This is a genomic window from Acetobacterium sp. (assembly GCF_036508315.1).
Taxonomy (GTDB): Bacteria; Bacillota; Clostridia; order Eubacteriales; family Eubacteriaceae; genus Acetobacterium.
On record NZ_DATCHP010000039.1, the window covers coordinates 1 to 54,293 of the forward strand.

55 protein-coding genes, 1 tRNA gene and 1 riboswitch are annotated in these 54,293 nt (G+C 41.5%); of the genes, 36 read left to right on the top strand and 20 right to left on the bottom strand.

Annotated elements, in window-relative coordinates; all coding sequences use genetic code 11:
• Together VIK44_RS05265 and galE are read left to right on the top strand one after the other, a co-directional pair.
• Positions 1 to 295, top strand: a 295-nt coding sequence (locus VIK44_RS05265; protein WP_331552795.1) for a hypothetical protein, incomplete at its 5' end; no start/stop codon positions are given.
• A gap of 136 nt (positions 296 to 431) precedes the next feature.
• Complete coding sequence (galE, locus tag VIK44_RS05270; protein WP_331552796.1) at positions 432 to 1,424, top strand: UDP-glucose 4-epimerase GalE; 993 nt, start codon at positions 432 to 434, stop codon at positions 1,422 to 1,424.
• A 9-nt stretch (positions 1,425 to 1,433) separates the two neighbouring features.
• On the opposite strand, the gene VIK44_RS05275 is transcribed toward galE, so the two are convergent.
• The 5 genes from VIK44_RS05275 to VIK44_RS05295 form a co-directional block, all read right to left on the bottom strand.
• The gene (locus VIK44_RS05275) at positions 1,434 to 1,730 is read right to left on the bottom strand and encodes a metalloregulator ArsR/SmtB family transcription factor (protein WP_331552797.1); all 297 of its coding nucleotides are present in this window, start codon (positions 1,728 to 1,730) and stop codon (positions 1,434 to 1,436) included.
• Positions 1,731 to 1,744: 14 nt separating this feature from the next.
• Positions 1,745 to 3,385, bottom strand: coding sequence for an FAD-dependent oxidoreductase (locus tag VIK44_RS05280; RefSeq protein WP_331552798.1), 1,641 nt, complete (start codon positions 3,383 to 3,385; stop codon positions 1,745 to 1,747).
• Between the two features lie 272 nt (positions 3,386 to 3,657).
• A complete protein-coding gene (locus VIK44_RS05285; protein WP_331552799.1) occupies positions 3,658 to 4,911 on the bottom strand; it encodes a 6-phosphofructokinase in 1,254 nt (417 codons plus the stop codon).
• A 289-nt stretch (positions 4,912 to 5,200) separates the two neighbouring features.
• Positions 5,201 to 5,743: a (Fe-S)-binding protein gene (locus VIK44_RS05290; RefSeq protein ID WP_331552800.1), complete on the bottom strand. Its 543-nt coding sequence runs from the start codon at positions 5,741 to 5,743 to the stop codon at positions 5,201 to 5,203.
• Entirely contained in the window at positions 5,734 to 6,894 is a 1,161-nt protein-coding gene (locus VIK44_RS05295; RefSeq protein ID WP_331552801.1) for an aminotransferase class V-fold PLP-dependent enzyme, read from the bottom strand. The genes VIK44_RS05290 and VIK44_RS05295 overlap by 10 nt, the downstream gene beginning before the upstream one ends.
• 216 nt (positions 6,895 to 7,110) lie before the next feature.
• On the opposite strand from VIK44_RS05295, the gene arsA reads away from it, so the two are divergent.
• The 4 genes from arsA (at position 7,111) to VIK44_RS05315 (ending at position 10,769) form a co-directional block, all read left to right on the top strand.
• Complete coding sequence (arsA, locus tag VIK44_RS05300) at positions 7,111 to 8,826, top strand: arsenical pump-driving ATPase (RefSeq protein ID WP_331552802.1); 1,716 nt, start codon at positions 7,111 to 7,113, stop codon at positions 8,824 to 8,826.
• Between the two features lie 119 nt (positions 8,827 to 8,945).
• Complete coding sequence (locus tag VIK44_RS05305) at positions 8,946 to 9,305, top strand: metalloregulator ArsR/SmtB family transcription factor (protein ID WP_331552803.1); 360 nt, start codon at positions 8,946 to 8,948, stop codon at positions 9,303 to 9,305.
• Positions 9,306 to 9,331: 26 nt separating this feature from the next.
• The gene (gene arsD, locus VIK44_RS05310; protein WP_331552804.1) at positions 9,332 to 9,727 is read left to right on the top strand and encodes an arsenite efflux transporter metallochaperone ArsD; all 396 of its coding nucleotides are present in this window, start codon (positions 9,332 to 9,334) and stop codon (positions 9,725 to 9,727) included.
• A 25-nt stretch (positions 9,728 to 9,752) separates the two neighbouring features.
• The gene (locus tag VIK44_RS05315; RefSeq protein WP_331552805.1) at positions 9,753 to 10,769 is read left to right on the top strand and encodes a radical SAM protein; all 1,017 of its coding nucleotides are present in this window, start codon (positions 9,753 to 9,755) and stop codon (positions 10,767 to 10,769) included.
• An 85-nt stretch (positions 10,770 to 10,854) separates the two neighbouring features.
• Here VIK44_RS05315 and VIK44_RS05320 read toward each other — a convergent pair whose 3' ends face one another.
• From VIK44_RS05320 to coaBC, 3 genes are read right to left on the bottom strand one after another with little or no spacing between them, the layout of a single operon-like run.
• Positions 10,855 to 11,331 (bottom strand): threonine/serine exporter family protein, encoded by a 477-nt coding sequence (locus VIK44_RS05320; RefSeq protein ID WP_331552806.1) that lies wholly within the window; start codon positions 11,329 to 11,331, stop codon positions 10,855 to 10,857.
• A 4-nt stretch (positions 11,332 to 11,335) separates the two neighbouring features.
• Positions 11,336 to 12,100: a threonine/serine exporter family protein gene (locus tag VIK44_RS05325; protein WP_331552807.1), complete on the bottom strand. Its 765-nt coding sequence runs from the start codon at positions 12,098 to 12,100 to the stop codon at positions 11,336 to 11,338.
• Positions 12,097 to 13,299, bottom strand: coding sequence for a bifunctional phosphopantothenoylcysteine decarboxylase/phosphopantothenate--cysteine ligase CoaBC (gene coaBC, locus VIK44_RS05330; protein ID WP_331552808.1), 1,203 nt, complete (start codon positions 13,297 to 13,299; stop codon positions 12,097 to 12,099). The genes VIK44_RS05325 and coaBC overlap by 4 nt, the downstream gene beginning before the upstream one ends.
• 172 nt (positions 13,300 to 13,471) lie before the next feature.
• Between coaBC and VIK44_RS05335 the strand changes: the two genes are divergently transcribed.
• The 11 genes from VIK44_RS05335 to ilvB all read left to right on the top strand — a co-directional run bounded on the left by VIK44_RS05335 (position 13,472) and on the right by ilvB (position 27,532).
• Positions 13,472 to 14,098, top strand: a complete 627-nt coding sequence (locus VIK44_RS05335) for an ECF transporter S component (RefSeq protein WP_331552809.1) — start codon at positions 13,472 to 13,474, stop codon at positions 14,096 to 14,098.
• A gap of 203 nt (positions 14,099 to 14,301) precedes the next feature.
• Entirely contained in the window at positions 14,302 to 14,793 is a 492-nt protein-coding gene (locus VIK44_RS05340) for a nucleoside deaminase (protein ID WP_331552810.1), read from the top strand.
• A 63-nt stretch (positions 14,794 to 14,856) separates the two neighbouring features.
• Complete coding sequence (locus tag VIK44_RS05345; protein ID WP_331552811.1) at positions 14,857 to 15,993, top strand: DUF362 domain-containing protein; 1,137 nt, start codon at positions 14,857 to 14,859, stop codon at positions 15,991 to 15,993.
• Positions 15,994 to 16,699: 706 nt separating this feature from the next.
• On the top strand, positions 16,700 to 17,692 hold the full coding sequence (gene ilvC, locus VIK44_RS05350; RefSeq protein WP_331552812.1) for a ketol-acid reductoisomerase: 993 nt from the start codon (positions 16,700 to 16,702) through the stop codon (positions 17,690 to 17,692).
• Positions 17,693 to 17,864: 172 nt separating this feature from the next.
• Entirely contained in the window at positions 17,865 to 19,394 is a 1,530-nt protein-coding gene (locus VIK44_RS05355) for a 2-isopropylmalate synthase (protein ID WP_331552813.1), read from the top strand.
• 25 nt (positions 19,395 to 19,419) lie between these two features.
• Positions 19,420 to 21,015, top strand: coding sequence for a citramalate synthase (gene cimA / locus VIK44_RS05360; RefSeq protein WP_331552814.1), 1,596 nt, complete (start codon positions 19,420 to 19,422; stop codon positions 21,013 to 21,015).
• Between the two features lie 36 nt (positions 21,016 to 21,051).
• Complete coding sequence (gene leuC / locus VIK44_RS05365) at positions 21,052 to 22,314, top strand: 3-isopropylmalate dehydratase large subunit (RefSeq protein WP_331552815.1); 1,263 nt, start codon at positions 21,052 to 21,054, stop codon at positions 22,312 to 22,314.
• Positions 22,315 to 22,329: 15 nt separating this feature from the next.
• Positions 22,330 to 22,818 (top strand): 3-isopropylmalate dehydratase small subunit, encoded by a 489-nt coding sequence (leuD, locus tag VIK44_RS05370; RefSeq protein ID WP_331552816.1) that lies wholly within the window; start codon positions 22,330 to 22,332, stop codon positions 22,816 to 22,818.
• A gap of 263 nt (positions 22,819 to 23,081) precedes the next feature.
• A complete protein-coding gene (gene leuB / locus VIK44_RS05375) occupies positions 23,082 to 24,143 on the top strand; it encodes a 3-isopropylmalate dehydrogenase (RefSeq protein ID WP_331552817.1) in 1,062 nt (353 codons plus the stop codon).
• Between the two features lie 28 nt (positions 24,144 to 24,171).
• Positions 24,172 to 25,836, top strand: a complete 1,665-nt coding sequence (gene ilvD / locus VIK44_RS05380) for a dihydroxy-acid dehydratase (RefSeq protein ID WP_331552818.1) — start codon at positions 24,172 to 24,174, stop codon at positions 25,834 to 25,836.
• A 55-nt stretch (positions 25,837 to 25,891) separates the two neighbouring features.
• The gene (ilvB, locus tag VIK44_RS05385) at positions 25,892 to 27,532 is read left to right on the top strand and encodes a biosynthetic-type acetolactate synthase large subunit (protein ID WP_414637061.1); all 1,641 of its coding nucleotides are present in this window, start codon (positions 25,892 to 25,894) and stop codon (positions 27,530 to 27,532) included.
• A gap of 118 nt (positions 27,533 to 27,650) precedes the next feature.
• On the opposite strand, the gene VIK44_RS05390 is transcribed toward ilvB, so the two are convergent.
• The 8 genes from VIK44_RS05390 to upp form a co-directional block, all read right to left on the bottom strand.
• Positions 27,651 to 28,676, bottom strand: a complete 1,026-nt coding sequence (locus VIK44_RS05390; RefSeq protein WP_331552820.1) for an HD-GYP domain-containing protein — start codon at positions 28,674 to 28,676, stop codon at positions 27,651 to 27,653.
• Positions 28,677 to 28,815: 139 nt separating this feature from the next.
• Positions 28,816 to 29,568, bottom strand: a complete 753-nt coding sequence (locus VIK44_RS05395; RefSeq protein ID WP_331552821.1) for a flagellar motor protein MotB — start codon at positions 29,566 to 29,568, stop codon at positions 28,816 to 28,818.
• Between the two features lie 2 nt (positions 29,569 to 29,570).
• Positions 29,571 to 30,413, bottom strand: coding sequence for a flagellar motor protein (locus VIK44_RS05400; protein ID WP_331552822.1), 843 nt, complete (start codon positions 30,411 to 30,413; stop codon positions 29,571 to 29,573).
• Positions 30,414 to 30,569: 156 nt separating this feature from the next.
• Entirely contained in the window at positions 30,570 to 31,292 is a 723-nt protein-coding gene (locus VIK44_RS05405; protein ID WP_331552823.1) for an ABC transporter ATP-binding protein, read from the bottom strand.
• Positions 31,276 to 31,983 carry an ABC transporter permease gene (locus VIK44_RS05410; protein ID WP_331552824.1) on the bottom strand — a complete coding sequence of 236 codons (708 nt, stop codon included), beginning with the start codon at positions 31,981 to 31,983 and terminating at the stop codon, positions 31,276 to 31,278. The genes VIK44_RS05405 and VIK44_RS05410 overlap by 17 nt, the downstream gene beginning before the upstream one ends.
• Before the next feature lie 67 nt (positions 31,984 to 32,050).
• Positions 32,051 to 32,917 carry a substrate-binding domain-containing protein gene (locus VIK44_RS05415; protein ID WP_331552825.1) on the bottom strand — a complete coding sequence of 289 codons (867 nt, stop codon included), beginning with the start codon at positions 32,915 to 32,917 and terminating at the stop codon, positions 32,051 to 32,053.
• Positions 32,918 to 33,017: 100 nt separating this feature from the next.
• Positions 33,018 to 33,135: riboswitch (molybdenum cofactor riboswitch) on the bottom strand.
• A gap of 351 nt (positions 33,136 to 33,486) precedes the next feature.
• Positions 33,487 to 34,818: an APC family permease gene (locus tag VIK44_RS05420; protein ID WP_331552826.1), complete on the bottom strand. Its 1,332-nt coding sequence runs from the start codon at positions 34,816 to 34,818 to the stop codon at positions 33,487 to 33,489.
• A 26-nt stretch (positions 34,819 to 34,844) separates the two neighbouring features.
• The gene (gene upp, locus VIK44_RS05425; protein WP_331552827.1) at positions 34,845 to 35,474 is read right to left on the bottom strand and encodes a uracil phosphoribosyltransferase; all 630 of its coding nucleotides are present in this window, start codon (positions 35,472 to 35,474) and stop codon (positions 34,845 to 34,847) included.
• A 158-nt stretch (positions 35,475 to 35,632) separates the two neighbouring features.
• Between upp and VIK44_RS05430 the strand changes: the two genes are divergently transcribed.
• On the top strand, positions 35,633 to 35,887 hold the full coding sequence (locus VIK44_RS05430) for a glutaredoxin family protein (protein ID WP_331552828.1): 255 nt from the start codon (positions 35,633 to 35,635) through the stop codon (positions 35,885 to 35,887).
• Positions 35,888 to 35,903: 16 nt separating this feature from the next.
• Positions 35,904 to 36,125 (top strand): YdbC family protein, encoded by a 222-nt coding sequence (locus tag VIK44_RS05435; RefSeq protein WP_331552829.1) that lies wholly within the window; start codon positions 35,904 to 35,906, stop codon positions 36,123 to 36,125.
• A 161-nt stretch (positions 36,126 to 36,286) separates the two neighbouring features.
• On the opposite strand, the gene VIK44_RS05440 is transcribed toward VIK44_RS05435, so the two are convergent.
• Together VIK44_RS05440 and VIK44_RS05445 are read right to left on the bottom strand one after the other, a co-directional pair.
• Positions 36,287 to 36,790, bottom strand: coding sequence for a MogA/MoaB family molybdenum cofactor biosynthesis protein (locus VIK44_RS05440; protein ID WP_331552830.1), 504 nt, complete (start codon positions 36,788 to 36,790; stop codon positions 36,287 to 36,289).
• 9 nt (positions 36,791 to 36,799) lie between these two features.
• Complete coding sequence (locus VIK44_RS05445; protein ID WP_331552831.1) at positions 36,800 to 37,474, bottom strand: HesA/MoeB/ThiF family protein; 675 nt, start codon at positions 37,472 to 37,474, stop codon at positions 36,800 to 36,802.
• Positions 37,475 to 37,594: 120 nt separating this feature from the next.
• Here VIK44_RS05445 and VIK44_RS05450 point away from each other — a divergent pair, with 120 nt between their 5' ends.
• The 14 genes from VIK44_RS05450 (at position 37,595) to VIK44_RS05515 (ending at position 48,805) form a co-directional block, all read left to right on the top strand.
• The gene (locus VIK44_RS05450; RefSeq protein ID WP_331552832.1) at positions 37,595 to 37,795 is read left to right on the top strand and encodes a hypothetical protein; all 201 of its coding nucleotides are present in this window, start codon (positions 37,595 to 37,597) and stop codon (positions 37,793 to 37,795) included.
• A 17-nt stretch (positions 37,796 to 37,812) separates the two neighbouring features.
• Positions 37,813 to 39,036 carry a molybdopterin molybdotransferase MoeA gene (locus VIK44_RS05455; protein WP_331552833.1) on the top strand — a complete coding sequence of 408 codons (1,224 nt, stop codon included), beginning with the start codon at positions 37,813 to 37,815 and terminating at the stop codon, positions 39,034 to 39,036.
• A gap of 43 nt (positions 39,037 to 39,079) precedes the next feature.
• Complete coding sequence (locus tag VIK44_RS05460; protein ID WP_331552834.1) at positions 39,080 to 41,020, top strand: molybdopterin biosynthesis protein; 1,941 nt, start codon at positions 39,080 to 39,082, stop codon at positions 41,018 to 41,020.
• A gap of 29 nt (positions 41,021 to 41,049) precedes the next feature.
• Positions 41,050 to 42,009: a GTP 3',8-cyclase MoaA gene (gene moaA, locus VIK44_RS05465; RefSeq protein WP_331552835.1), complete on the top strand. Its 960-nt coding sequence runs from the start codon at positions 41,050 to 41,052 to the stop codon at positions 42,007 to 42,009.
• Between the two features lie 2 nt (positions 42,010 to 42,011).
• Positions 42,012 to 42,521, top strand: a complete 510-nt coding sequence (gene moaC, locus VIK44_RS05470) for a cyclic pyranopterin monophosphate synthase MoaC (RefSeq protein WP_331552836.1) — start codon at positions 42,012 to 42,014, stop codon at positions 42,519 to 42,521.
• Positions 42,518 to 42,955: an MOSC domain-containing protein gene (locus tag VIK44_RS05475; protein ID WP_331552837.1), complete on the top strand. Its 438-nt coding sequence runs from the start codon at positions 42,518 to 42,520 to the stop codon at positions 42,953 to 42,955. Before moaC ends, VIK44_RS05475 begins: the two co-directional genes overlap by 4 nt.
• An 18-nt stretch (positions 42,956 to 42,973) precedes the next feature.
• A complete protein-coding gene (locus VIK44_RS05480) occupies positions 42,974 to 44,032 on the top strand; it encodes a hypothetical protein (RefSeq protein WP_331552838.1) in 1,059 nt (352 codons plus the stop codon).
• Between the two features lie 127 nt (positions 44,033 to 44,159).
• Positions 44,160 to 44,348, top strand: coding sequence for a hypothetical protein (locus tag VIK44_RS05485; RefSeq protein ID WP_331552839.1), 189 nt, complete (start codon positions 44,160 to 44,162; stop codon positions 44,346 to 44,348).
• 24 nt (positions 44,349 to 44,372) lie between these two features.
• Positions 44,373 to 45,614 (top strand): serine hydroxymethyltransferase, encoded by a 1,242-nt coding sequence (gene glyA / locus VIK44_RS05490; protein ID WP_331552840.1) that lies wholly within the window; start codon positions 44,373 to 44,375, stop codon positions 45,612 to 45,614.
• 212 nt (positions 45,615 to 45,826) lie between these two features.
• Positions 45,827 to 46,096 carry a DUF1294 domain-containing protein gene (locus VIK44_RS05495; protein ID WP_331552841.1) on the top strand — a complete coding sequence of 90 codons (270 nt, stop codon included), beginning with the start codon at positions 45,827 to 45,829 and terminating at the stop codon, positions 46,094 to 46,096.
• Between the two features lie 82 nt (positions 46,097 to 46,178).
• A tRNA-Leu gene (locus tag VIK44_RS05500) sits at positions 46,179 to 46,264 on the top strand.
• A gap of 136 nt (positions 46,265 to 46,400) precedes the next feature.
• The gene (locus VIK44_RS05505) at positions 46,401 to 47,159 is read left to right on the top strand and encodes a transposase (RefSeq protein WP_331552842.1); all 759 of its coding nucleotides are present in this window, start codon (positions 46,401 to 46,403) and stop codon (positions 47,157 to 47,159) included.
• A gap of 44 nt (positions 47,160 to 47,203) precedes the next feature.
• A complete protein-coding gene (locus tag VIK44_RS05510; protein WP_414637062.1) occupies positions 47,204 to 47,947 on the top strand; it encodes a Fic family protein in 744 nt (247 codons plus the stop codon).
• Between the two features lie 99 nt (positions 47,948 to 48,046).
• Positions 48,047 to 48,805 carry a transposase gene (locus VIK44_RS05515; protein ID WP_331552844.1) on the top strand — a complete coding sequence of 253 codons (759 nt, stop codon included), beginning with the start codon at positions 48,047 to 48,049 and terminating at the stop codon, positions 48,803 to 48,805.
• A gap of 129 nt (positions 48,806 to 48,934) precedes the next feature.
• Here the strand turns inward: VIK44_RS05515 and VIK44_RS05520 are convergent, their stop codons facing one another.
• Both VIK44_RS05520 and VIK44_RS05525 read right to left on the bottom strand, forming a co-directional pair.
• A complete protein-coding gene (locus VIK44_RS05520) occupies positions 48,935 to 49,195 on the bottom strand; it encodes a Txe/YoeB family addiction module toxin (protein WP_331552845.1) in 261 nt (86 codons plus the stop codon).
• Positions 49,188 to 49,460: a type II toxin-antitoxin system prevent-host-death family antitoxin gene (locus tag VIK44_RS05525; protein ID WP_331552846.1), complete on the bottom strand. Its 273-nt coding sequence runs from the start codon at positions 49,458 to 49,460 to the stop codon at positions 49,188 to 49,190. Before VIK44_RS05525 ends, VIK44_RS05520 begins: the two co-directional genes overlap by 8 nt.
• 424 nt (positions 49,461 to 49,884) lie before the next feature.
• Between VIK44_RS05525 and VIK44_RS05530 the strand changes: the two genes are divergently transcribed.
• The 3 genes from VIK44_RS05530 to VIK44_RS05540 all read left to right on the top strand — a co-directional run.
• Positions 49,885 to 51,948 (top strand): Eco57I restriction-modification methylase domain-containing protein, encoded by a 2,064-nt coding sequence (locus VIK44_RS05530; RefSeq protein WP_331552847.1) that lies wholly within the window; start codon positions 49,885 to 49,887, stop codon positions 51,946 to 51,948.
• Positions 51,949 to 51,960: 12 nt separating this feature from the next.
• Positions 51,961 to 53,289 (top strand): replication-associated recombination protein A, encoded by a 1,329-nt coding sequence (locus VIK44_RS05535; RefSeq protein ID WP_331552848.1) that lies wholly within the window; start codon positions 51,961 to 51,963, stop codon positions 53,287 to 53,289.
• Positions 53,290 to 53,507: 218 nt separating this feature from the next.
• On the top strand, positions 53,508 to 54,293 hold a 786-nt coding region (locus tag VIK44_RS05540; protein ID WP_331552849.1), incomplete at its 3' end, for an insulinase family protein.

Genomic DNA, 54,293 nt, shown 5'->3' on the forward strand with positions numbered 1-54,293 from the left:
TCACGGCATTAAAGGCGGCATGAGCCGAACCCAAACCCATGAAGCTTTTGCCGTGGAATCTGGATACTGGCATTTGTATCGCTTTAATCCAAGTTTAAAAGAACAAGGTAAAAACCCCTTCATACTGGATTCAAAAGAACCAGATATGGATAAATTCACCCAATTCCTGGATTCAGAAGTGCGTTATACTTCTTTGAAATTGAGTTTCCCGGAAGTTTCTGAAACGCTTTATGATAAAGCGAAAGAAGAAGCACTGGAACGTTACAATGGCTACAAACGCATGTCTGAAAACTAAAAATCAACTCAGAAAATCAGAAACCCTTCGGGGTTTCTTTTTATTGGAAATGGATTTAAACCGGAACAAAGGTGTCTTTACAAGTCAGTTCTGGTATAATGGATAAAATGAAATAAAAAGAAATCAGAGGAGACTTATGAAAATATTAGTATGCGGGGGCGCTGGTTATATTGGCTCCCATGTGGTAAGAGCCCTTTTAGATAAACAATATGAGGTTGTGGTTTTGGATAATCTTTCCACCGGTCACCGGGAAGCGGTTCCGAAGAGTGTGGCCCTGGAAAGTGGTGATATCAGGGATACCCGATTTCTGGCTGATGTTTTTAAGAGCCGTGATATCGGTTGTGTCATGCATTTTTGTGCCAATTCACTGGTAGGAGAATCCATGGAAAAGCCTTTGATGTATTATGATAATAATGTTTACGGAACGCTTTGTCTGTTAAAAGCCATGGTAGAATACGATGTGAAAAAGTTTGTTTTTTCTTCCACGGCTGCTGTGTATGGCGAACCAGAAGAAATACCCATCACTGAGAAAACAGCAAAAAAGCCTACCAATACCTATGGGGAAACCAAGTTAGCGGTTGAGAAAATGTTACCGTGGATGGAAAAAGCCCATGGCGTAAAGCACATGATTTTTCGCTATTTTAATGCATCAGGGGCACATCCATCCGGTGAAATAGGAGAGGATCATAATCCGGAGAGTCATCTGATTCCTTTAGTTTTAAAAACTGCTCAGGGTGTTCGTGAGAAGATCGCTGTTTTTGGTGAAGATTATGATACTCCGGACGGAAGTTGCATCCGGGATTATATCCATGTTATGGATATCGCCTCAGCTCATATTTTGGGTATGGAAAAACTTATGGCAGGTGGAGAAAGTGATGTTTTCAATCTGGGGAATGGTAATGGATTTTCAGTGAAGGAAGTCATCGAGCATGCAAAGGGAATAACCCAAAAAAGAATTTTGGTGGAAATGGCAGATCGCCGGTCAGGGGATCCAGGGGTGCTTGTTGCTTCATCTCAGAAAGCCCAAAGCCAGTTGGGTTGGTCACCAAAAAATTCTGAGCTGGATTATATTATAAAAACAGCTTGGGATTGGCATCAAGCACATCCCCAGGGTTATGAAGAAAAATAAATAAAAACATTAAAAGTCCAGGGTATTGAAATATTCAGCGGTGGTCATATCCATGGCATCAAGCAGTGTTTCAATACCCTTTAATTGTACAGAATAATGCATTTCGATACCAATCTTTTCTCTTTTTAAGATGCCGGCTTCCCGGAGAATTTTTAAATGCTGGGAAAGATTGGCTTGGCTATAATCGAAAGACCGATGAAGAACACATACACATAGTGGTCCAGCAAGGAGAAATTTTACAATTTTCAGGCGAATCGGATGTCCCAGAGCTTTGAATATTTTAACAGAAACATCATCGGAATTCATTGGTGACCTCTTTTCTATTCTTCTTTGGTGGCATCAAAAAACGCATAGCCTCCGGAAAGATTATATACTTTTTTAAAATCACGGTTAAGAAGGATGTTTTGGGTGGCGTTGCCGGTAACACCTTTATTGCAGTAAGTTACCACAGGAATGCCCTTATCCAACTTGGGCAGGGTATCACGCAGCTGACTGTGGGGAATATTTACGGCACCGGAAATATGGCCGGCTTTATAATTATCATTAACCCGGGCATCGATAATCTGGTAGTCCTGACCATCATCAACAGTTTTTTTCAGGGACTCGGCTGTCACGAGATCGAGGCCATTATTTAAGACATTATCCAGAATCATTCCGGTGTAGTGGACAGGGTCTTTGGTGGTGGAAAAGGGTGGGGCGTAGCCAAGATCGAGGTTAAAGATTTCATCGACAGTAGCCCCATAGGTAATGAGGGTTACAAAAATATCCAGACGTTTATCAACGCCTTCATAACCAATAATCTGGACACCGAGAATTTTCTGGGTATCTTTATTCGCAATGGCTTTAATGGTCATTTCTCGTCCACCCATAAAGGCCGGCTTATTAGGCTTAATATTATGACATACAACCACATCATATCCGGCTTTTATTGCTTCCGCTTCTGATAAACCAGTACTCCCAACGCTGATATCAAAAACCTGGAAGATACCAGTACCAAGGTTACCGGTATAAATCATGTTACCCCCGGTGATGTTATCACCGCAGATTCGTCCAGTTTTATTAGCCGTGGAGCCAAGGGGACGATAATGCGGTACTTTAGTAACGGCTGACCAAGTTTCCACGCAATCGCCACAGGCATAAATATCGGGATCCATGGTCATCATACGTTCATTCACCTGTATGGCACCAGTAGTTCCCAGGTGGATTCCAGCTTCCTTTGCCAGGGATACATTGGGCTTAACACCCGTTGCGATAATGATCATTTCTCCGGGGATGTGGATGCCATTTTCCAAAAGAACCCCCTGGTTTGTGGTTGCCACGACATTGGCATTCTTGATAACGGGGATGTCTTTTTCCGTAAGAAGGTGCTCAAGGTATTTGGCCATGTCTTCATCGAGATTAGGGGTGATTTGAGGTGCACGTTCAACAAGGATAACCTTTAAGCCAGCCTGGACGAGGTTATCCGCAAGCTCAAAGCCAATGAAGCCGGTACCAACAATCACTGCTGTTTTAGGGTGGTGATTATTCATATATGTTTTAATAGCCATGGCATTTTGAACATTTCTCAGGAAAAATACGTTGTCATTATCAATGCCTTTGATGGGTGGGACAAAAGCACTGGCACCAGTGGAGATGATGAGCTTGTCATAAATATCCTTGAAAGTGTCACCGGTAATTAAATTTTTAACCAACAGGGTTTTGTGGGCAATATCAATTTTCAGAACTTCATGACGGATTAAAATATCAATGTTATATTTTGTCTTAAAAAAAGCGGCATCCCTGGGAACAAGTGTTTCAATGGCAGATACCTTTCCTCCAATAAAGTAAGGAAGACCACAGCCGGAATAAGAAATATCCTGATCTCTTTCATAAATAACGATCTCAGCGTAATCATTATTTCTACGGGCCTTTGCAGCAGCAGATGTGCCGGCAGCCACAGCACCAATGACAATGATTTTCATGTTTATCTCCTTTTGTTCATTAACTTTTCCTAAAAATTTTTGAATAACCTTTAAAATAAATGAATCTTATGATGAGTACATTATAATCATTTACTTAATGAATTGCAATCTTGTTTTCTTTCCTTTCAATCAAAATAAAACCCGTTATGACAAAGTTTTGGAGAATAGGTTTCTTTCTGTATAAAAATGATGATAACAAAAAAGAACTTTCGCAAATAGTATGCTATTTTGCAAAAGCTCTTTTGTATTCCAGAAAATAGAACAGTGGATATTTATATTTCCCGGGTCATGATTTTCTTGAGATTTGCGAACCTGGGAAGACCATCTTCTTTCGGCATTTTGGTTTCTCCCTGAATGAGTGGCAGTGCATAGTCGATGAAAGCCGGCAGCAGGTGGTTACCGGCTGCATTGATCCACTCTCTGGGTATTTTCTTTTCAGCGTTTGCGACATCAATCAGATCAAACATTTTAATACGGCATTGGTACTCTTTTCCGGGAATTCTCTCAAAACCTACCATCTGATCCGTAGCACCCTCAAGCGCAACTTCCAGAGCGAACCTGCCTAACGTATAGGCGTCTTCGATGTCTGTACCTGATGCAATATGGGCGGCGCATCGCTGAGTAAGGCCGAATTCGATACCTCGGACTTTAGTATCGATCTTTGTGCCGGCAAAGTTTGCAAGGCCGGCGGCTAGTCCGCCCATTCTTGAATGGCCAAAAGCATCGGTACTTTTGGTCAGATCGGAAAAATAGGCTGAAATATAAGTGCCGCTTTTGTCCATAATGCCTTCAGAAACAGCGACCAGAACATCGCCATTCTTTTCATAGATTCTGCTCACATCGGCAATGAAATCGGCAAGATCAAAATGGATCTCGGGCAAATAGATCAGATCAGGGCCAAGACCCTTATAGGTGGCCAGCGCGGAAGAAGCGGTCAGCCATCCGGCGTTTCGGCCCATGAACTCCAGGATCGTTATGGAACCGGTTCCATAAACTTTGGCATCTCTGTAGATCTCCATGCAGGATGTGGCAACGAACTTAGCGGCACTGCCGTAGCCGGGGCAGTGATCCGTGCCGATAAGGTCATTGTCGACGGTTTTAGGGATGCCGATGATGCGGCATTCATAGTTGTTCTGGCTCAGATAACTGCTTATTTTGCTGCAGGTATCCATGGAATCATTGCCACCGTTATAGAAGAAATAACGGATATCATACTTTCGGAATATATCGAGAATACGCTTGTAATCCGTGTCATCCACAATGAAATCCTTAAGTTTATAACGGCAGGTTCCAAACTCTGAGGAAGGAGTGTACTTCATCAGTGAAAGCTCATAAGGATCCTCCAGATCCAGATCATACAATTGATCGCCTAAAACACCCTTGATGCCATTTGCAGCACCGTACACCTTTGTGATATGTTCTGAAGCAAGTGCAGCTTCAATGCAGCCAAGGGCACTGGCATTAACTACGGATGTCGGTCCGCCTGATTGACCGATGATGCAGGCACCTTTTAATGGTGTTGTCATGATTTAACTCCTTAAATAACTGAATTCGTTTATTGTAAAACTCGAAAAGGTATAAGATTTTGCCGCTTTTTCGATAAATATCTAAATTTTCTCAGATTTTTCATAGTTGTTTTTCTCGCTTTAAACGTTAGCAAAAATAAAATAACAATATTTTTATTCATAGTATTTATAATAACCCCCATGTTGACATCCGTCAATAGAATTAACAGGTAGATTATTTTATTACTCATAATGAGGTTTTTGATTCGGATTAATAGCATTAAAACTTAGTGTTTGCTGATTAAAGCTTTCAATCAGCTTCTGTCTCATAACCCAGGAGCTGCAGATTTGCTTCCAATGCCTGAAAATTGGAAGCATATTGTTCTTCTTTTACCACTGGACACTGATAAAGGCGGCAGGTTCCTAAAATAAGCTTGGAGGCAAAGGCCATACAGGTAGCCTGACCACAAGCCTTACAATTGGTTTTGGGTAACAGTTTGTACAATTGAATGGCGTTAGGGCGTTCGCGGGTTTCTTCATAAGGTGTAATTTGGCCTTTTCGTTCCCAGGTATCATTAATAAGATCCTTCAGATGATCAATCATTTCATAACATTGGGCTTCATTGGTGAGCTGGGTAGCTGTTAAATTTTCACCACTAATGTTGATAATATGACTTTCGATTTTGTAGGTGAATGTTTTAGCCTGAGGAATGTAAAGCCCGGTTTTAATCTCGGCATTGAGATAGGGAAGAATCTCATAAACAGGATGATCCAGTTTGGCTCGGAATTTAATGCGTCCTCCACCTGTAGTACAAGGTTTAATATAAACTAAACGAATATTTTCTAAATACATGAGTTTTTCTCCTTTATAAATGCATGCAGCCCGTTAACCAGGGCATCAATATGACCGTTTTCATTAAAATAACCGATGCCAATACGACAGGTTCCACGTTTAATGGTGCCAATAAGACGATGAGCACTGGGCGCACAGTGAAGTCCTGAACGGATCATCACATGACAGTTTTGGTCTAAAAAGTAAGCAATCTCTTCCGGGGCGTGGCCTTTTAAATTGAAAGGAATCACCCCAACGGTTTTGGAAGAATCCTGGGGGCCGTAGAGTTCAATCCCCGGGATTTTCTTTAAAGCGTTTAAAGCGTAGTCCATGAGAGCATCTTCTTTACGACGGATATTTTCCAGGCCTTCAGTTTCTAAAAATTCTAAAGCCGCTCCAAGTCCAATGATCCCACTGACATTCATGGTGCCGGCTTCTAAATGGTTAGGGTAATAGTCCGGCTGGTATTCATAGGCGGAATCCCCACCGGTACCACCAGAAATGAGTGGATGGATATCCACGTCACAATTGACCACCAGGCCTCCGGTTCCCATAGGGCCTAAAAGGCTTTTGTGTCCGGTAAAAGCCAACAGGTCGATACACTGTGTCTGAACATCAATGGGTAAAACTCCGGCGGATTGGGCAGCATCCACAAGAAAAAGAATGCCTTTTTCCCGGGCCAATTCACCGATGGCGCCAATGGGTTGGATGGTACCCAAAACATTCGAGGCATGGTTGAAAACAATGAGCCGTGTTTCAGGTTTTATGGAAGAGGCCACATCAGTAATACTGGTTTCTCCCTGGGCTGTTGCGGGCACCACGGTAATGATAATCCCGATATCCCGTTCCAGGGTTTTCAGGCAACGCCATACAGCGTTGTGTTCCAGGGCACTGGTGACAACATGATCCCCGGGTTTTAAAATCCCCTGAAGTGCCAAATTTAAAGATTCGGTTACACAGGAAGTGAAAACAACCGTTTTAGGATCTTTATGATTAAAAAGTTTTGCCAGACTCTTTCGGGTTTGATAGACAAGCCCATCGGCAAGCATGGCTTTTTCATAAGCACCACGTCCTGAGGTGCCACCATTGTTAACAATATAATCATAAATTTTTTCAGGAACACACAAAGGCTTCGGAAAGGTAGTGGCCGCATTGTCTAAATAAATATCCATGACTCGACTCCTTCTATAATTAAATAATGATATTCTTAGTTATACTGTTTATGATAGATGACCCAGAGGCCTACGTCAATAGAAATAACAGTAAAATTGAGATGAATAAAAATAATAGTTGACATAATCATATGAATGTATTATCATATGATTATATAGTTATATGAACAAGAAGTTATGTAAATAGATTGTTGTATCAGAAAGAAGGCAAATGTTATGTATAAAATTTTTACGCCAGACAAGATTGAGTTAACTAAATATTTATTCTATACCGGGAAGGGTGGTGTTGGAAAAACATCCGTGGCCTGTGCCACTGCAGTCAATCTCGCGGATCGGGGAAAAAACGTGTTCCTGGTAAGCACTGACCCGGCATCAAACTTACAGGATGTTTTTGAAACCGAATTAACCGGGCAGGGTGTTCCCATTCATGGTGTTCCAAATCTCATCGTTGCAAACCTGGATCCGATTGAAGCAGCAACAGAATACCGGGAGTCCGTGGTTGGACCTTTTCGCGGGAAGCTTCCAGATGCAGTGATTGCCAATATGGAAGAACAGCTTGCAGGTTCCTGTACCGTAGAGATTGCAGCTTTTAATGAGTTTTCACGGTTTATTACGGATGAAGTCATGAGTAAGAAATATGATCATATTATTTTTGACACTGCCCCGACAGGACACACCTTGAGAATGCTTCAATTGCCAGCCGCCTGGAATAGTTTCATTGATGAAAGCACTCATGGAGCATCATGCTTAGGTCAGTTATCGGGATTAACCGCACAAAAAGAGATGTATGAAAAGGCTGTTAAAACGTTAGCTGATAAAAACATGACCACACTTCTTCTGATATCTCGTCCTGAGACATCGCCATTAGAAGAAGCTGCCAGAGCCTCCCGGGAATTAAAAGACATTGGGGTTGAGAATCAGATCCTTATTATCAATGGGGCGCTTGAAAACTTTGATAAGATCGATACCGTGGCAACCTCTTTTTACAATAAACAGAAAAGTGCAGTTATTAATATCCCGGATAGCATTAAGAACATGGATATCTATATGCTGCCGCTTCGGGGGTACAATGTTTCAGGAATTAAAAATATTCGGCGATTGTTCACAGAAGATGACATGATTGAGGGTGAAGGTATTAATCAACTTAAAGAATTACCAGGTTTAGAAAAACTCATTGAAGATTTATACAGAACAAACAAGAAAGTTATTTTCACCATGGGTAAAGGTGGCGTTGGAAAAACAACCGTTGCCGCTGCCATTGCCCTGGGCCTTTCAAAATTCGGACAAAAGGTTTATCTGACCACCACTGATCCGGCAGGCCATCTGAGCGTCGCGTCCATGGGAGGAGAAAACATTGTTGTGATTAATGTGGATGAGGATGAAGAACTCCAAAAGTATCATGATGAGGTTATCGGAAAAGCCAAAGCAAATAACATGAGTCAGGCAGATATTGACTATATCGAAGAGGATCTCAGGTCCCCCTGTACCCAGGAAATTGCAGTATTCAGAGCCTTTGCAGAAGTTGTTGATAAAGCAGAGGATGGCGTGGTTGTCATTGATACCGCACCCACCGGACATACCTTATTGCTATTAAACTCTACTGAAAGCTATCATAAGGAAATGGAACGTTCCAACGCAGATATTCCGGAATCAGTAATGAAGCTGTTACCACGGCTTCGAAATCAAGAAGAAACCGAGGTCGTTATTGTTGCTCTTCCCGAGGCAACACCGGTTCTTGAAGCCATGAGGTTGGAAGAAGATTTAAAACGAGCCGGTATTAACAGCAAATGGTGGGTCATGAATGCCAGCCTGTCGGCAACAGATACGAAGGATGCATTTTTAAGGGTTCGGGCAAACAATGAGGCGAAATGGATTAATCAAATAGCAGAAAATACCCAGGGAAACTATGTTGTCATTCCCTGGGAAAAATAAATAAATCTTGACTGAATGAGATAAAATCTGATCGGGTATTGTTGGCTTTTATGTGTTAAAATAATGGGATTCCAAGAGTAACCTTGTGCTATGCTTTGTTAAGAAAGAGGTCAGTATCTATGACAATTGTTGAAATAATTAAGATCTTATCCGATACGAACCGTTTAAGAATTCTTAATCTCCTATATGGTCGGGAGTTGTGTGTATGTGAGTTGGAATACCTATTGGGGATTTCCCAATCTAATTTATCAAAGCATTTACGGCTAATGAGCGTTTTGGGTTTTTTGGAAAGTCGACGGGAAAATAAATTTGCATATTATCGTATTAATGATGTGGTTTTAGAGGAGCATCCTTTTTTAAAAACCGTCTTTGAAATTGAATTGAAAAGAGAAGATATTTTAATGGAAGAGCTTAAAAAACTCGGAGTTTATCAGAAAAGTGAATTAACCTGTCAAAACATTAGTGCATTAATTCAATAAAAAAATAAAATTAAATGGAGAATAAAATGAGTAAAATAGAAATTTTTGATCCTGCAATGTGTTGTTCAAGTGGTGTATGCGGCCCAGGTGTTGATAAAGAGCTGTTAAGGGTATCTGCAATTATTAATGCATTAGAAGCCAACGGTAAAAAGATCACACGATACAGCCTTTCAAATGAGCCACAGGCTTTTGTGGATAATCAACCAGTGAATGAAGCATTAAATAACGGCGGCACTAACGCCCTTCCCATTACAGTGGTGGATGGTGAAATAAAAAAGATGGGATCCTATCCATCAAATGCGGATCTGGCTGCATGGTCAGGGATAACCGATGAAGAACTTACCAGCATGAATACCAAGGTTAAAAAAGACGATGGCGGTGGATGTTGTGGTAGCGAAAAAGATGGCAGCTGCTGCTGTTAATAAATAATAAAGGATAGGGGATATTATGGAGTTAAATCGAGTTTATATTGAACTTACCAATCGGTGCAATCTCAATTGTGAGATGTGTTTCAGACATACCTGGGATTCCATTGAAGGAGATATGGATTTGGAGTTACTTAAGTCCATTCGAGAACAGGTCAAAGAGTTTCCGGAATTAAAAGAAGTTTTTTTTGGAGGGATTGGAGAACCGACGGTATATCCCCACTTTAAAGAGGCCGTTGAATTATTTGAAGGGTACAAACTCTTATTAACCAGTAATGGCATTATGGATGAAGAAACCGCTCAGTTGATTTGCGAAAAATTTCAGGAGGTTTACTTCTCAGCAGATCAGTATCATGAAGACAGCCAGGGTGTTAAGGACCAATTAATTGCGACCTTTGAGTATTTCTCGAATTATCATAAAAGAACACGGTCATCTACACCTCAAACTGGGATTGCTTATGTACTCACCAAAAGCAACGCAGGAGCCTTGTTTGATTTGCTTGATATGATGCGTCATTACGGTATCCATCGTCTGTCCCTTTCACATCTCCTGCCCATAGTGGAAAAGGGTAGTGATGATATATTCTACACCCGTTATGATAATCCGGAAGGAAAAGCTTTCTTAGAAAAGATCTTTACTTACCGAGATATTAAAATCAACATTCCAGATATGGAATTAAAAACCGAACGCCGTTGCAGCTTTATTGACAAAGGGTATATTTACATCGATTTTAACGGAGATGTAATATCCTGTTATCGTTTGGCAAACAACTATGACGAATATGTTTTTGGTGCAAAAAAAAAGGTTATGAAACATTCTTTTGGAAATCTGAAAGAGAAAACCCTTAAAGAAATCATTGAAGGCAAAGAATATCAGGACTTCTGGAACACTGTTTATAACAATCAGTTTCCTTCTTGCATTGATTGTGATTTAAGAGGAGGGTGCAGTCTGGTAGAGGATACTCAATACGATTGTTACTTTAACACGCCGTCTTGTGCTGACTGCCTGTGGACAAGAAATATTATTCGTTGCCCATGAAAAATAAAAAAGAGAACACCCGGGAAGTTTTTGCTTTCCGGGTGTTCTCTTTTATCCTGCTTTGCTTAATAAAACAGGAAAGATTTTATTCTTTGCAGGGAATAGCTGATTCCTTCTTTCTTCTTTTTCTGTTGAGCATCACTTTTCGAATGAGGTTAATTGAAGAGGAAATCAAAATAATCCCCATGGCCAGTGCAGCCGAAATCCCAAGGGTGTGGAGACCGGTGGTAATACCAAGATCGATATCGTTGTGGATAAAATCCAGCATTGTGTAATAGACTCCTCCTCCAGGAACCAATGGAATCAGTGCCACAGCCAGATATACAGTGGTAGGCGATTTGGTGACCCGTGCCATCATTTCTGCATACAGGGAAATGGCCATGGTTGCCAATAGGGACAAAGCAACATCATTTGAAATGATGAACTGGAACAAAAGATAGGTTAACTGTCCGATAAAACCACCAATGGCAGAAAGTAACAGTTTATTTTTTGAGATATTGAAAACCATAGCAAAAGCAAGGGAGCCTCCAAAGGCGTAAAGACATGGTGCAAAATAAGCCATTGATTCACACCCCCCAGATCGGACTCAAAAGACTGAGCGGAATAGCGACACCTGTGGCGATGCCGGCACCGATTAACAGGGCTTCAACACCTTTCATTATACCTGAAAGATAATCACCGGCAATGATATCACGAATAGAATTTGTGATGGAAAGCCCTGGAACCAGGGTCATAATGGAGCCAATGATAATGGCATCCACATGGCTGGTTAGTCCCAGTCTTGAAGCAGCCAGAGCAACCGTAGCAGCAATAAGCCCACCGACAATGTTAATGAAAAAGATATTTCCTTCCAGGCGTGCCATGAAATCCATTTGCAGTTTAATCCCAAAACCAATGATAAAGCCAATACTGCTGTCCTGAAAAGTCCCTCCAAAAAATAGGCTGAACATTTGTGCCACGAATGCGAAGGCCAAAACCTGAAGGTAATAGGGATACGGAGGAGAGCTGTTAATAGTATGGATTTCGGTTAGAATTTCACTGTAGGATAAATCTTCATAGCAAACCCGGCGAGAAAGATTATTAATAAATTCAACTTTCTTAAGGTCAATACCGCGAGCATGAATCCGGCGTGTCCGGGTAATGTGTTTCCCGTTACCGATTGTAATTCCCAGAATAATGTTGGAAGGCAAAACAAAGATATCAGTATCACAGGCCCCCATAGCCATACAGATACGGTGCATGGATTCATCAACCCGATAGGTTTCAGCGCCATTGGAAAGGAGCACAATTCCAATTTCCATGGCAACATGGCTGATTTGAGAGCCTGTCATTTCAGTTCATCCAGAATAGCATCAAGGACCTTGTGGGCAACAGCATCTTTGGATAAAAGAGGGAGTGCCTGGGTTTTTGCTGTGGTGATAATGGTGACACGGTTGGTAGAGGTATTAAATCCGGCACCTTTTTCCTTTAAATTATTGGCAACCATCATATTGACATTTTTGCTATGGAGTTTGCTGACGGTATTTTCGATGACGTTTTGGGTTTCCATGGAAAAACCGCAGAGAAATTGATCGGTACGTTTTTTCCCTCCCAATGTTTTTAAAATATCAATGGTTGGAGACAAGAGTATTTCAGGATGCCCGTAAATTTTTTTAATTTTTTCTTTAGCGACATTCAATGGCTTGAAATCTGCAACGGCAGCGGCTTTAATAACAATGTCGGTACTTTCAAAATGATCCATTACGGCGGCACACATGTCGCTTGCAGAAAAAACCGATACGACTTTAACAAAGGCAGGTGGTTTAAGGGCTGTTTTACCGGTAACCAAAGTAACTTCTCCGCCGCGAAGCATGGCGGCATTGGCCAGAGCATATCCCATTTTTCCACTGGAATGGTTGGTGATATAGCGAATGGGATCAATGGCCTCACCGGTAGGCCCGGCAGTGACAAGGATTTTTTTGCCAGTGAGATCTTTAGGATAGGCAAGCTCACAAATGATGTGGTTCAAAAGCAAATCTTCATCCGGAAGTCTTCCAGCGCCGATGTCTTTACAGGCGAGAATGCCAGTGGCCGGGTCGATGATTTTATAACCATAATCTTTGAGCTTTTTCAGATTATCCTGGACAATGGGGTTTTCATACATCGCTGTGTTCATTGCCGGCGCAATAAGCTTTGGGCATCGACAGGCCATGATAGTGGTGGTAAGCATTTCATCAGCGATGCCGGCGGTAATTTTTCCAATGATGTTGGCAGAAGCCGGTGCAACCATAAAGAGATCTGCTTTTTTTGCCAGAGCCACATGAGCCACTTCGTAATTAAGGTTACGGTCAAAGGTATCCACAATTGTTTTATTGCCTGTCAGGGTTTCAAAGACTAAAGGAGAAATAAATTCCCGGGCATTTTTTGTCATAATCACCTGGATATCACAGCCTAATTTAGCCAGGCTGCTGGCAACATTCGCCATTTTATAGGCGGCAATGCTTCCGGTAATTCCAAGGACAACGGTTTTATTTTTTAATAAATTTTTCATAGAGCTTCCTTTGCATGATGTTTTTTCTTGATTGGCCAATTAGGGTCCTATTCATTATACCAAAGGAAAGGGTTAAGAGAAACATAAGTTTTGCTTGAATTTTAATTAAAATACGGTTAAAATAAAGTTGCATTGTATCCGGCCGGACTGGAACGATAGCAGGAGGTATCAAATGAAAAATGCAAAGACCAGTGATTTGGTTAAAGTTTCTCTTTTTGTGGCCATTATCGTTCTTATGGCAGCGACACCATTTTTGGGTTACATTCCACTTGGATTTACACGAGCGACGATTATTCACATTCCCGTTATTATTGCCAGTATTCTTCTGGGACCCCGTTATGGCGGTTTCCTCGGTTTTGTTTTCGGATTGACCAGCCTGATCAATAACACCTTAAATCCGACAGTGACATCCTTTGTTTTCACCCCCTTTTATTCATTGGGAAGTTATTCCGGAAATTTCTGGAGTCTGGTTGTTGTGTTCGTACCTAGAATTCTGGTAGGCATTACCCCGTACTATATTTATAAGGGAATGAAAAAAATTAACAACAATGACACATTGGCATTAGGTATTGCAGGGGTTGGCGGTTCATTGACGAACACCCTTTTAGTGATGAATTTTATTTATCTGTTTTTCGGCCGCAGCTATGCCCAGGCGAAAGATGTTTCTTTTACAGGTCTTTATAACATAATTTTGTCAGTCATTGCAATTAATGGCATTCCCGAAGCCATTGTTGCAGCGATACTAACCATCGCCATTTGTAAAGCATTGATGAGATATACATCGAGAACCGCATTATAAATAAACGTGATCATAGAAAAACAGTCTTCATAACAAGATTAACCGCTTTTGGATGTGAAATCCGAAGGCGTTTTTTTTACCCAATCATAAAAAAATAATCAATACGGGATTATCGCTTTTCATAATCATAAAAAAAATATATAATAAACCTACAAACATAGGAATGTAAAAAAAATTAATACCTGAATGATCGGCGGAAGCGAATGAAAGAAAACAATAAAAGTGGGAGTTTAATAATACCGGTCTCGAAAAGCTTCCAGGAATATATGGCCATAGCCATTGAAATGGCAAGAATAGGAGGGGCCATTGGAGAGATACCGATTGGAGCCGTACTCATCTGCAACGGCGAAATCCTGGCAAAGGCCCACAATCAGAAAGAATGCTCAGCCGACCCCACAGCCCACGCGGAAATGCTGGTTATCCGGCAAGGTGCAAAAAAGCTGGGACGATGGCGTTTGGACGATTGCAGCCTGTTTGTAACTGCCGAGCCCTGTGTTATGTGTATGGGTGCTATTATTCAAGCCAGAATTCCAAAGCTTATCTATGGTGCCACCGAAAAAAAATTTGGTGGCGTGGAATCCACAGCCTCTTTGGGAAAACATCCCATGCTTCCCAGGCATATGGAAATTTACGGTGGGATCTGTGAGGAGGCCTGCGAAGAGCTGCTGAAGACTTTCTTTGAAAATAAACGATAGCAATTTATTTAGGAATATTTTTATGTTAAAATGAAATCATTTGAAATCATGGAGGAAAGTTCAATGAATGAAAAATCAAAAGTATATTTTACAAACCTGAGAACCACCGGTTCTAATAATATTTTACAGAAGCTGAAAAAACTTGTTCTGGAAGCGGGTTTAGGTGAGATTGATTTTGAAAATAAATTTACAGCCATTAAAATCCATTTGGGAGAACCGGGAAACCTTGCTTATTTGCGACCGAACTTTTCAAAAGTAATGGTTGAATTAATTAAAGGCCAGGGTGGAAAGCCCTTTTTAACGGATTGCAATACCCTTTATGTGGGACGACGAAAGAATGCTCTTGAGCACATGGATGCCGCCTATGAAAATGGCTATAATCCTTTTGTAACCGGCTGTCATGTCATCATTGCTGATGGTTTAAAAGGCACCGATGATATCGAAGTACCTCTGGAAGGCGGAGATTACGTTACTGAAGCAAAAATTGGCCGTGCCATTATGGATGCGGATGTACTGATTTCGATGACTCATTTTAAAGGCCATGAAGCCACGGGTTTTGGCGGAACCCTTAAAAATATCGGTATGGGATCCGGATCTCGTCGGGGTAAAGTGGAAATGCATTCTGCCGGGAAGCCTTTTATAAAAGAAGAAAAATGCCGAAGCTGTAAAATGTGTTCAAAAATCTGTGCGATGAATGCGATTTATTATGGTGTTGACGATGGGAAGGCAACCATTGACCATGATAAATGCGTGGGTTGCGGCCGTTGTATGGGCATTTGTTCTTTTGATGCCATTGCAGTGCCTTTTGACCAAAGTAATGATATTCTTAATAAGAAAATAGCAGAATATGCCAAAGCAACCATTAACGGCCGGCCGCAATTTCATGTGAGCTTTGTCATTGACGTTTCACCCTACTGTGATTGCCATGTGGAAAATGACATGCCCATTATTCAGGATGTTGGTATTTTTGCATCCTGCGACCCGGTGGCACTCGACATGGCCTGTGCCGATGCGTGTAATAAAGCACCGATTATTAAGGGAAGCTATTTAGAGGACCAGATTCATCATAACCATGTGCAACATCCCGAAGAAAAGGATCGCTTTACAGTTACCCATCCAAACACAAACTGGGAAGTTTGTATTGCGCATGCTGTGAAAATAGGCTTAGGAAGCAGTGAGTATGAAATGATTGAAGTCTGAAAGGCGAAAGTAAATTTCCCGGGTTGTGTTTTTGTTTCTGAAAAAAAGAAATTTTGGTGAGCAAAGCAGTAACCGATATCATAACTTCTTTCATGTTTTAGCATTGACAAAGTTAAAATAAATAGATATAATAATTGAAATAATACAAAATACATAAATAAAATAATAGCGATGACCAAGAGAAAGATACCAAAAACTGAATTTAAGAGAGTTGGAGAATGGTGTGATTCCAATAATTCGGTGGTATGTAATACTCGCTTGCGAGCTGCTGACCTGAAAGTTTACCAAACAACTAGGGAAGGCCGTTATCCTTTGAGGATTGTCGACGTTAAATGACTATGGTTAAGTACGATTAGTCGTGTTTAGACCAGATAAGGAAATAGCCGTAAGGTGGTTTCATATTAGAGTGGTACCGTGGGTAACTTATCCGCCTCTGTTTTTCACAGAGGCGGATTTTTGACGTTTTGTCCAAATTTTAATTTGGCTAACAAAACTAATGCATGGATTAGCAGCTGCCATATGGGCTGCTAATATCGTAGACGTTTTGTCCAAAGTTCCTAAAACTTTGGCTAACAAAACTAATGCATGGGTTGACAGCTGCATTATGAGCTGTCAATATCGTAGACGTTTTGCATATAATAATCACTCATTGAGTGATTTTATATAATTAAGAAAGTTTTAAAGATTTCAAGGAGGAAATTAACAAATGGCAAAATTATTTTATGATGTGGATTGTAATCTCGGATTATTAGACGGAAAAACCGTTGCTATTATCGGGTATGGCAGCCAGGGACACGCCCATGCGCTGAATTTAAAAGAATCCGGTGTTAATGTAGTGGTTGGCCTTTATGTTGGAAGCAAATCATGGCCAAAAGCAGAAGCGGCAGGACTCAAAGTAATGACTGCAGAAGATGCTACTAAAGCAGCAGATATTGTTATGGTACTTCTTCCTGATGAATTACAGGCAGCGATTTATAAAGAAAGTATTAAGCCAAACCTTTCACCAGGAAATTATCTGGCATTTGCCCATGGATTTAACATTCATTATGGACAAATCAAACCACCGGCAGATGTCAATGTATTTATGATCGCACCAAAAGGTCCGGGACATACTGTCAGAAGTCAGTATCAGGAAGGCAGAGGCGTACCAAACCTTATTGCAGTTCACCAGGATCCAACCGGAAACACTCATGATATTGGATTGGCATACGCATCCGGTATTGGCGGAGGTCGTGCCGGGATTTTAGAAACAACATTTAAAGAAGAAACTGAAACTGATTTATTCGGGGAACAAGCCGTTTTATGTGGAGGTGTTACAGCCCTGATGAAAGCAGGTTTTGATACATTAGTTGAAGCAGGATACCAACCTGAAAGTGCCTACTTTGAATGTGTCCACGAAATGAAACTGATCATTGATTTAGTCGTCCAGGGCGGCTTAGGCTACATGCGTTATTCTATCAGTGATACAGCCGAATATGGAGATTATATCACCGGAAGTAAAATCATTACCGATGAAACTAAAAAAGCGATGAAGGGTGTTCTTTCTGATATTCAGGATGGTACATTCGCTCGTAACTGGATCCTTGAAAATCAGGCAAACCGTCCATATTTCAATTCCGTTCGTAGAATTGAAACTGAAACACAGGTTGAAAAGGTCGGAGCTGAGCTGCGTACCATGATGTCCTGGATTAAGAAATAATAGGATTAGAACCAGAATCAACAAAATAAAACACTCATAAAGGGCAGAAGTTCTTCTGCCCTTTTTTGTAAAAAAAATTACCTAGATTTTATCAAAAATCACAAATAAATTAAGTAATTGCGAAATTCACGGTACTTTCGCAATTACTTATAAATAAACAGGAGGAGATGCAATGAGCAGAATTATTCAAATATTTGATACCACCCTTCGGGATGGGGAACAATCACCTGGCTGCAGTATGAATTTAAAAGAAAAATTAGAGATGGCAAAACAGCTCGAACGACTAAAAGTTGATGTCATTGAAGCAGGATTTGCCATTGCATCTCCCGGAGATTTTGAATCCGTTCGCCTGGTTGCCAATGAGATAAAAAACGCCACCGTTGCCAGTCTGGCACGAAGCACCGAGAAAGATATTACCGCTGCCTATGAGGCTTTAAAGGGTGCGGTAAACCCGCGGATTCATTTTTTCCTGGCTACCTCGGATATTCATATGGAGTATAAACTTCAAATGACCCCTGAAGCAGTTTTGGAAAAAGCAGTGAAAATGGCAGCCTTTGCCCGAAATCTTTGCGGAAACGTTGAATTCTCGGCAGAGGATGCATCCCGTACCCGTCCGGAGTTTCTGTACCGGGTTTTGGAAGGTGTTATTAACGAAGGCGTTAACGTCGTTAACGTTCCTGATACGGTAGGGTATACGACCCCCGGGGAATACTTTAAATTCATTCAAGGGATTAGAAATAATGTACCAAACATTGACAAGGCTACTATTTCCGTTCATGTTCATGACGATTTGGGATTAGCGGTTGCCAACAGCTTATCAGCCATTCAGGCCGGAGCAGGTCAGGTGGAATGTACCGTCAACGGGATTGGAGAACGTGCCGGAAATGCAGCCCTGGAAGAAATTGTGATGGCATTAAAAACCCGGAATGATGTATACCACGCGGATACTAACATTGAGACAACCCAAATTTATCGATCCAGCCGTTTGTTATCCAAGTTAATTGGTATCAGAGTACAGCCTAACAAGTCCATTGTCGGAGAAAATGCTTTTGCCCATGAATCAGGGATTCATCAGCATGGCATGATGGCGAATAAAGAAACCTATGAAATTATGACACCGGAATCCATCGGTTTAAAACAAAACAAAATGGTTCTTGGCAAGCACTCAGGCAAACATGCCTTTGAGGATAAGCTGAAGTCTCTGGGCTATAAACTCACATCTGAAGAAATTGTTGAGCTCTTTGATCAATTCAAGATTTTGGCTGACAAGAAAAAAATTATTTTGGATAAAGATATTTTGGCTCTTGTTGAACAAAAACAATTGGCAATCCCCGAGGTTTATACCCTGGATCGCTTTATCATCAGCACCGGAAATACCATTTCTACAGCGGCTACCATTCGTTTAAAGAAAAACGGAGAGCTCATCGAAGGGGTGTCTCTTGCCGATGGTCCGATCAGTGCCGGATTTAAGGCCATTGGGGTTTTAGTTAATTGCGATTTAACTTTGGTTGATTACGGGGTTGAAGCCGTGACTGACGGTACTGATGCTCAGGGTGAAGCCCATGTTAAAATTTCAGATGGGTCCCATTTTTACCATGGACGGGGTTTAAGCACGGATATCATTGATGCCAGTCTAAAAGCCTATGTGGACGCAGTGAACCAGATGCTTTATATCAAGGATACTCAGGAGAGTAAAGCTTAAGAAATACGATGAGGAGGAGATTTTGATGTCTGAAAAAATAATAATCTTTGATTCAACCTTAAGGGATGGTGCCCAGGCAGAAGGAATTTCCTTTTCGGTAGAAGATAAGATTCGGATCATGGAGACTTTGGATAAAATCGGCGTGGATTATATTGAAGCAGGGAATCCTGGTTCTAATCCAAAGGATATTGAATTTTTTAATCGGATAAAAGGCAGAGGCCTCAGACATGCTAAGCTTGTGGCTTTTGGAAGCACCTGCCGTGGCGGTATTTCGGTAGAAGAGGATGCCAACCTTAAGGCCATTCTCGAAACCCAAACCCCGGCAGTGTCGATTTTTGGAAAAAGCTGGACCTTTCATATAACAGACATTATCAAAACAACCTTAAAGGAAAACCTTCGGATGATTGAGGATACGATGGCTTACCTTAAAGCTATGGGTAAGGAAGTCACCTTCGATGCCGAACATTTTTTCGATGGCTATAAAGCAGATCCGGTTTATGCCATTGAAACCTTATTGGCGGCCCAGGCTGGAGGCGCCGATTGCCTGGCACTTTGCGATACCAATGGCGGAACCCTTCCTTTCGAGGTCCGGGATATTGTCATCGATGTTCGAAAAAAACTGGCTATTCCTTTGGGAATCCATTGTCATAATGACAGCGGCATGGCAGTAGCCAACAGCATCATGGCAGTTCAGGCTGGCGTGCGCCAGGTCCAGGGAACCTTTCTTGGTTACGGTGAGCGTTGCGGCAATGCAAATCTTTCCTCGATTATTCCAAATCTTCAGCTGAAAATGGGGTACGATTGTCTCACTGAAGCTGAACTGCTGAAGCTGACCTCTTCGGCCATTCGGATTGCAGAAATTTCAAATTATGTTCTGAGCGGCAGAGAACCTTTTGTCGGGAAATCTGCTTTTGCCCATAAAGGAGGGATGCACATTGATGCAGTCATGAAAAACCCCCAATCTTTTGAACATATTGAACCTGAAGCAGTAGGGAATGAACGACGAATTCTCATGTCTGAGGTTTCCGGTCGGAGCACTATTATCCAGCTGATCAAAGAAGTGGATCCTAACCTAACGAAAAAATCCAATGAAACCACCCAGGTGATGAACCGGATTAAGGAATTGGAATACCAGGGCTATCAATTTGAAGGAGCAGAAAGCAGTGTGAAACTTCTGATCCTCAAGGAGCTGGGAAAATACAAGCCATTTTTCGTATTGGAAGATTTTAAGACCATTGGGGAACAGCCTCATAATAAAGAAGCCCTGAGTGCCTCGGCAGTGGTAAAGATTAATGTGGGCGGACAATCGGAAATTAATGCTGCCGAGGGCGATGGTCCGGTCAATGCCCTGGATAAAGCTCTGAGAAAAGCTTTAGAAGTTTTTTATCCCAGCATCAGAGAGGTACGGCTTACTGACTTTAAGGTCCGGGTGATTGATTCAAAATCAGCCACGGCATCCAAGGTAAGGGTACTGATTGAAAGTACGGACGGTATTGACATCTGGTCAAATGTCGGAGTATCCACTGATATTATTGAAGCGAGTTTGATTGCACTCATCGATTCAATTGAATATAAACTGCTCAATGATATTGAGCGCAACCAAAATAATAGTGATGAATAAAAATAAATTGAAAAATTCGAAAGGAGATGAGTGACAGTGGGAATGACAATGACTCAGAAAATTTTAGCGGCCCATGCAGGGTTAAGTGCTGTAAAGCCGGGGGACTTAATCATGACGGATTTAGACCTCGTATTAGGAAATGATATAACGGCACCGGTGGCCATTAATGTGTTTAAAGACATTAATGCCAAAACCGTGTTTGATAAGGATAAAGTGGCATTGGTTCCTGACCATTTTGCCCCGAATAAGGACATTCAGGCAGCAGAACAATGTAAAGTAATGCGTTGTTTTGCCGCTGAACATGATATTACAAACTATTTTGAAATTGGTCAAATGGGTGTTGAACATGCCCTTCTTCCGGAAAAGGGCCTGGTCGTCGCCGGGGATTTAATCATCGGAGCGGATTCTCATACCTGCACCTATGGCGCCCTGGGAGCATTCTCAACAGGGGTAGGCAGTACCGATATGGCGGTCGGAATGGCCACCGGACGAGCCTGGTTCAAGGTTCCAGCGGCATTTAAATTTGTGATCACAGGAAAAATGAATCGATACGTTTCCGGTAAAGACGTGATTCTTCATATTATTGGTATGATTGGGGTGGATGGTGCCTTGTACCGATCCATGGAATTTGTCGGGCAGGGTATTGCCAACCTCACCATGGATGATCGCTTTACCATTGCCAATATGGCCATTGAAGCCGGGGCCAAAAATGGTATTTTTATTGTGGATGGCCAAACCATTGAATATATCAAAAATCACTCAAAAAAAGAATATACTGTATATGAAGCAGATGCTGATGCGGAATATGAAAAAACTTTTGAGATCGATTTAGGATCCATTAAACCAACCGTTGCCTTCCCGCATTTACCTGAGAATACCAAAACAACCGATGAAATCACTGAACCGATTATCATTGATCAGGTGGTTATTGGTTCCTGTACCAACGGCCGGTTATCTGATTTTGCAAAAGCTGCCAAGATATTCGAAGGCCGTAAGGTTGCAAAAGGCATTCGAACCCTGATTATTCCGGCAACTCAAAAGATTTATCTCCAATGTATGGAACTGGGATATTTTAAAACTTTTGTTGAAGCCGGTGCTACAGTCAGTGCACCAACCTGTGGCCCCTGTTTAGGCGGGCATATGGGCATTCTTGCCAGCGGAGAACGCTGTGTGGCAACCACCAATCGTAACTTTGTCGGGCGGATGGGTCATGTGGATTCAGAAGTTTATCTGACAAACCCTGAAGTGGCAGCAGCTTCTGCTATTCTAGGTCGTATTGCCGATCCAACCGAATTATAGGATAGAGGAGGAGTTATGAAAGCAAAAGGAAAAGTATTCAAATATGGGAACAACGTCGATACCGACGTTATTATACCGGCACGATATCTTAACACCAGTAACCACCAGGAACTGGCCAAACATTGTATGGAAGATATTGATGCTGATTTTATAAATAATGTCAAAGACGGGGATATTATGGTTGCCGATAAAAACTTTGGTTGCGGTTCCTCCCGGGAACATGCCCCCATCGCCATTAAAACTGCCGGGATCTCCTGTGTGATCGCCGCCGACTTCGCCCGTATTTTTTACCGGAATGCCATTAATATCGGCTTGCCGATTTTAGAATGTCCTGAAGCGGCTACAAATATCGAAGCCGGAGATGAAGTCGAAGTCGACTTTGACACCGGCCTCATTACCAATATCACTAAAAACCAAACCTACCAGAGCCAGGCTTTCCCGGAATTCATGCAAAAACTCATCGCCGCCGGAGGCCTGGTCAACAGCATTAACAAAGACTTATAAAAACAGTGGTGCTATTTTCCAACACCAATTATTTATCATTGTGTGCGCTAAGTAATTAAAATATGGGCAATGCTGAAATTCATAAACGCAATCGTAATTTGCTTTGATGGCAGTTTTCATAAACAATTTTGTAACGTATAGGCGAACAGTCGTTAGACTGTCCGACGTATAGTGGAAAAATTGTTTCATGTAAACAGTCAGCAAAGCACACGGTACTTTAGCAGTTGCACCAAGTCATTAAAATTAAAAAGGAGAGTTAGCCTATGAATTATAAAATAGCCGTTATTCCAGGAGATGGAATTGGTCCCGAAATCGTTGGAGTCAGTACAAAAGTTCTGGATAAAATAGGAGAAAAATTTGATCATACCTTTGATTATACCAAGGTTCTTGCCGGAGGGATAGCGATTGATACCTGTGACACCCCATTGCCTCAGGAAACCGTTGATATTTGTTTAGCCAGTGATGCCGTTCTTTTAGGCGCCCTGGGCGGACCTAAATGGGATAATCTTCCCGGAGACAAACGTCCTGAAGCAGGGTTGTTGGGAATCAGAAAAAGTCTTGGCCTTTATGCCAATCTGAGACCGGCCATACTGTACGAAGAATTAAAAGATGCCTGCCCCTTAAAACCTGAAATCATCGGGGATGAACTTGATATTATGGTCGTTCGTGAACTCACCGGCGGTATATATTTTGGTGAAAAAGGTCGGGATGGTGATTTCGCCGCCTGGGATATTATGAAATATACCAGACCCGAAGTGCTTCGCATTGCTAAAAAAGCATTTACCATTGCCATGAAGCGCAATAAAAAAGTGACCAGCGTGGATAAAGCCAATGTTTTAGAGGTTTCCCGTTTTTGGAGAAGCATTGTAATAGAAGTTGCCAAGGATTTTCCAGAAGTGGAACTTAACCATTTGTATGTGGATAATGCAGCTATGCAACTGGTGATTAACCCTAAACAATTTGATGTTATTCTCACCAGCAACCTGTTTGGGGATATTTTATCGGACGAAGCAAGTACCATTACAGGTTCCATTGGAATGCTTCCTTCAGCCAGTATGGCAGACGGAAAATTCGGTATGTTCGAACCGATCCATGGTTCAGCACCTGACATTGCCGGCCAGGATAAAGCCAACCCCATTGCCACCGTTGTTTCCGTAGCCATGATGTTGCGTTATTCCCTGGATTTAATTGAGGAAGCCGATGCCATTGAAGCAGCCGTTAAGAAAACACTTGCCCAGGGCTATCGAACCGGGGATATTTATACCAAAGGAACAACCCTTGTTGGCACCATTGAAATGGGACAAAAGATAATAGACAACCTCTAGATTTGTTAAGTTGTGAAAGGAAAATAAAATGAAAAGTGATGTTGCAAAAAAAGGGGTTGGCACAACCCCCCAACGATCTCTGTTTAAAGCCATGGGCTATATTGATGAAGAATTGGATCGACCTTTAATTGGGGTAGTTAATTCCTTTAACGAAATTGTTCCGGGCCATATCCATTTAAACACCATTACTAAAGCGGTTAAAGAAGGCGTCCGAATGGCAGGAGGAACCCCTATTGAGTTTCCTTCCATTGCTGTATGTGACGGTATTGCCATGGGCCATGTGGGAATGAAATATTCTCTGGCATCCCGGGAGCTGATTGCTGATTCCATTGAAATTATGGCCACAGCCCATGCCTTTGATGCCCTGGTTCTTATTCCAAACTGTGACAAAGTAGTTCCGGGAATGCTCATGGCGGCAGCACGACTGAATATTCCCGCAGTGGTGGTCAGTGGCGGACCGATGTTAACCGGAAAGTCAGTTGGAAAAAAAGACACGGATTTAAATACCGCCTTTGAAGCGGTTGGGGCTTTTAATGCCGGGAAAATCGATGAAGCCGAGCTTAAAGCCTGTGAAGACTCTGTTTGTCCGGGTTGTGGTTCCTGTTCAGGCATGTTTACTGCCAACAGTATGAACTGTTTAACCGAAGTTCTGGGAATGGGTCTTCCTGGAAACGGTACCATTCCGGCTGTTTTTGCAGAACGCATTCGCCTTGCCAAAAAAGCGGGAATTCAGGTAATGGAAATGCTTAAACGAGATATTAAGCCACGAGATATTCTGACCGAGGATAACTTTAAAAATGCCCTGGTCTGTGATATGGCATTGGGCTGCTCAACCAACAGCATTCTCCACTTACCAGCTATTGCAAACGAAGCAGGGGTGACTATTAACCTAAATGAAGTGAACGAAATCTCAGCCAAAACCCCGCACCTGTGTAAGCTTGCACCATCGGGACATCATCATCTTGAAGATTTATATTACGCCGGCGGTATTCAGGCATTAATGAAAACTCTGGCAGATGCCGATCTCCTTGATGATACGCTGATGACGGTTACCGGAAAAACCATTGCCGAAAATTTACGTGGCGTAACAAATAAAAATCCGGATGTGATTCATCCCTTATATAATCCCTATAGTCCAACCGGTGGTCTTGCTGTTTTATTCGGAAATTTATCCCCTGATGGCTGTGTGGTAAAACAGGCTGCAGTTGCTCCTGAAATGTTGACACACCAGGGACCGGCAAGGGTATTTAACTCTGAAGAAGAAGCGACCAGTGCGATTAATGGGGGAAAAATTGTGGCAGGTGATGTGGTTGTCATTCGTTATGAGGGTCCCAAGGGCGGTCCCGGAATGCGGGAAATGTTATTTCCCACCTCAGCCATTGCCGGCATGGGTCTGGATAAGGATGTGGCCCTGATTACGGATGGTCGATTCAGCGGTGCCACTCGCGGAGCTGCCATCGGCCATGTTTCTCCGGAGGCCGCTTCAGGCGGCGTTATTGGACTTGTGGAAGAAGGGGATATTATTATCATTGACATTCCCAATCGTTCCATTAAGTTAAAGGTTGACGATACCGTTTTAAAAGAACGAAAAGCAGCCTGGGTACCTCTGGACCCCAAGATCAAAACCGGTTATCTGGGACGTTACAGTAAACTGGTTACATCCGCATCAACCGGCGCAGTATTTGAAAAATAAGTAAAATAAATATTTTCATGAAGGATGTGAAAATTTGGAAAATAAAGAAATTTTAATGGGATCAGAAATCACCGTGCGTTGTTTGCAGGAACAGGGCATAAAGCATGTTTTTTCTTTCCCGGGTGGAGTGGTTATTCCACTATTTGATGCTTTCTACCGATTGGATCATGATATAACCCAAATTGGACCCTGTCATGAACAGAATGGTGTTCATGCAGCAGACGGTTATGCCAGAACCAGTGATACCGTAGGTGTGGCCATCACAACTTCCGGTCCCGGTGCGACCAACGCCATTACCGGTATTGCCAATGCCTATATGGATTCGGTACCCATGGTTGTAATCACCGGCCAGGTTGCCACACCACTTTTAGGAAAGGATTCATTCCAGGAAATCGACATAATCGGCGTTACCATGCAGATTACCAAGCATAACTATTTAGTAACCAAAGTTGAGGATTTGGCCGATACCATTCGTCAGGCCTTTGTTCTGGCACAATCCGGAAGACCGGGTCCGGTTGTTGTCGATATTCCCAAAGATATTTTCCTGGCTCAAACAGAATACGAATGGAAAGATATTCCCAAATTAAAAATAGAATATCCTGAGATTAATATGGAAAATGTCGAGGTTGCCATAAAGGCTATCAATGCTGCAAAAAATCCCATGATTTATGCCGGTGGCGGCATTATAAAATCAAAAGCCCATAAAGAGCTTTTGGCATTTGCCGAGAAATCCGGCATTCCCGTTGCAAACTCGCTGATGGGTTTAGGAGGGATTCCCAGGGATCATAAACTTTCTTTGGGTATGGTTGGCATGCATGGCTCACATGAAAGCAATCTGGCAGTCATTAATGCGGATCTGCTCATTGCCATGGGTGCTCGTTTCAGTGATCGCGTAATCGGTAACAGCAAAGAGTTTGCAAGAAATAAAAAGATCATTCATATTGATGTGGATCCCACAGAGTTTGCAAAAAATATTCCCTGCGAAATTCAAATTCAGGGAAACATTAAGGATGTTCTTCCTTTGCTTACCCGGGGAATTGAAGAAAAAACCTATCCCGAATGGTATGAAAAGATTAAGAACTGGAAAGTTCCGGACCGACCGGCTGGTGAGTATACTCCCAGGAATCTTCTCAACGCCATTAATGCCGCTTATCCTGAAGCCTTTGTGGTTACCGAGGTTGGTCAGCATCAAATGTGGGTCGGTCAATTCTGGAATGTGAAACGCCCGGCACAGCTTGTAACCTCTGGTGGTTTAGGAACCATGGGTTATGGTCTGGGAGCGGCAATGGGCGTGAAACTGGCAAATCCTGACAGTGATGTTCTTTTAATTGCCGGAGACGGCAGCTTTCGGATGAATTGCCAGGAACTCATTACGGTGAGTAAATACAATATTCCATTAAAAATCTTCCTTTTTGATAATGAAGCATTGGGAATGGTCAGGCAATGGCAGAAACTTTTCAGTGAAAAGCGCTACGCCGAAACCGATGTTGTCCAATGCACCGATTATCTGAAATTAGCGGCGGCCAGCGGCATTCCGGGTTATAAGGTAACAACCATGGCAGAAATGAAAGAGACTCTGGAAAAAATAAAGGATATAAAGGGACCATTATTGGTTCATGTCAAGATCTCCAATGAAGAAGGGGTTTATCCCATTGTTCCCGGAGGCTGTGCGATTGATGAAATTTATTATGAATAATTTAAAAATCCCCAATCTGATGCTTTGAGCATCGGATTGGGGATTTTTTTTCATATGGTAAAAAAAAGGAACCGGTTTATAGGCAACTGGTTCCTTCTTATTCGATCACAATGAATTCTCAAACAACATCGGTCACTGTTATATTCAGAGATTCGTTGTCGGCCAAACTTATTTCATAAGGTGTGACATCATCATCTCCGTTTTTGAATATCCGGATCTTTGGCCTCATACAGTAGCTTTCATAATTCTCAGTAATGATTCCCGTTAAACCATTGCTGAGTTTTACAATAGTACCAATGGGATAAGGTGCTATTTTACGAATGAAGAGCTTGACAAGGTCAGGATCAAAAAGCACATAGGAAGATCCCATAATGTACTCGATTACTTCTGAAGGTTTAATGCCTTTGCGATAAGGGCGATCAGACGTCATGGCATCATAAACATCCGCAATAGAAATGATTCTCCCAAATAAGGAGATATCACCACCGTCTAAATTGTTCGGATATCCTCCGCCACCGTATTTTTCGTGATGGTCAAGGATTCCAATTTTTGCAGACCGATTGACACCAAATTCTTTTTTTATATAATCAAAGCCAGAGTAGGAATGTTTCTTCATTTCCTGGAACTCATCATCGGTAAGGATCCCTTTTTTGTTTAGAATTTCTTTCTTAATAAATACTTTTCCAATATCATGGAGTAAAGCACCAAAACCTAAATTACATAACTCTTCTTTACCAAACCCAAGCGAGGTGCCGATAACAATTGACAAAACGGCAACATTGACGGAATGAAAATAGGTATAGTCGTCAAAAACCTTTAAATCCACCATGTTTACCATGAGATTCGGATTCTCCAGAATCTCATCGACAATAGACGCAATTTGATTCTGCATATTCTTGAATTTTTTCTTTGAGATAGGACTCTTATTTTCAGTGCAGATGAAGATATCTTTAACACCTTTAACCGTTTGAGCTCTGATCCGATCATTGATGATATTCACAATCTTAATATCTTTTGAGAGATCATCTTCAATATAAACGCCATTATAATTCAGCTTTCGGATTCTCTGTACATAGTCTTGTGTGAGAACGGTGTTCGCGGCAAGGACGAGTTCCCCATTTTCCCCAAAAAGGTTATCTCCCATTAACATTCCTTCTCGCAGGCAAAAAGTAGGTACAAATCTCATAAGTGATCCTCACTTTCAATTTATTGATAAATATCAGGATCTCTGTTGAAGATCAGACCTTTTTCAATATAATTGTATAATACTAAGACCGTGATGGTCAAGTTGATTCGGTTTTATTTAAATCCGATTTTAATATTACAATGTCGACGCGTCTGTTTTCAGATTTTTCTTCATCAGTACCATTGGGTCCCTGTGGTCGGTATTCACCATAGCCGATAGCGCTTATCTTTTCGGGAGGATATTGAGACTGGGTTACAATGAGATCTAATACTTTTGAAGCACGCATCACTGAGAGGTCCCAGTTATTGCTGTAGGCGCTATTTTGAATGGGTACATTATCGGTATTTCCTTCTATCCTCACATAATTGTCAACGACTTTTATTAACGATCCAATTTCAATGAGCGTACCACTGTTTTCTGGCCTGATTTCCGCACTTCCAGATTCGAAAAGCACAATATCCTTCAAACTGATGACAACGCCTCTATCGGTTATAGTGACACTGGTCTGGTCTTCCAAACCTTTTTCCTTTAATAAAGCGATCACCATTGCTGCGACTTTTTCAAGTTCTTCATCAGTTGTTTCTGCCTTTTCTTCAGCTGAAACAGTTGTAATATTTTTGTCGAGCTTTTCTACCAGAGCACCTTCTTTTGCGCCATCAATACTCTGCATATCACCGGCAAGGGCAGAATTCAGAGATTTTGCCAATTTACTGTATTTTTCAGTATTAACGTTGCTCATTGCATACATAACAATAAAAAAAATCATAAGCAGTGTAATAAGATCCGAGTATGTCAGCAGCCAGCGTTCATTACTTTCATGTTCCTCATCGTCATGAAGGTTCAGTGCCATGATTAAGCCTCCTTTTGAGTATTAATTTTTTGTTTTGCTTTGCCAACAGCCTTTTTGGGGTCTTTTTGCTTTTCACTGCCCTTTTGTTTCAAATCATCCTTTGACAAATATGACTTGAGCTTATCTTCAATAAAGTTAGGATTTGCACCTTCCTGGATAAGCAGTAACCCCTCAATGATCATTGAGTTACGCACGATTTCTTTTTTGCTTTTCGATTTGAGATTGCTGGCCAGAGGCAACCATAAAATATTTGCCGAGCCAACACCATATAGAGTAGCAATGAAAGCCACGGCAATTGATTCTCCCAAGCCTGACGGATCTGCCAGGTCTCCTAATACAGATATCAGTCCCATGACTGTTCCGATGATCCCCATAGTCGGTGCGTATCCACCGGCGGCGTCAAACATTGCAGCGCCGGATTTGTGCCGATATGACATCATTTGCAGGTCCAACTCCAATGCCTCCCGTGTTTTTATCGGATCAAGGCCATCAAGAATAAAACCAAGCCCTCGTTTTGTGAAGCTGTCGATTTTGGTATTTTCATTTATTTCTTTTTCAAGACTCAATATCCCTTTCTCACGGGCTATTTTAGACATGCTTTTAATCGATTTTATCAGTCCAAGCATGTCAAACTTTTTATCAGTAAAAGCTATTTTGAACAATGCCGGAACCCGCATGATATCTGATTTTGGAAATGAGACGCCGACAGCAGCAACAGTACCGCCAATGACAATCAGAAATCCGGTTAAGGAGACTAATGCAATGAGTTGCCCGCCTTCAATCATAAACGCCACTACCATTGCTGCTAAACCAAATACTAAAAAGATAATAACCAGGATATCCATTCTAAAGTCCTCCTTTTAAGTCAATAACTATAATTTGTTCTGAGCTTCAAAAGACAAAGGTCGAATTAATAATGTTATTTATATTATTTTGCTCTATACTTACAGTCGACATTTTCGTCCTTAACTTTAGCAGATGATCAGGATTTTTGAAGAAAGTCAGGCTTTTATGGTATTGAAGGAAATAAATTCATTAATAAAAGGATTTGCGGATTCAATTAATCCCTGGGAGGGTCCGGAGTAAAGACATTTCCCCTGATCTAAAAAGGTAAGGTTGTCACAGATCCGGAAGGCCTGACTTAAATTATGGGTAATAATAATAACGGTGAGACCCTGGGATTCTATTCGTTTGAGGAGGACCGACTCGATGAGTTTAACGCTTTTAGGGTCAATATTGGCGGTTGGTTCATCCAACAGAAGAACTTCCGGGGAAAAGGAAAGCGCCCGTGCCAGTGCTGTTTTTTGGGATTCCCCACCGGAAATCTTTTTTGCGTTATGGTTTTGAATCTCTGAAATTTCAAAATCATCCAGGAGTTCGGTGACAATGCTTTGGATTTTATCTTTGGGTTGCTTGCGAATCTTTAAAGGGTAAGCGATGTTTTCAAAAACGGTACGGGAAAAAAGGATCGGACGATGACTGGAATAAGTAATGGCTTTCTGGGTATCAACATCTTCCGGATGGCTGTCATACAAAACGGCGCCACTGGTTTGGGGAATGAGTCTCGCCATGATTTTCATCAGAGTTGATTTTCCGGAGCCGTTGGGTCCTAAAATGCCATGCATTTTTCCGGACTCAAAAAAAAGCCGGCTGTTTTTATCGGTCAGATTGAGGACTGTCGTATCATTATAAGTTTTAATCAGGTTTTTAGTCTCGATATTCATTAATATCCCCTATAATATATTTATATAAAATGGAATTGGTAATAAAAGAAATCGTCATCAGGATAATCCCCATGGCAATGGCAGTGCTGTACTGCCCCATGTTATTATTCATGGCAATGAAAGTGGTCATGACCCGGGTAGCTCCCCTGATATTGCCGCCGACAATCATGACGGCGCCGACTTCAGAAATCGCCCGGCCAAAACCGGTAACCAGGGCAATCATAATGGACCCTTTAAGCTCAAAAATTAATAGAAAAAGCGTGTTTAGTTTCCCTGCGCCCAGGGTTTTTCCGGTCAGCACAATATCATAACCACGGGTGGTGGATTGATTAAAGATAATGCCCATGATCACAGGGGTTACCAAAATGGTTTGAGCAATGATCATGGCAGAGGGAGTATACATGAGTCCGAGTTGTCCGAATGGGCCTGAGCGTGCAAGAAAAAGTGCCGTAAACAAACCAATAACCACAGGCGGAAAGGACATAAAGGTATAAAGAAAACGGGATACGATTGGTTTTCCTCTAAAGTTTGTAATTCCCAGAAGAATCCCGAACGGGACCCCAATAATGGTTGCGTATAGGGTAGATGAAAAGGAAACATAAAGGGATAAAAGAACGATTTGTATGATTTCAGGGTCAAAAGAAATGAGAAGGCGAAAGGCCTCCGCAAAACCGTTGAGTATATAGTTCATTTTTTTCTCCATTATTAAAATCCTGGGAGATAAAAATCCCCCAGGATCTCAGTAGTTTTTTTAGTTTCTATTTTTGGGTTGCACTTGGTGTGAAGACTTGATCGCCGTTGATTTTATAAGCAGCAATGAGCTCCTGGCCAGCAGGTGAAATGATCCAGTCAGCAAAAGATTTTGCACCGGAAGCATTAATTTTAGCATTAATGGCTGGGTTAACGGTTATGACGCCGTAAGGATTAAGAAGCATCGGATCGCCTTCGCAAACAATTTCCAGATTTGACATGGTGTCCTTCATATTGGCATAAGTTGCACGATCGGCCAGAGTATAGGCCAGCTTTTCATTGGTAACGGTGAGGGTGTCGCCCATGCCGGAACCGGTTCTTATGTACCAGTCGCCTTCAGGGGTAATGTTGGCAGCTTGCCAAATTTCTAATTCTTTGGTGTTGGTGCCGGATTTATCATCACGGGATACAAAGGTTGAAGGAACGGCAGCAATAGCTGTGAATGCTGCTGCGGCATCTTTAGGAGCGTTAACCTTAACCTGGGCAGGATCAGCTTTAGGTCCCAGAACAACAAAGTCGTTGTACATAACGTCGAAACGTTCCGTACCGGAGCCAGCGGCCATAAATGCATCTTCCTGGGCTCTGGCATGAACCAGTAATACATCGGCGTCGCCGGTGGTGCCCATGGCAATGGCTTTTCCTGTACCAACAGCGACAACATTAACTTTGATGCCTGTTTCGGATTCAAAGGCCGGCAGGATAGCCTCTAAAAGCCCACTGTCCTGGGTACTGGTGGTGGTGGCCAGAATGATTGTTCCATTGGAACCCGGTTCTAATGCTTTTTTCTCGGGTGTTGCGGGAGTACAACCTGCAAAGCTCAAGGCTAATGCGCAAACAAAAACAACGATGAAAAGTAATGTTAATCTTTTTTTCAATTTCTTCCTCCTAGAAGTATTTATCAAAGGGAAAACCCTTATGATGACATTGAAAAGAAAGATGATTCAAAAAAACTAACTGCATACAAAAAAGCCAGTCATTTTATGAAGTCAACCATCCTTTACACATTGGAAAGTAAGGCCGTTTCCAGCCATACTCTATCGATTGAAAAACCCTGGAAAACCTTAGGTTGATCAATTCGGATTGTTTTTTCATAAAGAAAACGATATTTAATTTCTAGGAGTCATTTTATCAGACCGGGAATGGCTCGTCAAGAGGAAAAAGGAGGGAGAAGAAATATAAAAACTATTGAATTTTTCATTGCTGACTAACGTGATAATATTGAGCATGAAATGAAAGGATCGCCTGAAGTCAATTGAACTCTGCCATGATCTTACCAATGATGCCAATCGTGTTTTTCCTGCTTTCAAATAAATAAGAAAAAGACCTACCCAGGTTGTGAGGTAGATCTTTTTCTTTTTATATTCCCTGAGGAGAGTAGGGATGTCTTACTTATTATACCCGGGTTTTTTCAGAATTAACATAAAGCTTAGGTTTATTTGTTTTTTTAATTTTTTTTCAAAACACCGAAGCGGTAATAAACAAATCCGGCTCCGAATACAATGAAACAGATCCCCATGTCAAAGAGGAAAAGCGGACTTTGAAATCCTCCTGAAAAAATAATCAGGGAACCGATGGTCGCAAAAACAGGACAGATGAGGCCGCGAAAAAGACTTTTGATTTCTTTCTTTCGCCAGAGGGTAAAAACCTTATAGTAAAGACCCAGATATAAAAGATAACTGGCGACAATGGCTATTTCAGAAACATCCGAATTGGGTAACAAAGCAAATTTCTGGGTAAAATAATGAAGTGCCAACCAAAATCCCACAACACCGAGAGCAAAAAGTGCGGAGTTCACCGGGAAATCGGATTTTTCAGAAACTCTGGCTAACATTTGCGATCCCGGCAGCATATTATCCAGGCCAAGGGCATACGGCATCCGAATCATTCCCATGATTAAACCGTTTAAAGTGCCGAGAACCGAAATGAAGACAAAAAGCATAATAATTTTCGCACCGCCGCTGCCAAAAATCATGTTTGCGGCATAATCCAAATGCGCATCGCCCATTTCCATAATTTTAGCCGGCCCTATCAGGTTGGAGATACCAACAAAATAGATGATGTAAAGAACCAGAATGAAAAGGGGACTGAATGTCAGTGCCAGGGGAAGATTGCGCTTGCTGTTTTTAATTTCATAGGCCAGCGAGGTGGAAATGATCCAGCCATCAAAAGAAAAGGCAATCGGAGCAATGGCCCCAATCCAGGCGGTAGAGGTTATCTGCGAAATCGCCGCAGCGGTAAAATGAACCTCGGTTCCGCCATAAAGCAATCCGGCCACACCAATAACAATGAGGGGAATTAATTTAATAACCATGGCCCCATCCTGGAAATAGCCGCCCAGTCGTGCGGACAGGACGTTGGTGATAAAAAGGACCAGTAAGCATCCCATGCCAATGAGAATTTGGGTTTCCAGGGTTTGTTCCACATTAAACAGAATACAAAAATAAATGCCGGATACCCAGGCTAAAATAGCGCAGATACTTGGCATGTAAACAAAAGTCTGGAACCAGCCATAGGCACAGCCCATGGTGGGACTGATGAATTCTTTGGCGTAGGTCAGGATACCGCCGGGGTTGTCGGTTCTGGCGGCAAGCTCGGCAATGGTCAGACAACCGAAAACAATACTAATGGCGGCAACAGTGAAAATAATGACCCCCAGAAAGACGTTTCCGTTGGTGGCAATAAGAATATTATCGCTTCTGAAAAAGATGCCTGAGCCCACAACGATGCCGACAATTAAGGCAATCGCAGTAAATAAGTTGTATTTAGGTTGTTTCATGTTGAACTCCATTTCTCTGATGATTGCTATTTTGTACCAAAAAGTCGATCACCGGCATCACCTAAACCAGGGACAATGTAAGAATGCTCATTAAGACAATCATCAATGGCAGCGCAGAAAATCGGGACTTCAGGATAGGCGGTTGTCACCGCTTTGATTCCTTCGGGACAGGCAAGAATATGAACAACCTTAATGCTTTTACAGCCGGCCTGTTTTAGAATTTTAATGGTGTGGATCACGGAAACCCCGGTGGCAAGCATGGGATCAACTATAATGGCTTCACGTTCCATAATATCTTTAGGAAGCTTACTGTAATATTCCACCGCTTCCAGCGTCTCAGGGTCACGGTAAAGTCCGATATGACCAATTTTGGCTTTGGGAATAATGTTGGTGAATCCTTCAACCATCCCCAATCCCGCTCTGAGAATGGGAACAATGACCACATCCTTTTCAGCTAAAACCTTTTGGGTGGTTTTACAGATCGGGGTTTCAATGTCAATTTCCTTTAAGGGAAAGTGTTTGGTAACTTCCCAGGCCATCAGGCTTGATAATTCTTTGACCAGTTCCCTGAATTCTCGCGATGATGTTTCCATTTTTCTGAGATGGGTTAATTTATGGGTTACCAGGGGATGATCCACAACGGTTACATTTTGCATGATAAGCTCCTTTTAAATGTTCTCAGTATAATGATACGATAACCAGAGCCATATTTCTACAATTTTTTAAGAATAATTTGTTGACAGTTCAAAAAAAAGGGTTAAAATGTAGTAATACCAGTTTGTTTTAATGGAAATCAAAGCAGGAAAGGTAACCGATGGATAAAGAAATAAAATTATATACCTGGGCACATTGCCCCTATTGCATTGGCGCAAAAATATTTCTGGATAACAAGGGACTGAAATACACAGAGATTGATATTCATAATAATAATGAAATGCGACGAAAGCTACAGGAACAAACCGGCCACTACACCGTTCCTTTCATATTTATTGGGGATACATTTGTCGGCGGCTTTTCGGAGCTTAAAGAAATTGATTTTAGCGGTAAATTAAAAGAAATGTTACAATAAAAAAAGGGGAGTTAATATGGCAGAAATTAGTTTTAAAATTGTAGAAGAGGTTGGGGTCCTCAGTGAATTACCCAACGGTTGGCAAAAAGAAATAAACCTGGTGAGCTGGAATGAACGAGATCCTAAGTATGACTTAAGAGATTGGAATGCAGATCACGAAAAAATGCGCAAGGGAATTACATTGACTGCTGATGAACTGGCACAGTTGCGGGATATTCTCAATGGCATGGAGCTTTAAAAAGAAAAAGTCGGTTTTAACAAATATTTACTATTGGGTGCGAAAAAGTTCTTTTGTCTGAAAGCTCAAGCGTATTTCACAAAAATGGTGGGGTACGCTTTTTTGCGTGATTGCCCGGGAACAGCGAAACCCGCCTGGCGCGTTTAGCTGTTCCCGCAAACTTATTTCAGGGGCTGGGCACATTCCGCTGAGCCACAGCTGAGCAGCATTTTCATCCCATGATCCAGTGCCGGTAAAATAGCCTCCAGGTTTTCTTTAACAGCCTTGGGGCTTCCGGGCAGGTTCACAATCAGGGTTTTCCCGCGAATGCCGGCGGCGCTGCGGCTTAACATCGCTTTAGGGGTAATTTGCAGGCTGTAATAGCGCATGGCCTCGGGAATTCCCGGGGTCAGCCGATCACATACCGCAATTGTCGCTTCCGGGGTCCAGTCACGCTGTGAAAAGCCGGTGCCGCCGGTGGTTAAGATGAGGTCCAATTTATCGTTATCCGCCCAGGCCATAAGGGCGGTTTTAATGGTGTCGACATCATCAGGAAGAATGGTGGTTTTCACAACTTCAAACCCGCCAACCGTTTCAAGCATGGTTTGGATCAATGGGCCGCTTTCATCTACTCGCAGGCTTTGGGAGCCTTTGTCACTTAAGGTAATAATTCCAGTTCGATACATTTTTTCTCCTTATACGTTAAACGTAAAAAATTCATTGGACAGTAAATCAATATACAAAAGCTTGTTTCGTAAAATATCTTCTTTTTTGGTAATAACCTTGAGGCATTCCGACACTTGGAGAGAAGCCGCCAAAGCCGGAGTAAAGGAAGGATTTCCCTGGCATTTTGAATTGTATTCTCTATCGCGGCAATATATCCGTGAAAGAGTATCATCTCCGGGAAAAACCGTGGTAACCTGTGCGAACCAGCCGCCAATGGCACCATGAATCAAAGGGATCTTTTTTTCCCTGCATAGTTTTTGAAGGACTAAACGAGAAGGCACATTATCCAGGGCATCCATCACAATTTGGCAGTCGCCAATAAGGGATAAACCATTTTCTTCCTGGAGAAATGAATGAGCATGGTGGGTTTTGACATTTTTATTAATGAGCTCCACCCGGTCTGCCGCGGCCTTGGCCTTTGAAAGTCCTAAATTTTTTTCTGTCGATAACAGCTGTCGATTTTGATTTGATTCATCAAAGACATCCCCATCAATAAGGGTAAGTGAACCGATACCTACACGGGAAAGCATTTCAATGATATACCCACCCAGGCCCCCGCAACCAACCACACAAACCGATGTTTCCTGAATGATTTCAAAGTCTGCAACAGAAAAAGCTGGAAAGTTTCGTTCATAACGTGACATATTAATTGCCTCCTTTGCTACAGTATAACAATCTTTAATGAAAAAATAAAGCGTGTAATTCATATTGTTTTTTCACGCGAAAGTCGTTAGAATAGAAGTGTAAGAAAGGTGAGGGAAGAAATGAAACAAAAAGTCACATTAATAAGCATTTTTGTCTTATCAATACTTTTTAATTTTTGTGGTTCTGTTTTTGGTGAAGAGGCAAGTTCCATAGTCACCGAAGCACACGAGGATAGTTTTATTGCTAAACTGGGCACCTTTTTATTCATTACAGCAGTACTTATATTTCTTCTTCAATGGCGACAGAGAAAGCGGAAATAGAAAATAGGAGGAAGAAATTGGAACTTTTAAAAGTTATAACAGTTGACGAAATGAAAAAAATCATTAAAGATACATTTGTAAATTTAAAATTGGAAAAAGAAAAAATTTCTATTAACGAAGGTCTGGGGCGTGTGCTGGAAGAAGATATTATATCCACCATGAACGTCCCCCATTTTAATCGCTCGGTAGTGGATGGCTACGCAGTGAAGCTCACGGATATCCAGGGCGTTTCCACGGCTATTCCCGGTTTTCTCAGACTGGCCGGTGAAGTTTTAATGGGAAAAGAGACACACCTGGTGCTTAACCAGGGAGAAACGATTTATGTTCCAACCGGTGGTATGGTTCCAGTGGGAACGGAAGCCATGGTTATGATTGAATATTGTGAAAAGCTTGGGGATAAAGATCTGGCCATTTATCGGAATGCCGGAGCCAATGAAAATATGATGTTTATTGGAGACGATATTAAAATTGGTGAAAACGTCTTTAAAAAAGGCCATTTATTAAGGCCTCAGGATGTGGGAGTTCTTTCTGCTCTGGGGTATCTTGAGGTTGATGTTTTCAAATTGCCCCGGGTTACCATTGTTTCAACCGGAGACGAAATCATACGACCGGGAGAAGTGCCAAAGCCAGGAGAAGTGATTGATATTAATACCCCGGCTTTAGGGGCGGAAACCCAACGTCTCGGAGCTAAGGTCGTTTCTATGGGCTACGCCATTGATGATTGTGATATTATTCAGCAAGCCGTAAAAGATGGCTTGAAAAACAGTGATATGGTGGTTTTATCCGGTGGCAGCTCAATGGGAGAAAAAGACTACACTGTCAAGGTTATTGATAACTTAGGGAAAGTTCTCTTCCATGGATTAGCAATAAAGCCCGGTAAGCCAACCATTTTAGGGATAGTGGATGGAAAACCGGTGGTGGGACTTCCAGGACAACCGGCTTCAGCCATTATGGTTTATATGATTATACTCAGAGAGTTTATGACGATTTTTTATGGTCAGGATCAATTTAAATACCAGACCATCCAGGGGAAATTAATGGAGAATATCCATGCTGCTCCCGGGCGAAGAACGTTACAGACCATCGCCATAAACGAAGTGAATGGGTTGATTGAAGTGCGGCCCACTTATGGAAAATCAGGGATGATTACCCTTTTATCCTACTCGGATGGATATATTGAAATGACTGAGAATGAAGAAGGAAAAAATGCTGGAGATTTAGTCCAAGTCACCTTATTTTAACGGATAAATATTAAAAACAGACCGATTAGAAGTGGAGGAAATCATGAATACAGAGAATAAAGGTAAAAAAGACGAACGTAATTTGTATTTGAAAAATGAAGATCTGGATGTGGCTGTCAGTAAATATCTGGGGGTAATATCTCTGGAAAAAGATCAAAAGGCCAGTCAAAGCCTGTCAGTCACTGAAACCCAGGGATGGGTGACTGAAGAACCTGTGTTTGCAAAAATATCATCTCCCTATTATAACGCCTCGGCCATGGATGGTATCTGTGTGGATGCCATGGCAATGATCGGGGTTGATGAGCGACATCCGAAGACCCTGATAAAAGGTCGGGATTTTAATTTTGTTGATACCGGAGATGTGATCACAGACCCATATAACGCTGTAATCATGATTGAAGATGTGATGATTCAGGACGACGAACAGGTCAGCATTAATAATCCTGTGGCCCTATGGCAGCATGTAAGGCCTATAGGGGAGGACATAGTGGCTGGAGAACTGATCATTCCGGCATATCATCGCGTGCGCCCCATAGATGTCGGCGCCTTGCTGGCAGGTGGAATCACAGAAGTTGAGGTCATGAAAAAACCACGGGTAGGGATCATCCCCACCGGAACTGAGTTGGTAGAAGCCGGGGACCCTATGGCCATTGGAAAAATCATCGATTCAAACACCCATATGTTTGCCGGTTTGGTTAAAGAATACGGGGGAGTGCCCAATCGATATCCACCGGTAAGTGACGATTATAGTTTAATCAGGAGTGGGATTATGACAGCTGTGGAAGAGAATGATGTGGTGCTTATTTCGGCCGGCTCATCAGCCGGTACCGAGGATTACACAAGACGGCTCATCGAAGAGCTTGGTGAGGTAGTTATTCATGGGGTCGCCATTAAACCTGGAAAACCTGTGGTTCTGGGAATCATCAAAGGTAAACCCGTTATTGGCATTCCCGGTTATCCGGTGTCAGCCTATTTTGTTTTCGAAAGCTTTGTAAAGCCCGTTATTTTCGCTTATAATCGCCAGGTTAACGCTAAGGGCGTCACCATTAAGGCAATCCTTTCAAAAAGACTGATGTCAACACTTAAATATCTGGAGTTTGTCCGGATGAAATGCGGTCGTGTTAACGATACTTTCGTGGCAGTCCCGCTGGATCGGGGAGCCGGGGTTACCATGTCGCTGGTTAATGCTGATGGTATCTTAAAGATCCCTAAAAATGTTGAAGGCTATGATGCCGGGGAAGTGGTAGAGCTGATGCTGATGCGCCCTCAGGAAGAAATTGAGAACACTTTAGTTTCCATCGGCAGCCACGATGTGCTGATGGATGTGCTGGCTAATATTATTCATAAAAATCGAGGAATGGTAAACCTTTCATCAGCCCATGTTGGAAGCTTAGGCGGCATTATGGCCATTAAAAAAGGGGAATGTCATATTGCCCCCATTCATTTACTTGATGAGGAAACCGGAATTTACAACATTCCTTACTTAAATCGATACCTGAAGGATGAGGATGTGGTTTTAATTAAAGGAGTAAAACGGACCCAGGGATTTATAATACCAAAAGGAAATCCTAAAAATATCACCGGAATTAAAGATCTCACCCGGGAGGATATCAGTCTTGTCAATCGTCAGAGAGGATCAGGGACACGGGTCCTCCTGGACTACCTTATAAAAAATAATGGCATTGATGTCAAGGACATTTTAGGGTATACTCGAGAGATGAACACTCACATGATGGTAGCATCGGCAGTGAAGTCAGGTTCCTGTGATGTCGGCGTCGGGGTTTTGTCGGCTGCGAATATGATGGGTTTGGACTTTATTCCCATTGGGGATGAAGAATATGATTTTGCAATCCTGAGGAAAAATCTTGACGACCCACGGGTGCAGACATTTGTAAATGTTCTTAAGTCACAGGAATTTAAAGAAGCACTAACCCAGTTAGGTGGGTACGGGTTTAAAAACCCGGGAGAAATGATTAATCCCTAAGAATGTTCAGGGGAGAAAGCAGGAAGACAATGAAGGATCAGTACGGACGAAAAATAAATTACATGCGTCTCTCCATAACCGATCTATGCAATTTGCGATGTGAATACTGTATGCCGGAAGAGGGGATTGAAAAACGTCCTCATAAAAAAAATCTTTCCTTTGAAGAAATGGTTGATCTGGTTAAAGCCGGGGTTGCCATGGGCATTGACAAGATACGCCTCACCGGTGGGGAACCACTGGTGCGTCACGGGATTGTTGAATTGGTGAAAGAAATTGGTCAGATACCCGGAATAAAAGATTTAACCATGACTACAAACGGTATTTTACTGCCGAAATATGCCAAAGATTTAAAAGCAGCCGGTTTAACCCGGGTTAATATCAGTTTGGATACCTTTGATGCTGAGAAATTTCATAAAATTACCCGGTTAGGGCATGTTGAAGATGTGTTCGCAGGCATTAAAGCTGCCAAGGAAGTGGGACTCAGCCCCATAAAAATCAATGTCGTATTAATCAATGGTTTTAATGATGATGAAATTGAGACCTTTGTTAATTACACGATGGACAATGAGGTGGATGTTCGGTTTATTGAACTGATGCCATTAGGTCAGTCCAGTGATTTTGCCGAGCACAAATACCTTTCTAATGATGAGGTTTTAAAACGTGTTCCAGAGCTGCAACCATTTAATGAAAAGGAAAAATCCGGTCCGGCAGAGTATTATCAATTGCCTGGAGCTAAAGGGCGAGTCGGGCTGATTAACCCCATCAGCAAGCATTTTTGTAAGGAATGCAATCGTATTCGAGTGACCACAGATGGGAAAATTAAACCCTGTCTCCATTCGGATCATGAAATTGATATTCTCGCCCTTCGAAAAGAAGGGAAAACCTATGAAGAAATTTTATTAAAGGCCATTGAAGATAAACCGGAAAAACATCACATAAATGAACATGAAAAACAATTGTTGAGAAATATGAATGAGATTGGAGGTTGATTATGGAAAAAGAAAACACCGAACTTACCCACTTTAATGAGGCGGGCAGAGGCCGAATGGTGGATGTATCAGAAAAAGACAGCACTGAACGAGTAGCCATTGCAAGAGGATCTATTTCCATGGAGCCTGAAACCCTGAGAAGAATCATGGAAGGCCAGATGAAAAAAGGGGATGTACTTGGGGTGGCCCAAATCGCTGGGATTATGGGCGTGAAGCAAACATCCACTCTGATTCCCATGTGCCATAACATTTTTATTTCAGGAAGCGATATTGCCTTTGAAATTGATGAAGCCAATGCAAAGATTACAATTGAGGCCACCGTAAAAAACACCGGTAAAACCGGGGTGGAAATGGAAGCATTAACAGCGGTATCCGTGACCGCTCTCACCATTTATGATATGTGCAAGGCCATAGACAGAGAAATGGTCATCAGTGAGATATGTTTAATGAAAAAATCCGGTGGAAAATCCGGGATATTTATAAGAAATAAAAAATTGGAGGAACAAAAATGAGTGCAAAAGTAACAGCAGTGAATATCAGTGAAAAAAAAGGGGAAATGAAAAAGCCCATTAAAATTGGAGATTTCATCAAGGATTTTGGTCTTAAAGATGATGCCCATGCAGGTAAATGGCATCGACAGGTTAGCCTTTTAGGTCAGGAAAGCATTGATAAAATGACAGAAAAAGGTATTGAAGGTTTGTGCGCAGGTAATTTTGCGGAAAATCTTACCACTGAAGGTATCTGCCTTTATGAGCTGCCAATTGGCACTAAGCTGAAAATTGGAGAAACCCTTCAGGAAGTGACTCAAATTGGGAAAGAATGTCATTCCGGTTGTGAAATCGCCAAAAAAGTTGGCGATTGTATCATGCCCCGAGAAGGAATATTTACCATTGTTTTAGAAAGCGGCACCATTAAAGCAGGAGACAGCATCGATATCGTTAAATAAAAGAGGAGTTTTAAAAAAATGAGTTTTTTTAAAAAAAGCTTACTTCTGGGATTATGTTTCGTTTTAGGAGTCGGGCTTCTGGCAGGATGTGACAATGCAAACACAATCGCTGACAAAGACCAGGGACAAAACAAGGAAGACACATCAAGTCGTGTTATGCCGAATAATATAAAAGAAGAGAGCATCACCTTTGGGGAGGATGCTTTTCTTTTGTCTGGAACTTTAACCACCCCGGTCCAGGGAACCAGTTTCCCCTGTGTGATTCTTGTTCAGGGGTCAGGCCCCCAGGATCGGGATGAAACCATTGGTCCCAACGCACCCTTTAGAGATATCGCCTGGGGCCTGGCGCAACAGGGGATTGCTTCCATTCGTTATGATAAACGGACAAAAACTTATGCGAATCACATAGGAGAAAATATTACACCAAAGGAAGAGACCATTGATGATGTGATCCATGCTTTGGATGATGCAAAGGGACTCGATAAAATCAACAGTAAAGACATTTTTATCCTGGGACATGGCTTCGGAGGATACCTGATGCCTAAAATAGCTGAATTGATCCCTGATGCCGCAGGATATATAATTCTGGGAGGTTCGCCATCCCCTTTAGAGGATCTTATGATCCGACAATATGATTATCTGACAAGTCTGGATAATACCATTACCAACGAAGAAGCTGAATTTATGTCTCAGGCCAAGGCCGCCTGGAACAGGATCAGGCAATTAACCCCTGAAGCAGAAGAAAGCTCCTCCCAATTAATGGGAATACCCAGAGATTATTGGCTTTATCTTAAGGATTACCAGCCAACTGAATCCCTGATTCACATTGAAAAACCAGTCCTTATTCTCCAGGGAGCAGAGGATTATGAGGTGAATATGATTGAGTTTGATCAATGGAAAATTGCCTTATCAGATAAACGCAATGTCACGCTAAAAGCCTATCCCGGTTTAAATCATCTTTTTATCATGGGAAATGGATCAAAATCTCCTGAAGAGTATAAGATTTCCGGAAAAGTAAGTCAGGAAGTGATCGATGACCTGGCGAATTTTGTCCGGGTGAATTCAAGTGAAGAGTAAAGTTTCAGAAAAAACTAAAATAATTTTCAAAAACATATAAAAATATGCTTTTGACTTGCAAAGTTTAAATAAAGTGTTACAATAATAAATGGTAATGTCGTACAAGTGTCTCTTGTAGGAGGACAATGTGAATGAATTTTTAAATAATATGAACGGTGTAGCCTGGAGCTTCATCCCGATTTTATTGATTCTTTTTTTAATGGCAGGAATCATGTTCGTGTTTTATTTTAAGAAGAAAGCCGAAGAATTAACAATCTATATAAAAAGTATTGCCGCATCCCTGGAGAGGCTTTCAAATCAGGGAAACGACAATTAAGAAAGAGTTTGATGGAGGAATTATATGTTTTTTGAAGAAGTGAAACAAGCAGATCCGGAGATTTATGAACTCATGGAAAAGGAACTGCATCGACAACAAGATCATTTAGAGCTCATAGCCTCTGAAAACTTTGTTTCCGAAGCAATCCTCAGTGCCATGGGAAGCCATTTAACGAATAAATATGCAGAGGGTACCCCTGGGCACCGCTTTTATGGGGGATGTGTCCATGTAGACGTAATTGAACAAGTAGCCATTGATCGGGCCAAGGCTCTTTTTGGTGCAGAATATGCCAACGTACAGCCCCATTCTGGAGCACAGGCCAATTCGGCTGTTTATATGGGAATATTAGAGCCCGGGGATACTGTTTTAGGAATGCGTCTGGATCAGGGTGGTCATTTAACCCACGGAAGCCCAGCCAATCTTTCAGGGAAATTTTATAACTTTGTTTCGTATGGGGTTGACCAGGTAACCGAAACCATTAATTATGACGAAATTGAAAAACTCATTGCAGAGCATCATCCCAAATTGGTGGTTGCAGGCGCAAGTTCTTACCCAAGAACCATTGATTTTGAACGCATTTCAAAAATGACCAAGGCTGCCGGGTGTTATTTCATGGTTGATATGGCTCATATTGCCGGGCTTGTCGCCGCAGGTCAGCACCAAAGCCCGGTACCCTATGCCGACTTTGTGACAACCACCACCCATAAAACCCTGAGAGGTCCGCGAGGCGGTGTCATTCTCTGCAAAGAGAAATACGGAAAACTCATCGACAAAGGTGTTTTTCCAGGCACCCAGGGCGGCCCTTTAGAGCATATGATCGCAGCCAAAGCAATCGCATTTAAAGAGGCTGCAACACCTGAATTTAAAGCTTACCAGGAACAGGTGGTTAAAAATGCCAAAGTATTATGTGCGGCCCTGGAAAAACGGGGATTTCGGATTGTTTCCGGAGGAACCGATAACCATCTGATGCTGTTGGATGTCAGCAGAGTTGGATTAACAGGGAAAGAAGCCGACGATACATTAGGCAAGGTCAACATCACTGCCAATAAAAATGCCATTCCCTATGATAAACAAAGTCCTTTTGTGACCAGTGGTATCCGTGTGGGAACCCCGGCCATTACCACCCGTGGTATGGTAGAGGAAGATATGGAAATTGTGGCAGACGCCATAGAAGCGGCGCTCATTAAGAAAGACCCGGTGCTGGCCCTTGCAAAAGTAGCCTACTTAACTGAAAAATACCCATTATATCCAGGATTAATGGGATAGGGGAGTCACACTCATTTCAAGGCCAATTATTTATCATTGTGTGCTGCAAGATCGTACAGGCTATGCCTGTTCGCCATGAGGCACACAATCTGATAAAATAATAGTCCTTGAAAAAGTTTGTTTAGACCTTTGTCTGCAACCTCACATCAGCAAGGATTTGTTCGTTGCTGGTGTTTTTTTGAACTATTTACTAAGAGAAATGAAGTGAAAATATGATTTATCTGATAAGTTACCTGGTTGTTATTAATTGTATTACCTTCTGTTTATTCTGGATGGACAAACAGAAGTCTAAAAAACAGGCATGGCGTATTCCCGAAAAGACGCTGCTGGGCTTTAGTGCCATTGGCGGGAGTCTGGGAGGAATTTGCGGCATGCAAATCTTTCATCATAAAACAAAGCATCCGATTTTTTTTATCGGACTTCCTTTTATCCTGATCCTCCAGGGTGGCATCAGCCTTTTCATTTACTGGAAAATTTTCTAAAAAGGGCTGAAAAAGTCAGGAAAACCTTGACAAGATATGAAAAAAACTGTACTCTATAATGGTACTCAGAAATGAGTGGTGTGCGAGAGTGTTGGAACTGGCAGACAAGCACGTTTCAGAGGCGTGTGCCCAAAAGGCGTACGGGTTCGACCCCCGTTTCTCGCACCACTATTAAAAAGCTGAGCTGTGAAAATTCTTAGAAGAGTTTTCACGGCTTTTTTATTTTTGGAACACAAGGGGACGGTTCTTTTGTGTTGATTTGCATCCTGCCATATGGTAAAATAAATGCATGCGGAGGTGTAAAATGCCAAGAAGAGCACGGGAAAAAAGCAGCACCGGAATTTATCATGTTGTGTTAAGAGGGATTAATCGACAGATCATCTTTGAAGAGGATGAAGATTATCAAAAACTCTTACAAACGCTACAGGAATATAAAGAAACAAGTGGCTATGAAATATATGGGTACTGTTTTATGAGCAACCATATCCATTTATTGATCAAAGAAGGGGAAGAAGATTTAGGCATCGTATTTAGATGGATTGGGGCGCGTTATGTCTATTGGTATAATTGGAAATACAATCGTCGGGGTCATTTATTTCAGGATCGCTATAAAAGTGAAGCCGTTGAAAATGATGGATATTTTTTAACCGTGCTTCGATATATTCATCAAAATCCATTAAAAGCAGGAATCGTAAAGCATCTGTCTGACTATCCATGGAGCAGTTATACAGAATACGCAGCCAACCCCACTGTTTGCAGTACAGCGTTTGGACTCAGTTTATTTTCTGAAGATCCTGAAACAGCCACAAAATTGTTTGAGAAATTCAATCTGGAAAAAAATAATAATCAGTGTTTAGAATACGATCAGAATATGAGATGGAAAGATCAGGAGGCCATTGATTTTATAAAAAAGATTGGCGGTATTAAAAGTCCAACAGAAATTCAGAATTTTGAAAAAGAAAAGCGCGATGCGATTATAGAAATATGCAAGGATAAAGGATTATCTATCAGACAGCTTCAAAGATTGACTGGCATTAGCTTTGGAGTGATAAGGAAGAAGTAGGGACAGTTCATTTGTGTATAATTAACGAAATAAAAAAAAAGAAGGTGAAGAGATTGCTTAAATACGATTCTTTAGTTAACTTCTGGAAAGAAAAAAATATTACTTCAATAAGTGATCTTGACGAAGCTTTAGATAGTTTCCGTATTCTATTTGCCTACCATTCAAATAGAATTGAGAATCCGGAAATTACTTACCATGATACACGAGAAATATTTGAAAATGGAAAAGCATTAAATTTTACCGGTGAGCCCAGAACCTTATTTGAACAACAAAATCAAAAAATATGTTATGAATATTTAGCACCAAAAATTATTGATAGAGAACCAATAACCTTGGATTTAATCAAAGAGATCCATCTATTATTGACCCAGGGAACCTATGATAATCGACGGTTTCTAGAAAATAATGAACGGCCTGGAAAATTTAAACGACACGATTATATGGTTGGTATTCATGAGGTAGGGGAAGCACCAGAGGACATTCCAGATCTTCTTCAGCAATTAGTAGATGAAGTGAAAGAAGTAAAAGGAAATCCTTTAAAGGTTGCCACTTACTTACATGGCAAATTCGAATTTTTTCATCCTTTTGCGGATGGAAATGGACGAGTAGGTCGCACGTTAATAAATTATTACTTAATGATCAATGACTATCCACCGCTTATTATATATGATGAAGATAAAAAACTCTATTATGAAGCATTAGAGATTTATGATTGTGCAGAAAACTTAGATCCGCTCTATAAATTTTTAGAATATGAATCTCTTAAAACATGGGAAAAGAAATTATAGGAATTTTTCCTGTCACTTAAAATTAACACAAGGGGACGGTTCTTTTGTGTTGATTTGCATCCTGCCATATGGTAAAATAAAGATATACGGGGGTGTAAAATGCCAAGAAAAGCACGGGAGAAAAGCAGCACCGGAATTTATCATGTTGTGTTAAGAGGGATTAATCGACAGATCATCTTTGAAGAGGATGAAGATTATCAAAAACTCTTACAAACGCTGCAGGAATATAAAGAAACAAGTGGCTATGAAATATATGGGTACTGTTTTATGAGCAACCATATCCATTTATTGATCAAAGAAGGGGAAGAAGATTTAGGCATCGTATTTAGACGGATTGGGGCGCGTTATGTCTATTGGTATAATTGGAAATACAATCGGCGGGGTCATTTATTTCAGGATCGCTATAAAAGTGAAGCCGTTGAAAATGATGGATATTTTTTAACCGTGCTTCGGTATATCCATCAAAATCCATTAAAAGTAGGAATCGTAAAGCATCTGTCTGACTACCCATGGAGCAGTTATACAGAATACGCAGCCAACCCCACTGTTTGCAGTACAGCGTTTGGACTCAGTTTATTTTCTGAAGATCCTGAAACAGCCACAAAATTGTTTAAGGAATTCAATTTAGAAAAAAATAATAATCAGTGTTTAGAATACGATCAGAATATGAGATGGAAAGATCAGGAGGCCATTGATTTTATAAAAAAGATTGGCGGTATTAAAAGCCCAACAGAAATTCAAAATTTTGAAAAAGAAAAGCGCGATGAGATTATAGAAATATGCAAGGAAAAAGGATTATCCATCAGACAGCTTCAAAGATTGACTGGCATTAGCTTTGGAGTGATAAGGAAGAAGTAGAGACAGTTCTGCCGTGTTATAAACCCAACACGGCAAAACCGTCCCTCGGTGCTCTTCTGTTTTACTATTTTTAGATAAATGAATCGGATTAGAAGCAAGACTTACCTATGAAAACTCCTTCTAAAAACACTAATTGTCATAATGCCCTTTGCAACCAATGATATAAATTGTCTCATCATCAATCCGGTAGACCAAACGATCTTTATCAGAAATACGTCGACTCCAATAGCCAGTGAGATCGTGTCGAAGGGGTTCAGGTTTTCCAATACCAGAATGTCCATTCCGATCAATATCTTTAATCAGCTCATTTATTTTTTTGGTAATTTTTTTATCTTCCTTTTGCCATTGAAGATATTCTTCCCAGGCAAAGGCTGAAAAAATTTTATTCATTGGTCATAGTCTCTAACTCTTGTATTGTCTTAGAAACTGTTTTACCATGCTCAATTTGCTTTCTTGATTCGACAAGGCGGTCATAGTACTTTTTATTGCTCATGATAAAAAGATTCTCCATGAGGTTGTTATATTCTTCAAGAGAGATCATCACAACATTTTTCTCATCTTTTCGAGTTACGATCACTGTTTCAAAATCGTCAGAAACTTTATCACAATACGCTTTTAAATTATTTCTAATTGTTGAATAGTTGACTGCCAGCATTAATTAAAACCTCCTTGAACAAAAATGATCAATATACTGTTCAATTTATTGTACAATATTATTTAACGTATGTCAATGAAATTAACCAAAGAATTTGGCAGAGGCTTCACAGTTTCCAATTTGAGAGGCATGCGGCAGTTTTATTGTACCTTTCCAATTCGGAACGCACTGCGTTCTGAATTGGGTACAAGGCAGCTTGACCGTCAGATAAATAACATGTATTATACCTATCCCTATTTCCTGACTTTTCTGGCTTTTGCATTTTCAGGAAAAACCACTTCCGTATAGTCGCACAGCGCTTTTTTTCGCTGCGCGTTTTTTTGTTCCCTGACCGTAAATCCCCCAATTCCTTATCTTTTTACTGAAACTAATGTTATAATTAAAAAAACAGGGATGGTGACATCCATAAATAAGAGAGGTTTTTATGAAACTCCCGGGTATATCCGAAAAAATTTCCAGCTTTTTAAAGCAATATAATTATCTGACCGAGACCAATGGTACTTTGCACTTTCTTGTAAAGTGTATTTTTTTGAAATATTTAGGGGATCATCTTCGGATTGATTTTCAAAACAATGAAAAAGAACTGAAAAAGAATTTTACTCTGGATTATTTTCTGGGGCTGTGGCAGGGGAGCAGGGTTGAAGGAATTCCCTGGGAAGAACAGTCTGAAGATCCGCTGCCGCTGGGGGATGCTGTCTGGGAATGGGTAAGTGATTTTATCACCACCGGCACATCTTTTAAAGGGGAAAACCCGGTAATGATCGGAGCGCTTTATGAAGAGTGTGTTCATCTGAGTCACAAAAAAAACCAGGGGATTTTTTACACCCCGGAAAACCTGGCGAATTTTATGGCGGGAAATCTTTTGAGCAAAGATGAAGTGGCAGTTAAAGATGGTTCAATTCGGGTTTTAGACCCGGCTTGTGGGAGCGGATCCCTTTTAAGCGCAGCCTACGATCAATTATTCGAACTATATGGAGACGATAAGAGCTTGACGGAAAAAAGAGCCCTGCACCGGTCCCTTTTGGAGAAAAGCCTTTTCGGCATTGATAAGGATCCTTTGGCCTGTCTGGTAACCCGTTTGGTGTTGGTCCTTAAAGGCGAAGACTATGTCAGGCCGCTGGGGATTAAGTGCGGCGATATCTTAAGTGAAGATCTGGTTGAAGAAGGTTCGATAGATGCCATTATCGGAAATCCCCCTTATGTGGGGCATAAGGAAATTGACGGCGCCTATATGAAAAGCCTTAAAGAACGCTATCCCAATGTTTATCAGGATAAAGGGGATCTTTCCTATTGCTTTATAAATCGGGGCTGGGAGCTTATCAAACCCAATGGCCGGCTGCTGCATATTACCTCCCGTTATTTTTTAGAGGCCTTCTATGCCAAGTCGCTGCGGCATTTTTTAAAGTCGCATTTTGAGGTTGAAGAGATTATTGACTTTAATGGCTTACGGATCATTCCCGGGGTGGGAGTGGATCCGGCGATTATTAAATTGCGCAAAAAAGAAAAAATAAAGGCCGATCATACCGTGCAGGTCAAACGCTTTCATATTAAGAACCATAAATTGGCTGAATATTCTCAATTAATCGATTCACTGAATGAAAGGTTTAACCAAGAAGCCCCTCCCTGGAATGCCTATGAGGTAAGCCAGAAATCCCTCAGTGATGATTTATGGCGGCTTTATTCGCCGATGACCCTTGAAATCATTACTAAAATCGAAGCAAAAACCACGTTTACATTGGACAATGTGGTGCAAAGCTTTCAGGGAATTATTACCGGAAACGATAAAGCATTTATCTTTGACAATACCGATGAAGCACTCAATCATTTCGAAGAAAGTCATTTAAAACCCTGGATAAAAAACAAAGACGTCGGGGTGTTTACCATTGCAGAACCACAGAAAAAAATACTCTATACGAACGAAATTGATGCTGTTGAAACCTATCCCCGGGTCATGAAGCATCTGGAGAAATACCGAGAAAAGCTGGCTCAGCGCCGGGAATGCCAAAACGGAAAGCTGCCCTGGACAGCCATTCAGTGGGGCCGGGATCCCGAGCATTTCAATGGGCGAAAAATCATTTTTCCCTATAAGGCTACGAAAAACCGCTTTGCAATTGATGATCAGAAATGTTATTTCAGCGCGGATATTTATGGACTGATTCTCAAAACCCGATTGTACCACCAGGTCACCGAGGAATTTTTAGTGATTCTGTTAAACAGTCAATTGTACAATTATTATTTTAAATCATTTGGAAAAAAACTGGGAGACAAGCTTTATGAATACTATCCCAACACCCTTGTCAAGCTGGGAATCCCAGATGTGAAAGAAAAAAACACTAAGCTTTTTAAAGAATTTTATGATAGAATAATGCGATTAATGAATAATGGAAATGCTACCGGTTTATCTGTGGTTCTGACTGAAATCGATGACTGGTTTTATAGCTATTTTGATTTAAGTGAAGCTGAAATTATGGAAGTTGAAAAACAGTAGCGAAGGGACACTATGCAGGAAAACTTTTTTACCATGAATTATGAAGGACAGATATCTGATCATGCACCCCTGGCTATGCGCATGCGCCCCAGAACCCTTGAAGAGTTTGTGGGCCAGGGACATATTATTGCCAAAGGAAAATTATTATATCGTTTAATAGAAGCCGATAAGCTTTCATCGGTGGTTTTTTACGGACCGCCGGGAACCGGCAAAACCTCTTTGGCCAAAATCATTGCCAACCGCACCAATGCTGCTTTCTATGAGCTGAATGCGGTAACCTCAGGTAAAAAAGAAATCATTGAGGTTCTGGAAAAGGCAAAAGATAATTTAGGGGTTTACAATAAAAAATCCATATTGTTCATTGATGAAATCCATCGGTTTAATAAAGCCCAGCAGGATGCGCTGCTACCCAGTGTTGAAAAGGGGTTGGTGACCCTGATTGGGGCCACCACCGAAAACCCGTACTTTGAAATAAATTCGCCCTTATTATCACGTTCCACGGTTTTTGAATTTGTGCACTTGAGTTCAGAGGATATCCGTGAGGTCGTTCTTAAAGCCATTAACGATCGGGAACGCGGCTATGGCGTGATGAAAATAAAGTGTGATGAAGACGCTCTGACCCATTTATCCGAAGTTGCCAACGGCGATGTCCGCCGGGCGTTAAACGCTTTGGAACTGGGGATTCTCACCGTTGACAAGAATAAAGAAGGCATCATTGAGATTGATTTGGAAACAGCCCAGGAATGCATTCAGCAGCGGGCAGTGCAGTACGATAAGAATGGGGACAACCACTACGATACCATTTCGGCATTCATCAAAAGCATTCGCGGTTCGGACCCGGATGCCGCTCTTTACTGGATGGCAAAAATGATTTGTGCCGGGGAAGACCCTAAATTTATTGCCCGTCGGATTGTCATTTCAGCATCTGAAGATATTGGGAATGCTGAGCCTTTAGCCCTTACCGTGGCTATGGCAGCAGCTGAAGCCGTTCAGTTTATCGGCATGCCTGAAGCCCGCATTAATTTGGCCCAGGCCGTAGTTTTTTTGGCTTGCGCACCAAAAAGCAATGCTTCATATTTAGCAGTAGATGCTGCCATTAAAGCTGTACAACACAGTTCTAACAGCGCTGTGCCGGCCCACTTACAGGATACTCATTATTCAGGAAGTGAAAAACTGGGACGGGGATTAACCTATGAATACCCCCATAATTATCCGGGACACCATATACCCCAGCAATACCTTCCTGATGATTTGTTGGGAAGTCATTTTTATGAACCAACAGATCTGGGTTATGAACGCAAAATGAAAGAATATCTTAAAAAAATTGGAATTATAAAATAAACAAAATTAGGCAATTACAAAAGTATCGTGAGCTTCGCTGTCTGTTTACATGAAACAATTTTTCCACTATACGGCGGACAGTTCTTCGAACTGTTCGCCTATACGTTACATAATTGTTTATGAAAACTGACATCAAAGCAATTTAATGTTGTGGTTATGAATTTCGCAAATAATTAAATAAACAAAAAATAAAGGAGAAATATTTGAAAAAAGAAATGATGAAGCAGGAAGAAAACAGGTTTGAATTAGAGGAAAATGTCCATGGGTTTATTCTCAAAAAAGAAGAATTTGTGGATGAAATAGATGGCTTTGCCCGAACGTTTATTCACGAAAAAACCGGAGCCCAGTGTTTATATATTTCAGCTGAGGATGATAATAAGGTTTTTTCCATCAGTTTTAGAACACCTTCCACCAATAGCACCGGCGTGCCGCATATACTGGAACATTCAGTTTTGTGCGGTTCAAAAAAATACCCGGTGAAAGAACCCTTTGTTGAGCTTGCCAAGGGATCCCTGAACACGTTTTTAAACGCCATGACCTTTCCGGATAAAACCATGTATCCCATAGCCAGTACCAACGCCCAGGATTTTATGAATCTCATGGATGTGTATCTGGATGCTGTGTTTTATCCTAATATTTATCAGAACCCCTATACCTTTAAGCAGGAGGGATGGCATTATCATATTGAAAATTTGGATGATCCCATCATTTATAATGGCGTGGTTTATAATGAAATGAAGGGTGCTTTTTCAGATCCGGAAGAAGTCCTTCAAAACAAAATATTTGAATCCCTCTATCCGGAGGCCTGTTATCGGTTTGAATCCGGAGGAGATCCGGAGGTCATTCCTGAATTGACCAATGAGGCGTTTAAAGCCTTTCATAAAAAATACTACCACCCATCCAACAGCTACATCTATTTATATGGCGATGGCGACGTCGCAGAGCATCTGAAATACATTAATGATGAATATCTGGCTGTTTTTGAAAAACAGATTGTAGACAGT

Coding starts and splice junctions, on each gene's coding strand:
- VIK44_RS05445 (WP_331552831.1), bottom strand. CDS start 37,474: ATGTCACGTTATGAACGAAACTTTCCAGCTTTTTCTGTTGCAGACTTT.
- cimA (WP_331552814.1), top strand. CDS start 19,420: ATGTCTGAAAAAATAATAATCTTTGATTCAACCTTAAGGGATGGTGCC.
- VIK44_RS05520 (WP_331552845.1), bottom strand. CDS start 49,195: ATGAATAAAATTTTTTCAGCCTTTGCCTGGGAAGAATATCTTCAATGG.
- VIK44_RS05305 (WP_331552803.1), top strand. CDS start 8,946: ATGACAATTGTTGAAATAATTAAGATCTTATCCGATACGAACCGTTTA.
- VIK44_RS05480 (WP_331552838.1), top strand. CDS start 42,974: ATGAGTTTTTTTAAAAAAAGCTTACTTCTGGGATTATGTTTCGTTTTA.
- VIK44_RS05400 (WP_331552822.1), bottom strand. CDS start 30,413: ATGGATATCCTGGTTATTATCTTTTTAGTATTTGGTTTAGCAGCAATG.
- VIK44_RS05295 (WP_331552801.1), bottom strand. CDS start 6,894: ATGGATATTTATTTAGACAATGCGGCCACTACCTTTCCGAAGCCTTTG.
- VIK44_RS05405 (WP_331552823.1), bottom strand. CDS start 31,292: ATGAATATCGAGACTAAAAACCTGATTAAAACTTATAATGATACGACA.
- ilvD (WP_331552818.1), top strand. CDS start 24,172: ATGAAAAGTGATGTTGCAAAAAAAGGGGTTGGCACAACCCCCCAACGA.
- VIK44_RS05340 (WP_331552810.1), top strand. CDS start 14,302: ATGAAAGAAAACAATAAAAGTGGGAGTTTAATAATACCGGTCTCGAAA.
- moaC (WP_331552836.1), top strand. CDS start 42,012: ATGGAAAAAGAAAACACCGAACTTACCCACTTTAATGAGGCGGGCAGA.
- VIK44_RS05530 (WP_331552847.1), top strand. CDS start 49,885: ATGAAACTCCCGGGTATATCCGAAAAAATTTCCAGCTTTTTAAAGCAA.
- VIK44_RS05495 (WP_331552841.1), top strand. CDS start 45,827: ATGATTTATCTGATAAGTTACCTGGTTGTTATTAATTGTATTACCTTC.
- arsD (WP_331552804.1), top strand. CDS start 9,332: ATGAGTAAAATAGAAATTTTTGATCCTGCAATGTGTTGTTCAAGTGGT.
- coaBC (WP_331552808.1), bottom strand. CDS start 13,299: ATGAAAAATTTATTAAAAAATAAAACCGTTGTCCTTGGAATTACCGGA.
- ilvC (WP_331552812.1), top strand. CDS start 16,700: ATGGCAAAATTATTTTATGATGTGGATTGTAATCTCGGATTATTAGAC.
- VIK44_RS05335 (WP_331552809.1), top strand. CDS start 13,472: ATGAAAAATGCAAAGACCAGTGATTTGGTTAAAGTTTCTCTTTTTGTG.
- VIK44_RS05430 (WP_331552828.1), top strand. CDS start 35,633: ATGGATAAAGAAATAAAATTATATACCTGGGCACATTGCCCCTATTGC.
- leuB (WP_331552817.1), top strand. CDS start 23,082: ATGAATTATAAAATAGCCGTTATTCCAGGAGATGGAATTGGTCCCGAA.
- upp (WP_331552827.1), bottom strand. CDS start 35,474: ATGCAAAATGTAACCGTTGTGGATCATCCCCTGGTAACCCATAAATTA.
- VIK44_RS05355 (WP_331552813.1), top strand. CDS start 17,865: ATGAGCAGAATTATTCAAATATTTGATACCACCCTTCGGGATGGGGAA.
- VIK44_RS05315 (WP_331552805.1), top strand. CDS start 9,753: ATGGAGTTAAATCGAGTTTATATTGAACTTACCAATCGGTGCAATCTC.
- glyA (WP_331552840.1), top strand. CDS start 44,373: ATGTTTTTTGAAGAAGTGAAACAAGCAGATCCGGAGATTTATGAACTC.
- VIK44_RS05440 (WP_331552830.1), bottom strand. CDS start 36,790: ATGTATCGAACTGGAATTATTACCTTAAGTGACAAAGGCTCCCAAAGC.
- VIK44_RS05390 (WP_331552820.1), bottom strand. CDS start 28,676: ATGGGAGATAACCTTTTTGGGGAAAATGGGGAACTCGTCCTTGCCGCG.
- VIK44_RS05320 (WP_331552806.1), bottom strand. CDS start 11,331: ATGGCTTATTTTGCACCATGTCTTTACGCCTTTGGAGGCTCCCTTGCT.
- ilvB (WP_414637061.1), top strand. CDS start 25,892: ATGGGATCAGAAATCACCGTGCGTTGTTTGCAGGAACAGGGCATAAAG.
- VIK44_RS05525 (WP_331552846.1), bottom strand. CDS start 49,460: ATGCTGGCAGTCAACTATTCAACAATTAGAAATAATTTAAAAGCGTAT.
- VIK44_RS05285 (WP_331552799.1), bottom strand. CDS start 4,911: ATGACAACACCATTAAAAGGTGCCTGCATCATCGGTCAATCAGGCGGA.
- VIK44_RS05290 (WP_331552800.1), bottom strand. CDS start 5,743: ATGTATTTAGAAAATATTCGTTTAGTTTATATTAAACCTTGTACTACA.
- VIK44_RS05410 (WP_331552824.1), bottom strand. CDS start 31,983: ATGAACTATATACTCAACGGTTTTGCGGAGGCCTTTCGCCTTCTCATT.
- arsA (WP_331552802.1), top strand. CDS start 7,111: ATGTATAAAATTTTTACGCCAGACAAGATTGAGTTAACTAAATATTTA.
- leuD (WP_331552816.1), top strand. CDS start 22,330: ATGAAAGCAAAAGGAAAAGTATTCAAATATGGGAACAACGTCGATACC.
- VIK44_RS05420 (WP_331552826.1), bottom strand. CDS start 34,818: ATGAAACAACCTAAATACAACTTATTTACTGCGATTGCCTTAATTGTC.
- moaA (WP_331552835.1), top strand. CDS start 41,050: ATGAAGGATCAGTACGGACGAAAAATAAATTACATGCGTCTCTCCATA.
- VIK44_RS05435 (WP_331552829.1), top strand. CDS start 35,904: ATGGCAGAAATTAGTTTTAAAATTGTAGAAGAGGTTGGGGTCCTCAGT.
- galE (WP_331552796.1), top strand. CDS start 432: ATGAAAATATTAGTATGCGGGGGCGCTGGTTATATTGGCTCCCATGTG.
- VIK44_RS05345 (WP_331552811.1), top strand. CDS start 14,857: ATGAATGAAAAATCAAAAGTATATTTTACAAACCTGAGAACCACCGGT.
- VIK44_RS05280 (WP_331552798.1), bottom strand. CDS start 3,385: ATGAAAATCATTGTCATTGGTGCTGTGGCTGCCGGCACATCTGCTGCT.
- VIK44_RS05275 (WP_331552797.1), bottom strand. CDS start 1,730: ATGAATTCCGATGATGTTTCTGTTAAAATATTCAAAGCTCTGGGACAT.
- VIK44_RS05535 (WP_331552848.1), top strand. CDS start 51,961: ATGCAGGAAAACTTTTTTACCATGAATTATGAAGGACAGATATCTGAT.
- VIK44_RS05450 (WP_331552832.1), top strand. CDS start 37,595: ATGAAACAAAAAGTCACATTAATAAGCATTTTTGTCTTATCAATACTT.
- VIK44_RS05325 (WP_331552807.1), bottom strand. CDS start 12,100: ATGACAGGCTCTCAAATCAGCCATGTTGCCATGGAAATTGGAATTGTG.
- VIK44_RS05460 (WP_331552834.1), top strand. CDS start 39,080: ATGAATACAGAGAATAAAGGTAAAAAAGACGAACGTAATTTGTATTTG.
- VIK44_RS05515 (WP_331552844.1), top strand. CDS start 48,047: ATGCCAAGAAAAGCACGGGAGAAAAGCAGCACCGGAATTTATCATGTT.
- VIK44_RS05505 (WP_331552842.1), top strand. CDS start 46,401: ATGCCAAGAAGAGCACGGGAAAAAAGCAGCACCGGAATTTATCATGTT.
- VIK44_RS05395 (WP_331552821.1), bottom strand. CDS start 29,568: ATGGCACTGAACCTTCATGACGATGAGGAACATGAAAGTAATGAACGC.
- VIK44_RS05475 (WP_331552837.1), top strand. CDS start 42,518: ATGAGTGCAAAAGTAACAGCAGTGAATATCAGTGAAAAAAAAGGGGAA.